This window comes from Gilliamella sp. wkB108, assembly GCF_001690195.1.
Taxonomy (GTDB): Bacteria; Pseudomonadota; Gammaproteobacteria; order Enterobacterales; family Orbaceae; genus Gilliamella; species Gilliamella apicola_L.
The window spans coordinates 1-53,753 of the sequence record NZ_LZGM01000093.1; the positions used below are offsets into that span (position 1 = coordinate 1).

The following is a 53,753-nucleotide window of genomic DNA, read 5'->3' on the forward strand; positions in this document are numbered from 1 at the left end:
TAATATCAAATTTTATATTAATTAATTTAACTATTGATTTTTATATACAGCGAATTTAATGAAATGAACAGTCATAGTTAATAAAAGTAATTGTTAAAAAATAGTTGTCAATTTTTCGGTTGGCACTTTGATTATGTTTTTTTTAATATGCGATTCAAATTGGCTCTATCGCTATTTTCCGTTTTAACTATGTTAGGATTGAAAAATGTTATCACCTTATTATCGTAGTACTCTTTTACTTATGGGAAAAGAATGGCTATATGAAAGATAACCTATAGTAATAAAACTACATGAATACCGACCCACAAAATCTAAGAAGGATATTAAAAACCATGTTTATTACCGATCAAAAGAAAATTAAACGTTATTATCAAGCTTTGCTTGATAAAGATCCTGCTTATATTGGAATTTTTTACGCTGGTGTAAAAACAACATCCGTATTTTGTATCGCCACTTGTAGAGCGAGAAAACCTAAATTAGACAATGTAGAATTTTTTACCACCGTTAAATCTACGTTAGATGCCGGATACCGACCTTGTAAAATATGTAAACCGACAGAAAATTCAAACGATACCCCAAAAAATGTGCAAAAAGCCTTAGCATTAATAAACCAAAACCCAAAAATGAAAATATCAGATTCACTTTTACGCACATATCAAATCAATCCAGAACAGATACGACGTTGGTTTAAAAAACATTATGGAATTACCTTTCAAACTTATCAGCGTATGTATCGAATAAATATTGCCTTTCAAGAATTAAAAGCGGGTAAAAATGTGATGAATAGTGCTTTCGATTGCGGATATGAATCATTAAGTGGCTTTGGCTATACCTACAAAAAAATAATGAAATCAGCACCTTCCTTAAATATAGACAATGGGATTATTCTTATTAATCGATTAACAACACCATTAGGGCCAATGTTTATTTGTGCTACAGATAAAGGTATCTGTTTATTAGAGTTTGTTGATCGCCGTATGTTAGAAACAGAATTTAAGCAGTTACAAGCATTACTCAATAGTCAGATAATTTTTGGCGAAAATAACCATATTTTACAAGCTAAAAAAGAGATTAATGAATATTTTCAAGGAGTAAGAAAACAATTTAGCGTGAAATTACATACGCCGGGAACCAACTTTCAAAGAAGTGTATGGGATATGTTACAACAAATTCCTTATGGGCAGTTGACTACCTATAAACAACAGGCAGAAAAAATAGATAACCCACATGCGGTAAGGGCTGTTGCAAATGCTAATGGCTTTAATCGTGTTGCGATTATTGTACCTTGTCATCGAGTAATTGGTACCAATGGAAATTTAACTGGTTATGGTGGAGGATTAGCAAGAAAGCGTTGGTTAATTGAACATGAAAAACGTTATTCAGAAAATTAAGTAGGACAACTATCTATATGATTCTAAACAAAGTTACCCTCTTTATTGATGATCGGATAATTGACGGTCTAATGCTCGCGAACGATGCAAGTAGTATTTTTTAAAAATCAAACATATCAAATGTAAACGCTTAAGATAAATAAAAAACGAACCAAAGTTGTTCATTTCTTTACTTGAAGTAATTAGCAACTCTTTATTAGCTAGCTAAACCACTATTTTATCCATGATCAATGTGACAATTTTATTACCTATAACAATAAAGAGCTTAATTATTGGTTAACTGTTATAGCGGTTATGGCTGTTAATGTCGGTAACCTACTCCATGAATAGTTTTAATTAGAACAGGAGCTAATGGGTCGATCTCAATTTGTTTACGTAATTTTGAAATATGCTGATCTAACGTTCGGCTATTGGGTGAGTAGTTATATCCCCAGACATAATCAAATAGCATATCTCTGGTCACTACTTGATTTTTATTTTTATAAAGGCATTCAAGTATTTTAATTTCACGTAATGAGAGTTCAATAACATTACCATTGCGTTTAGCGCATAATTCAATAGGATAAATAGTAAGATCACCAAACACAAAGCACTCATCAATCGGTTTATTTAATTGTTGAGATTTTAAATAGCGTTTGGCGATTGCTTTGATTCGAGCGCGGAGTTCATGAATACCAAACGGTTTACTCATAAAATCATCTGCACCAAGCTCTAAACCAACTACACGATCGATTTCTTCATCTTTGGCCGATAAAAATAAAATCGGTATATCCTCATTTATTTTACGAATCTCACGGCAAACAGCATAACCATCGAGTTCAGGCATCATGATATCTAAAATAATAAAATCAGGCTGTTGTTGAATATATAGTTCTAAAGCCAATTTACCATTTTGAGCCTCAATAATCTCGTAGCCCTCTTGTTCTAATAGAATTGTCATTCCTTGACGAATATGATGATCATCTTCGGCAATTAAAATTTTCATAGTTTACTCCGTTAAAACAAGTGAAAAAGCGATACCTGGATTGCAATTAATTACCTTAATTGAACCATGTAATTGTTCAGCTAGTTGACTTGCTATGGTTAATCCAATTCCTGTACCCGATACACCTTCGGTGATAGATGATTTAATACGATAAAAAGGTTTAAAAATCTGTTTCAATAAATAATTGGGTATACCGTTACCATAATCACGTACAGTGATAATAATTTGCTGATTATTTTTGTTAAGGATCAAATCTACTTTGTTACCACTGGCTGCATACTTTTCAGCATTACTTAAAAAATTATTGATAATTTGCATAATACTATCTTCATCAGTATTAAGAACGCATGGTTCTCCCTGATCTAAAATCAAATTAAGTTGCAAGGATTTGGATGCTAATACTGGCTTAAAAGTACTATAAATTTGTTGAATAAGTTGAGTTAAATTAACAGGTTTGATATTCAGTTTGGCAGGTTTATTAAAATTAAGTACATTTTGCACTAATCTGGTTAGCCGTTTACTTTCACTAGTGATCACATCAAGATAAGTAGTAATTGGTTGTGGCTCCTCCTCTAACTGTTCTTTCAACATTTCTGAGTAAAGAGTGATATTAGTTAATGGCGTTTTAAATTCATGTGACACTTGTCCAACAAAACTCACTTGTTGCCTGGCCAAACGTAATGCTCGTGTATATTCACGATAACAATAAATGACAATACTAAGGATAAGAATGATAAAAAATACAATGACAACACCACCAAGCAAATAGAGGTTAACTAATGTCGGCGGTTGATAAAAACCGGTTAACTGCCAATTTTGTAAGGGATAATCAAGGGTAAGTGTAATGGTATTATCATTTGGTTCGCCATGACTATAAATCAATTTATCATTATCAAACAAAGTAAAATCGACCAATAATGATTGTTGATCGAGTAAACCAACAATATCTAATGAAAAGTTAATTTTGGAAAACTCAAAACCTATAATAGTATCGGAAAATATCGACCAGTAAATAAGATGATCATAAGCTTGATACCAACCCGATTGTGGTTGATATTGCTCTGATTGAATATGATGATTAATTAAAATGGAATGATCATATCCAATTGATTCAATAATTTTAAGCCACTGTGCATCACTGCTGTTAGTCAAATAAATAGTCTTATTTTTTTTAATGATAAAAATATTTTTTAGATCTGTTTCAGTTTGTAATAGGTTATCTATTTTTGTTTGATCATCTTTTACAAACTGAGCCAAGGTATGCAGATAGGATGCTTTTTGATTAAACAGCGATTCAATCGATGATTTAATATTACTCAGGCGGCTTTGAGATAACATTTTCACATGATCTTGACGCATTAAAACTTCATGTTGAATAGTGCGCCAGCCTAAATAGCTAAATGCCACAATAAATATAAGAATCAAGAAAATCGCTATTATTTTTTTCATCGGCTATTTTTTTATTGCACTTTGTTTTGAGTCATATTGCATTTCAGTTACTTGTTTACGATACACTTTTGCATCAGTTTTCTCAATAGAATCGGCCATGATTCTATTTTTAGATAATTGCTGTTCCAATCTAGCTCTAGCTTCCGGTGAGTTTTGGCTAACGTTACTTGTGGCTTCTTGTAATTTATTACTATTTGCTTCTAAAAGCTGTTTTGCTTCTGCAATATTACCTCTATTATACAAATCTAATGCTCTTTCATTATCAAGTGTAACTTTTTGTATTTCAGATTCTACAACCACGTCTTCCTTGATAGCTTTCTTAACAACTTCCGGTTCATTTGTATAAGCAATTTTGACCACTTGTGTTTCATTTTCAGATTTATTTTTCAGTAAATTATCATAATTTAATTGAATTTCGGCTAATGTTTTATCTTGTCCAGTTTTACCTTTACTTGGTATCACTTCTAATAAAAGATATTTTTCTTGATTTGAATAGAGTTGATTCATTTTAACCATAACTTGGTTATCTTTTATTGAACCATCTCGACCAAGTAAGCGTACTGGCTTAACACCATCTTTTAATTGAATATTGATAACCACATCTTGGGCAACTACTGACATAACATCTTTAAATTCTCGAACAAAAACATTTTCAAGATCTAAGGTATTATCGACATAAACATGATTACCATCACTATAACTTGCAATCGATGACATTAATAACTCGTTATAGTCAGAACCGATACCAAAAGTAGTAACTGCAATGCTCTTTTTGGCTGCAATAATAGCTAACTCAGAAAGTTCATCAACCGATGATGGTCCTATATTAGCTTGACCGTCAGAGAGCAAAATAATACGATTAACTTTATCTTTAGAAAGTTGTTTACTAACTTGCGTAATGCCTTTACTTAATCCGGCAAATAGTGCTGTGCCTCCACCGGCTTGAATTTTACTATTAATCAGTTTAATGAGTTTTTGTTTATTGGTGACTCTAGTTGATGGAATAATAATTTCAGCATCACTTGCAAAGGCAACTACAGATAAAGTATCTTGTTCATCAAGCATATTAATTGCATAAATGGCTGCTTCACGAGCCTTTTCTATACGATCACCACTCATAGAGCCGGAACGATCAATCACTATAGCTAAGTTAATCGGTACGCGTTTTTTTGAATCAAAATTAACACCGGTTAATGATACTTTTAAATAGTTTCTCTCTTGACTATTTTCCAACACAATAGGGGAAGATAACTCTGAACGAATTTGAATTTGTGCCGACTCTTTGGCATGACTGAAGAAACTAAATAACGACAGCCACATTATGGCTAATGTTTTTATAAATTTCATAGGACTTTCCTTTTTTGATGAAGTTTATCCCATTATCGACTTTTTATAAATCAAACTGTCTGATTATTGTATTTATTTGTAAAAATTTGTAAAAACAGAATAATCTTTTAGAAGATCAGCAAAATAATTACATAGCCTATTGATCAGATATCAATTTCACCGGTTGATCTAACCAACAGTTAAAATAGCATCAATTCGATGCTTTAATCAGCATGTTTTTGTTTGCATATTGCAACTGAGAAGATCGCCGGTATATAATGAAAGTTTGCCAGTCTTAGAGTAAATAAGTCGAGACCATTGAAAATGAATCAATTACAAGAAAAGCTTACCGTAATTAAAAACAGTATTATCACTATACCTAATTATCCGAAAGAAGGCATTTTATTTCGTGATATTACTAGTTTACTTGAAGATCCTATAGCGTTTAAAACATCTGTAGATCTTCTCGTTGATCATTATCGTGATAAGAAAATTGATAAAGTTGTTGGTACTGAAGCTCGTGGCTTTATCTTTGCCGCACCTATTGCTTTAGCATTGGGGGTTGGTCTTGTTTTAGTTAGAAAACCCCATAAATTACCTCGTCAGGTATTTAAAGAAGAGTATCAATTAGAATATGGTACAGATACACTTGAAATCCATTCAGATGCAATTAAACCGGGTGAACAAGTTTTGATTATTGATGATCTTCTTGCAACCGGAGGAACAGTTGCCGCAACGGTTAATTTAGTACATAAAGCAGGGGGAATTGCCAAAGATGCGGCCTTTGTGATTAACTTACCTGATTTACAAGGTAAAAACAAACTAACCCAAATGGGTATAGATTGTTATACACTGGTCGATTTTGAAGGTGAATAATCCAAATCAATTTAGGGCATGAAACTGCCCTATTTCCTGCATCTACCTAACCAACATTTTATTATCTTCATCACATCAATGGTATTTACCATTATCTTTTATTTCATTTATTAATTTAACTAATCTGTTTAATTACCGCAGTATTATTTAATCATTTAAATGGTTATTGGTATTATTTGAATGTATTTAACACCTACTTGCTAATTGCATAAAAAATCATTACAACACTTGATTATCGCATTAAAGTGAATTAATATGCAGAAATACAGCATAAATATTAAATACTAAGAGAGTTAAAATGAAAAAATTTAATCATATTATTGCAAGAACACCTGCCAAATCACTTGTTAATGGTTTAACTTCCGCTAATCTCGGTAAACCGGATTATCAAAAAGCCTTAGATCAACATAACAACTACATTCGTGCATTACAGCAATGTGATGTGGATATTACAATTTTACCTGCTGATGAACGTTTTCCTGATTCGGTTTTTGTTGAAGATGTGGCTTTATGTACGCCAAAGTGCGCAATCATTACCAGACCAGGAGCTGAAAGTCGTCGAGAAGAAACGGTCATTATGGTTGATACGATAGCCAGATTTTATCCAAATAAAGTTGAACGAATTACCGCTCCCGGTACGGTTGAAGCTGGCGATATTATGATGGTTGGTGATCATTACTATATAGGTTTATCTGCAAGAACAAATCTGGCTGGAGCTAATCAAATGATTGCTATTTTAGAAAAACACGGATTAAGTGGTTCTGTGGTTACGCTAGAAAAAGTACTACATCTTAAAACCGGTTTAGCTTACTTAGAAAATAATAATTTATTAGCTACTGGTGAATTTTTGACTAAAGAAGAATTTCAGCACCTTAATATTATCGAGATCCCTGAACAAGAAAGCTATGCCGCCAACTGTATTTGGGTAAATGATCGCGTGATCATGCCTTCTGGCTATCCTATTACCAAAGCAAAAATTGCCGCGCTAGGTTATCAAGTCATTGAAGTAGATACCTCTGAATATCGTAAAATAGATGGTGGTGTAAGTTGTATGTCATTACGATTTTAATCAATTAAAGCGTGATCTTAATTATCATTAAATCAAATAAAAAGAAACCATAATGAATACACCTGTAAGAAAGAAACTAGGCATACTACCACTCACACTTTTAGTGGTCGGGAGCATTGTAGGAAGTGGGATTTTCAGCTTACCACAAAATATGGCAGAAGGTGCCGGAGCCGGCGCAATTGTTATCGCTTGGGTGATCACTTTATGTGGTATGCTGATGTTAACACGTATATTTCAGTATCTCTCCATTCGGTTTTATAAAATCAACGATGGTCTATATGGTTATGTGCGTGAAGGTTTTGGCGATTATATCGGCTTTAATGCCGCATGGGGTTATTGGATTTCCGCTTGGATGGCCTGTGCAAGTTATTTAGTCATCTTATTTAGTGCATTAGGTTCATTTGATTGTTTTAATTATTTTGGTGATGGAACAACATTTTCTTCAGTCATTGTTGGACTTATTTTCTTATGGATAGTCCATTTTTTTGTTTTAAATGGGATCTATCGAGCATTTTTATTAAATTGCATTGTGACCTTGGCTAAAATCATTCCAATCGGATTATTTATTTTATGTATTATCCTCGCCTTTAAAGTCTCAACCTTTAAAATCGATTTTTGGGGATCGCCTCAATTAGGTTCGATTGTGGATCAGATAGAACACACCATGCTATATACGGTATGGGTCTATTTAGGTATTGAAAGTGCCACTGTTTATGCAGCAAGAGCAAAGAACATTATTAGTATTAGCCGAGCAACATTTTTTGGTTTTGCTATCACCAGTTTGTTATTGGTTTGTGTTTCCGTTTTATCATTGGGCATTGTACCGCAACAAGAACTTGCAACCATGAAAAATCCCTCGATGGCTTTAGTAATTGAAAGAGTCATTGGTAGTTGGGGTGCGACTTTTATTAATATCAGCTTAATTGTATCTGTCAGTGGCGGATTATTATCATGGATAATGTTAGCTGCTGAAATGTTATTTTTAGCCGGACAAGGAGAACAACATACCGTTCCGCGTAGTTTTGGAAAACTTAACAAAGCAGGAACACCAGCTAACGCTTTATGGTTAACGACTGTTTTAATCAGCATTTTAATTATTCTGGCTCATTTTTACCAAAGTGGTTATAACACTTTAATTCAACTATCAACATCGATGGTGCTGATCCCCTACTTACTTGCAGCACTTTTTGTGTTAAAAATAGCAATAAAACGAAAGAAAGCCTACCTGATCATGATTGGCGCATTAGGCTCCATTTACGGTTTATGGTTAATCTATGCTGGTGGTGTTTTTTATCTACTACTCTCCATGATCCTTTATAGTGTTGGACTGATTTTTTATATATATGCCAGAAAACAGCGATCGCTGGTTACTTTCAGTTATTTGCACGACAAAATCTATGCGATCACTATTATTGTATTAGCCATTATTGCCATTTTATATTTTTAAAATGGCAGTAAAAGTAATAGCGTTATAACGCTATTTCCTAAACAGATAAAATTCAGCTAATAGCTGTCTGAATTGTGTTGTATAACGCCCATTTTCATCGCGCATACAAAGTTGCTGTTCAACTAAATCATCAGGTTGTTGAAATGAAAAAGCCATTAACACCAATGAAAAGTCTTTATTAGCGTTATATTTTACCTTCATTACTTGTTGTAAATATAACTGCTTTGATTCACATAGCTGTCTAAATTGATCTGATAGATGATAAGGTAATACTAAGCAAAATATGCCTTTTGGTGTTAATAATCGTCTAACTGCATCAATTAACTGCTTAAAATTCAAACTTTCGGTATAACGCGCCAACTGCCTTTGTGAATTTCGACAATCCACAGCCGATTCGAAATAGGGAGGATTACTAACAATTAAATCATAACGAAGTGAATCGTTAAGCCGAAATTGATTGATATCTACGCAGTAAGGATGAACCGGCGGAAAAGGAGCATGCAAAATATTTTGCTGACATTGAGAAATGGCCTGACGATCGATATCGATTGCATCAATTTGACAATCATGATGCTCTAACCGCTGAGCTAACATTAGCGCGATAACACCACAACCGGTACCTATATCTAATACTCTTGCTGGCACTGGGTTTATCGGTACCCAAGCACCAAGCAAGGTACTATCAGTAGTGATTTTCATAGGGCTATTGTCGTGAGCAACAAAAAAACGTTTAAAGGTAAATCCACCTTTTTTTAAAATTGTTGAACTATTGGGCATGGATGAACTTCTCAAACAGTGGTTTATTTGATGCAATGGCATCAGCCCAGCGAGTTGGTTCAGGTAAACGATAACCGCGTAAACACGACTTAACCCAATTTAATGCACTTAATTGGCTTACTCGATGTCCCGATGAAATAAATAGAGGATTACACTTGTTTTTACTTTGTAAAACCCAACCAATTTGCTCTTGTTTATCGCATAACGCAGTAACCTTTCCTGCTACTTTGGGTAACAGATCATATTGACCACAAAGCCTCTTTTTAGCGACACCAATAGTTGGCATATCAAGCAATAAACCAAGATGACTAGCTATGCCAAGTCGTCTAGGATGAGCGACACCTTGACCGTCAACCAGTAATATATCTGGCTTTTGTTTCACCTGTTGCCAGGCGGCAACTAATGCCGGATATTCACGGAAAGATAAATAACCCGGAATATAAGGAAACTCAGTTTTAATTCGGGCAATATGATATTCAACCACGTTAAAATCCGGATAACTAAGTATAACAATGGCAGCTCGGGTGATATTACCACCTTCCTCAAAACCAACATCGGTACCACCAATAAGTGTTATGGTCTCACTAAAGTCATCGATTAATTTAACCTGTTTTGATAATGTTTGTTGTGTTTGTTTCAATTGTTCTAAATTGATAGACATTTTTATTCTGATCAGTATTATTATTGCCAATAAATCGATTTTACCAGAATTAGCATGCCATATACATTAGCAAATCCCATTGAACTGACTGAAGAAATTAAAAAAAGTCGTTTTATTGTCAACGCCGCACCGGTTAACTCCGCAGAGCAAGCAAACAATTTTATCGAACAAATTAGCGATTTAAGTGCCACACATAACTGCTGGGCATGGAAGATAGGACAACAATATCGTTTCAATGACGACGGCGAACCAACTAGTACCGCAGGGCGCCCTATTTTATCAGCGATTGAGGGACAAGATTGCGATCAAGTAGTGGTGGTCGTTACCCGCTTTTTTGGTGGAATCAAGTTAGGTACGGGTGGATTAATTCGCGCTTATGGTGGATCAGCAAGTCACTGTCTACAACAAGCTCAATTAATTGAACTCATTGCCCGAGTTCCATTACAATTCCACTGCTATTACAGTGAATGGCCTATCATTGAAAATCGCCTTAAAGAACTTGATGCGCTGATTGAAAATCAAGATTTTGATGCTCAAGGTGTAAATGTATCTATCGCAATAACTCAGGATAAATCCCTGTTATTGCAAAAGACTATTGCCGATATTACTCGAGGAAGAGTGATCATCAAATTGTAATTATTTAAACCATGAGCTGTAAAAAAGTTTCAGGTTAGCCATACGTTTTAGTATAAATATCAAGCAAGGCTGAATACAGCACAGATTAAATAATAAAGTTAATAAATTGAAAATCGCCTTAAAGAACTTAATGCGTTGATTGTAAATCAAGATTTTGATGCTCAAGGTGTAAATGTATGTATCGCAATAACTCAAAATAAATCTCTGCTATTGCAAAAGACCATTGCCGATATTACTCGAGGAAGAGTGATCATCGAATTGTCATTATTTAAACCATGCACTGTAAAGAAGTTTCAGGTTAGCTATACGTTTTAGTATAAATATCAAGCAAGGCTGAATATAACACAGATTAAATAATAAAGTTAATAAATTGAAAATCGCCTTAAAGAACTTGATGCGCTGATTGAAAAGCAAGATTTTGATGCTCAAGGTGTAAATGTATGTATTGCAATAACTCAGGATAAATCCCTGTTATTGCAAAAGACTATTGCCGATATTACTCGAGGAAGAGTGATCATCAAATTGTAATTATTTAAACTACACTGTAAAAAAGTTTCAGGTTAGCTATACGTTTTAGTATAAGAATTAAGTTGTCTTTAACATTAATTGCTTACCAAAAATAAAGTTAATAAAATAATAGACACGATCATTACTCTATGATGTTTTGCTTATGATAACTTATACTAATGCCACTTTAGATGATTTACCTTTTATTGTTGAAGTCTACAATTCAACGATTGCCAGTCGTATGGTTACAGCCGATACCTCACCGGTTTCAATACAAAGTAGACGGGCATGGTTTGAACAACATAATAGTCAAAACCGTCCCCTTTGGCTTATTAAATATCAAAATCAACCTTGTGGTTGGGTGAGTCTATCTTCGTTTTACGGTCGTCCGGCTTATAACAAAACCGTAGAGATCAGTCTGTACATTCATCAAGATTTTCGTGGTAAACGAATTGGTCAATTTATGGTAACTGAGGTTGAGCGTTTTGCTAAGCAAATAGGCATAGAGACAATATTAAGTTATGTATTTGCTCATAACCTTCCTAGTATCGGTTTATTTAACAAAATGCATTATCAACAATGGGGATTATTCCCTAAAGTTGCCGAACTCGATGGTATAAAACGTGATTTAATGATTTTAGGAAAACGGCTAGATTAAGCCGTTTTTACCATTGATGTTACTTATCTTGGTGCATCATAGCGCTCTGATCGGTTTTTAGAAAAAACTACTTGCCATAATTGCGTGTTTCTGGCTCTAAATGCACCGGCACAACAAAGTAAATAGTATTTAAACATTCTGAAGGTTTCATTAGAATATTTACTCTTTAATGTTGGCCAATTTTGTACAAAATTACCATACCATGCCAATAGGGTTTTATCATAGTCAGGTCCAAAGTTTTGCCAATCTTCCATGACAAATTTCCCTTCTGTGCCTTTTATTAATTGAGCAATTGAAGGTAAAACGCCATTAGGGAAAATATATTTATTGATCCAAGGATCGTTGCCAAAATGTGAGGTATTGGTACCAATGGTATGCAGTAAAAAAAGACCGCCGTCAGCCAGTAAATCATAGAGTTTAGCAAAATAGATAGCGTAATTTTTATAACCCACATGCTCAAACATACCAATAGAGACAATGCGATCATAGTGTTCATGAAGATCGCGGTAATCTTTTAAACGAATCTCTACAGGCAGATTTTTACAGCGCTGTTCAGCATACTCCGCTTGTTCTTTTGAGATGGTAATTCCTTTAACTTTACAACCATAATGACGTGCAGCAAATTCTGAAAAACCACCCCAACCACATCCAACATCCAACACTTTCATACCTGACTGTAATCCTAACTTTTTAGCAATTAAATCCAGCTTCGCTTCCTGCGCTTCATCAAGATTGTTGGCATTTTTCCAATATCCACAAGAATAATTCAATCCTTTATCCAACATTTTTTCAAACAGATCATTACCGAAATCATAGTGTTTTTTACCGACAATATAAGCTCGAGTTTTGCTTTGCAGATTAAAAAAGAGAAATTGTAACTTGGTCATTAGATCTAACTTGGAACCAACTTTTTTCTCCAGATTTGCAAGTAAAATGAGACGAATTAACTCATCGAGTTGTTCACTCTCCCATTTACCTTCTACATAAGATTCACCAAAACCTATTGATCCTTGATGTAAAACTTGACTATAAAAACTTTCGTCTTTGACTTTAATATCCCAAGGACTTTGACCATTAATTTTAATGGGTGTTTGTGCTAATAACTTTTCTATTAATCTTTTTGGATTAGTCATATGATTTGCCTTAATATCAAATATGGCCTAATCACTTCAAGTAAGGAAGGCAAGAATATATTGGCGAGATGAAGTAATTAGGCGTCAATTAAAATATTTAACTAACGCTATCTGAACTAGAGCTATTACTATACCCCTGATTAAAACGAATTAGAAGCTATTTAAAATTCGTGCAGGATCTATCTTACATGCTCGTTTAGCTGGGTAATAACTGGCAATTAAGCTTAATAGCATGGCTGTAATAAATACAATTACAACATCAAAAAGATGAATCTCGGACGGTAGGAAATCGATAAAATAGATATGCCCATTTAATAACTTATAACCAATCAGTGATTCAACCACACCCATAATATTTGATAGTTGCCATGCTAGCACTACACCTAAAATGACACCTATTAAGCTACCAATTAATCCTGAAATCACGCCGTACCAAATAAAGATATGCTTAATGAGTTGATTAGTTGCGCCAAGTGTTTTTAATATGGCAATATCACGCTGTTTATCTTTCACTGCAATCACAAGCGTCGAGACAATATTAAAACAAGCAACACCAATTACCACAATCATAGCTAAATACATAATTTGTCGAATCATTTGAATATCACGATACATAAAACCAAAAGTATATTCCCAACTGGTAAATGAGAGTGTTTCATTCAAATTCATTGCAGCTTGAGCAATAATTTGTTTGGCTTGGTAAACTTGTTTAACATTAACCATTAACCCTGAAACACTATCACCCATACTTAAAAGTTTCTGTGCATCAGTCAGTGGAATTAAAACCACATTATTACTTAAACTACCACTTAACTCTAAAATACCGATGACTTGCAAGCGAACTCTTTTCGGTGGTTTTAATTGATTTGATCCGCTAGCCTCCGGAATGAGTAAAGAGACCCAACTGCCCTCTTTTATTGACAAACTTTGTGCTAAACCCGCACCAATAATCACCTGCTGTTGATCTGCTTTGAAAGCTTGCCATTTATTATTCAAAACATAGTTAGGTAAAGCGCTAATGGACTGTTCTTGCTGTGGATCAACGCCTTGTACTTCTACCGCTCCGAGTTTACTACCATTTTCAATTAATCCGGTAAAATTGATATAAGGTGCGCTGGCAACAATATTTGAATTCTCTTTCAACTCTTGTTGTATTTGACGCCAATCATCAAGGTTACCATAAGGTGAATAAAATTGACCATGTGGCACAACTGAAAGAACCCGATTATTTAATTCACGTTCAAAACCATTCATCGCACTTAAGCCAATAATTAATGCTGCAATACCAATGGCAATACTCAGTGTTGAGATAATTGAAATGAGCGAAACCATACCACTTTTACGGCGTCCTTTGCGGAACTTTATGGCTGTTATTAATGATAAATTCATGCTAATTATCCATTAACCTTTTATCTGATAGGGTACTGTCGGTCAGTTGACCATCGCTCATAATCAATTGTTTATCCAGCCGTTTAGCTAAAGCAAGATCATGAGTTACCACCAAAAATGCCGTGCCATGTTCTCGATTTAATTTAACTAATAAAGCAAAAATCGCATCCGCGGTTGATTTATCAAGGTTACCGGTTGGTTCATCGGCCATGACCAGTGCAGGATTATTTATCAATGCCCGCCCAATTGCCACTCGTTGCCGTTCACCACCCGATAGTTCAGACGGTCGATGATTAGCTCGTTTAACTAAATTAACGGATTCAAGCATAGCCATAGCTCGTTTTTTAGCTTCACTGGCACTCACACCACCAATCAACAGCGGCATTGATACATTTTCAAGCGCAGTAAAGTCAGGTAATAGATGATGAAATTGATATACAAAACCAATTTCTTTATTACGTAATTGTGCTTTTTGTTGTTCAGATAACTGATTAAGTTGTTGTGATTTAAATATAATCTCTCCGGACGTTGGTTTATCAAGGCCACCAAGTAAATGTAATAAAGTACTTTTACCTGAACCTGAGCTACCAATAATAGCTAATAAAGATTGCGCATAAATATCAAACGAGACATTTTTTAAAACCTCAGTAACCATTTTGCCTTCTGTATAGGTTTTATAGAGATTTTTAGCCGAAAGCAGTATTTGTGGATTATTCATAACGTAGCGCCTCAGCGGGTTGAATATTGGCTGCACGATATGCAGGATAAATAGTTGAAATTAACGATAACATAAGCAATCCAATAACAATAAAAATAATCTGTGTTGGTTCAACAAGGGATGGCAATTGGATACCGGCAAATGATAGACCTAGTGTTTGCATAATATCATTTAAGTTAAAGGCCAGCAGTAATCCTAAAATACTACCCAATAGCGTACCGATAACGCCGGAACTTGCACCTTGAATAATAAAAATCAGCATAATTTTAATACGCGATAAGCCTTGTGTTTTCAAAATAGCTACTTCTCCTTGTTTTTCCATAACAAGTAGACTCAATGAGGTAATAATATTAAAAGCGGCCACAATGACAATCAAACTAATTAGTAATCCCATGACATTTTTTTCCATTTTTATCGCTTGGAACAACTCACCACGCTTAGCCCGCCAATCTTTAAACACTAAGCCGTCTGGCAGCGGTGTATTGGTAACCGATGCAATATCGAGGGGTTCATCTAAAAATAGTCGCCAACTGGTGATAGTATTGTTAGGATAGCGTAATAAATTTTTAGCATCAGTTCGGTTAACATAAATCAATGATTGATTAATATCATGATTAACATAAAAAATACCGGCAACCGTAAATAGACGTTGAGAAGGAATGCGACCAACTGGCGTAATTTGACTAGCATCGGTTACCATTAAGCGGATTTGATCACCAGGTGAGACGCCTAATTGTTCAGATAGTGTTTCACCGATGATAATATTATATTTTCCGGCTTGCAGATCTGACACCGATCCACTATAAACATAGGCATTAATTGGATCATTATCCTCTTCGGTAATACCCATTAAGGTACTGACCGTTATACTATGTCCACTTTGCAAAATGACATCACTGGTTATTAAAGGGGTAACACGCGTAACACCTTTAATTTGTTCGAAAGGATGACTTGAAACAGCTTCACTATCTATCTTGCCTTGTGGTGACGTTACTTGCGCTTGAGGTAAGAATTTTAGAATATTACCCTGCATCTGATCTTCTAAGCCGTTCATCACGGACAAAACAATAATTAAGCCAAACGAGCCTAACATAATACCTATCATGGAAAGCCATGAGACAAAGCGACCGAAACCGTCACTTTTCTGCCCGTAAACATAGCGTAAACCGATATAAAACACTAAAGGACGAAACATTTTAGACATAAACGTATATTTTACCTGAAACTTTTTGACAAAGTTTTGCCAGTTAAATGCAAGGTATCTATCATACAGGATTAAACAGTTATAGAAAACAACCATATAGTTAAGCTATAATTATGCGCAAAATTTTGCAGCGATATCAATACTATCAATCATGTCAAAAACAATAAATATTTCAACATCAATCCCCAAAAAAGCAGGTGAAGTAAGACAGTTAGGACAGCTTATTGGTTCTTCATTATCACTGCTGTGTGCGCAAGCTATTGAAGCCTATGAAGGTTTAGTTGTCATTGTCACTGACGATATGCAACAGACAACACGCATCCATGATGAATTAAAACAATTTTCACCGTTTCCTTCGATTTTTTTCCCCGATTGGGAAACATTACCTTATGACAGTTTCTCTCCACATCAAGATATTGTCTCTGAACGTTTATCTTGCCTGTATCATTTAGCTCACTTAAAAAAAGGTGCGCTAATTTTACCGATTAATACTTTAATGCAAAAAGTATGTCCTCAAAGTTTTTTAGCTGGGCATGTTTTTATCATGCAAAAAGGGTTACAAATTAGTCGAGAGCATTTGCGTCTTCAACTTGAAAATGCGGGTTACCGTTCAGTTAGTCAGGTTATGGAACATGGTGAGTATGCCACTCGTGGCGCACTATTTGATATCTATCCTATGGGGAGCGATAAACCTTATCGCATTGATTTTTTTGATAATGAAATTGATAGTATTCGTACTTTTGATGTTGAGACACAACGAACGCTCGATGAAATAGACAAAATTCAATTATTGCCTGCGCATGAGTTTCCTTTTGATAAAACAGCTATTGAGCTGTTTCGCAGTCAATGGCGTGAAAAATTCCCCGTCAGATTAGAGCCTGAAAGTATATATCAACAAGTCAGCAAAAATATCTTACCTACCGGAATTGAATATTGGCAATCACTGTTTTTTAATGAGCCATTGACACCGCTTTTTTCTTATTTTTTAGATAATACCCTTATCATAAATACCGTAAACATAGAGCAGTATGCTAACAAATATTGGCAAGATATTAATCAACGTTATGAAAATCGTAAAGTTGATCCCATGCGCCCTCTTTTGGAGCCAGCTATCATTTGGTCTAAAACTGATGAGATTTTTGCTAATTTTAAACACTATCCTCGTATTGTTTTAGCCAATGCACCGTTAGCTGAGGCAAATAAGAATATTAATCTTCCCTATTATGCTCTGCCGGAAATTGCCATTCAGATCCAACAGAAAAATCCTTATTTACCTTTGCAAAAATTTCTTGATGATTTTAGTGGCAAGATAATATTTTCTGTGGAATCCGAAGGACGTAAAGAAGCATTACAAGAGATCCTTGGGCGAATTAAGATCCAACCTTTAACGATTAATTGGTTAGATGAGTGTAAAAATGCTGACCACCGATTCTTTTTAATGATTGGTTCTTGTGAACAAGGATTTATTAACCAACAAGAAAAATTTGCTTTTATTACTGAAAATGAGCTATTAGGTCGTAGAGTTATTCGCCGTAAAAAAGAGAATAAACAAGCGATTAATACTGACTCATTAATTCGTAGTCTAGCTGAATTAACGCCCGGTAAACCGGTAGTTCATTTAGAACATGGTGTTGGTCGATATGCAGGATTGACCACATTAGAAACTGGTGGTATTACCGCAGAATATCTTATTTTATTATATGCTAACGACACAAAACTCTATGTGCCGGTATCATCACTCAACTTAATTAGCCGTTATTCGGGTGGGGATGAAGAAAATGCACCACTCAATAAACTTGGCACTGATACTTGGAGTAAAGCACGGCAAAAAGCCGCTGAGAAAGTCCGTGATGTGGCAGCGGAATTACTGGATATTTATGCTGAACGAGAAAGTAAACCGGGCTTTAAATTTAAACAAGATCGCGAGCAATATGAACTATTTTGTCAAGCATTCCCTTATCAGGAGACGGAGGATCAACAAAATGCTATAGGTGCTGTAATTGGTGATATGTGTTCTCCCTTTGCAATGGACAGGCTGGTATGTGGCGATGTCGGATTTGGTAAAACCGAAGTGGCTATTCGAGCCGCCTTTTTAGCGGTAATTAATCACAAACAAACCGCGATTTTAGTACCTACAACCTTACTTGCCGAGCAGCATTATGAGAGTTTTTGTGATCGTTTTGCTAATTGGCCAATCCGCATCGAAAGTCTCTCTCGCTTCAAAACTGCCAAACAACAGCAAGCCATTATTCAAGCGTTAAGTGAAGGTAAAGTTGATATTGTGATAGGTACTCACAAACTATTACAAGAAGATGTGAAATGGAAAGATCTTGGACTATTAGTCGTTGATGAAGAACACCGCTTTGGCGTTCGACAAAAAGAACGTATCAAGGCCATGCGTGCTAATATTGACATTTTAACTTTAACCGCAACCCCTATCCCACGAACACTTAATATGGCAATGAGTGGTATGCGCGATCTTTCTATCATTGCTACACCACCAGCTCGTCGATTAGCGGTCAAAACCTTTGTCAGAGAGTATGATGATTTAGTAATTCGTGAAGCCATTTTGCGTGAAATTTTACGTGGTGGGCAGATCTATTATCTCCATAATGATGTATCAGACATTGAAAAAGTCAGTGAACGCCTTGCCGAACTTGTTCCCGAAGCGCGTATTGCTATAGGTCATGGTCAGATGCATGAACGTGATCTGGAACGGGTAATGAATGACTTTCATCACCAACGTTTTAATTTACTCGTGTGTACAACAATCGTTGAAACAGGTATCGATATTCCAAATGCGAATACGATTATTATTGAACGTGCAGATAAGTTTGGTTTAGCACAACTACATCAACTTCGTGGTCGGGTTGGACGATCTTATCATCAGGCTTATGCATATTTATTAACACCACATCCAAAATTACTCAGTAAAGATGCCAAAAAGCGCTTAGATGCTATTGCTTCATTAGAAGATTTAGGTGCAGGTTTTGCCTTAGCAACCCACGATCTTGAAATTCGTGGTGCGGGAGAATTATTGGGAAGTGATCAAAGTGGTCAAATTGAAACAATCGGTTTCAATCTTTATATTGAACTTCTTGAAGACGCGGTGAAATCACTTAAAGAAGGGAAAGAGCCAACACTTGAATCGCTACTCAATAATCAACAAACAGAAGTTGAACTACGCTTACCTACTCTCATTCCGGATGATTTTATTCCTGATGTCAATACGCGACTTTCACTTTATAAACGTATTGCAAGTATTGAAAATCTTGATGAGTTAACTGATATTCAAGTCGAAATGCGCGATCGCTTTGGTCAATTACCTGATGCAGTAATCTTCTTACTAGAAACAACCAAAATTCGTTATCATGCTCACCTGTTAGGCATTACCAAAATTGAATTTGGTCAAAAAGGTGGATTTATCGAATTTGGTAATAACAATAAAATATCCGTTGATTATTTAATAAAAATCATACAAAAGCAGCCTAAAAATTATCGATTAGAGGGAGTAAATAGATTAAAATTACTCAAATCAGAATTACAACAAGTGGATCGTATTGAATATATCAAAGATTTATTGACCAATTTTTCTGAACATTTAGAACATTAATATAAAAACACGATAAATTTAAGAGAGTATTATGAAAAAAAAAGTACTAGCAATAGGAATAATTGCTATTTTAGGAATGGGATATGTTGGTGGAGCATGGTATACAGGCAATGCCATTGAAAAGAACATTGATACAAATCTATCTTTATTAACCGAAAAAATTAATACTGATAATAAAAAATTCGGACTAATCAATGAGCAGTTCAATGTCGCAATCAGCTATAGTGATTATCAAAAAAGTCTTTTTTCAACAAAATTGCATCTCACTATAATGCTTACACCTAAACCAGAAGAAGGTGCTGATAGTTCATCTAGTGAAACAACTAATCCAACCGCAAAAAGTATTAAAGTGTTTGATGAAGATGTGATTATTCATCATGGCCCATTCCCGATTGCCGCATTAACTAAAGGGACATTTGTCCCTCAAGCCGCTTGGATAGAATATCAAATCACTGAAAAAACCTCCCCTGAGCTTTCGAAACTCGTCGGCAATCAACCTATCTTTACTGGACATTTAGGCATTAGTTACCAAAATTATCTGCGCTTAAAAATAACTAACCAAGCGATCTCTCTTGATAAAACTAATTTTGACGATTTACCGATTGACTCGTTAAAAATTTCAAAAGGGGAGCATTATTTAGAAGGTGATAGTAATTCCCAAAATGTACGCATTGAAAGTCATATTGCAGATGTCAGGTTAATAAAAGATGATAATAATTATGTCTTATTCAAGAATTTACAATACGTATTCGATCCTCAACTAGACAAAACCAATGTAAATTATGAATTGAATTTTGATCATCTCGAAAGTAGCGTTGACAACATGCATGAACTCATAAAAGTTAATATTGATAACTTCAAGAGTAAAGGAAGTTACAACTTTAAAACACAAGATGCTGACTTAAAGATGAGTATTGCTAAATTCATGTTTAATCCCGATCAGAACCAAACTAATAACAAAACACAAATTGCACTTGATAAATTTGTGTGGGAACAAAAAAACCATTCAGATGCGAATAACATCAGTGATGGTTCGCTCGTTTTAAGTACCGATTCACTAATCTTTGGCCAACAAAAAATGGGTTCGGGTGAACTTAACCTAGAATACCGAGGCATCGATAAAAACTTACTGACTCGGACTTTCAATGAATTTTACTCCCTCGATTATTATGATGATGAGGATGACGATGATGATGATAATGATATAGTTGACTACCAAAAAATGAACCCTAGAAATATCAAAATCTCATTAAATAAATTCAACTGGCATAATGTTGATGGAGATATTGATATCAATGCCGTTGTTGACTATACCTTAGATGACAACTTTAATATGTCTGCCCTAAGCGATACTAGCCGTTTGAATTTACTTAAGCTTAAAATGGCAGTACCATCTGATGTATTAGCTCGTATCATCACTCAATTTCAACATAGACAAGACAGTGATGTTGATGTAAATCAGATAAACAAAACTAAATCGCAAATTGAGATAGTTTCACAACTTTTCCAGTTTAAAACATCATTATTATCATTTAAACAGGGTGATAAGAACGGTTTCTTCACCGACATTGACTACGACAATAGTCGTCAAAATGTTAAAGTGAATGGTAACACATTAACAAAAGAAGAATTTTTAGATAATTTTTAATTCATTATTCTGTAGTAAACAGATAACGCTATTCCACCTATATTTTGGTGGAATAGCATTTCATCTATTTATCTACATGTATTTATCCACATGATAAAGATCTCCCTGAACACATCTATGTAAATTAAGTTTCATAAAATCAAGATGATTACAACACTGTTATTAGCACCTGCTTGGTTTATATCATCTAAGCTCCTATAGCGTTAATTTAGGGTAAGATAATTAACAATCCTGTGGTTGGTTTAAATCAATCAACCGTCGTTTCAGGTAAATTGTGTCTTTACTTTAGATCTCCAAGTTTTTATAAAATAATAATAATTGTTTACAAAACAGATCATTGCTAAAAAAAAGTAAATAACTTAAACTTAATTAACATGATTTAATGCTAATCAATAATAGTTAAGATATTCACTACTTGGTTAGCTAGTGTATTAAAAATAATAATAAAATAGATTCAATAGGAAAGAAGACATTATGAAAAAAACTGCACTTGCAATTGGTATAATTGCTGTATTAGGTATTGGATATGTTGGAGCTACATGGTACACAGGCAATGTTATTGAAAATAAAATAAATGATAAAATTAAAGAGATAACCCAAGTCGCCAATATCAAACAAGATAAATATAATGTAGCCATCACTTACAACGACTATCACAAAAGCGTCTTTTCAACTAAACTTCATCTTACGATTACGATCTCTCCCAAAGATACCAGTAACTCAGATGTAAAGCCTATAAAAGTATTTGATGACAATTTGACGGTTCATCATGGTCCATTCCCATTGCCAGCTCTTTCAAACGGTGTGTTTTCGCCACAAATGGCTTGGCTGGAATATCAAATGAATGAGCAAACATCACCTGAACTATGGAAACTTGCCGGTAATCAACCATTTTTAACTGGATATCTGGGAATTAGTTACCAAAACTATTTTCTTACAAAAATAAAAAGTAAAGGATTTACATTAGATGAATCGGCCATAGAAAAGTATACAAAACTCTACCAAAATATTTATACAACTTATTTTAACTCCGATTTTGATTTTGCAGACCAATTAGATCCTATACTTAAAGATATAAAAGGCAAATTTAGTATTTCTGATACTGAAGTCTATTTTGGTACTGATCGGGATTTTTCAACTTTTTCCCTTAAAAGTCATTTACCTAAAATATCTTATCAACAAGACGATCAAAATTATGCTTTTTTGAAAGAATTAGATATGGCGATTGATTTTGATAGCGAAAAAACAGATTTTGACTTTAAAATTAATTTGGATAATTTTGTTAATACTAATGTGAATACTAATGTTCCCTCACAGTATTTAATTAAGTTAGAAATAGACAAACTCTATTCTCAAGGAAGTTTCAATTTTGATAAATCAAATATGAATTTAGATTTTGGTTTCGATAAGTTTGAACTAGTACCTAATCCAGATAAACCCAACGAAACAAAACCAGCAATTAAGTTAAACAAATTAGATTGGAAACAAAAAAATCTGCTTAATTCAAAAGGAAAAAATGATGGTTCTTTAATAGCTAAGGTAGATTTGCTTAAATACGGTAACCAAAATCTTGGTTCCGGCGTAATCGATCTGGCTTATGAAAATATTCCTAAAGAGCAAATTACTTATGATCCAGCAAAATTATTGCAAAAATTATATGATCTTAATCAAAATAAACCAGAACGTATCATTTTTACCCTTAATAAATTGAATTGGCATAATGCTCAAGGTGATATTAATATCAATGGTTTATTAGATTTCATACCAAATGAAAAAGATAGTTCAATGCGAAGTTCAATTGATAATATCTATGCACTTAAAATAAAAGTTGCCGCTCCTTTTAATGTATTAGCACAAACTATGGCACAAACGCAAAGTCTACAAAAATTATTAGACAATGATGTTGCTCCTCAGGAATTACGGCAAATGAAAGAAACAATAAAATCATGGGCAATGATGTTCTTCGGAGGTTCACCGCTTATTAATTTTAGTGAAGGTAATGTTGAAGGTATTTTTTCAGAGGTTGATTTTAGCAAAGATAGTGATGAGGTAAAAGTTAACGGTAAAAGTTTAAAAAAAGAGGATCTTTTTGGTGAAAAAGCTACAAGAGGTGGTAGCAATGATATAAAAGTTAACATGGAATAAAAAAAGAGTTGTCGCACCTTTTAATGTAATAGTGCAAAGTATGACACAATGAAAAAATCTACAAGACAACGATGTTAGACCTAGGCAATTATAGCAACTGAAAGCAACAATAAAATCAGAGTCTATAGTGATATTGCGCGGTTCACCGCTTAGCCATTTTAGTGGTGGTGATGTTGAAGGTATTTTTTAGAAGTTGTTTTTAGCAAAGATTTCGATGATGTAAAAGTAAACAATAGTAGTATAAATAGGATCTTTTAGATAAAAAAATCAAGAGAAATTGGCAAAAACTATTGATCCTCTTTCCTCAGCGTTAATGAAGAAAGAGGATCAATTGTAAAGTTCATTGCATAACATTCATGCTCAAACAGTGGTCACTACTGTTAAAATCCAATATTATATAACTTATTATATTTTAACAACTTTTCTAAAATATTAATCTACCCTAACTCGTTTAATGTCAGACCAGCATAGTCGGTACTATTTCTAAAAGTGTTTAATACAATAAAGAAGTAGTACCTGCTGTTTGGTTAATACCATTTAGATTAATACTCAGCAGTGAGGTAATGATTGATGAGAAGATCGTTTCATGGTTCGTTGGGTAAAGTGTTTGAAATAGTGATATAACTTAAATATTTGATAAAATAAATGCATTACTATAATATCAATCACACTAAATGTTATTTATCTATTGCCATATAATTTTTAGTTCAATATATCGAAAATGGCTAACACAACAATATTAAAAGATTAATAAAAAAGAGGAAATAATGAAAAAGGCTTCACTGATAATTGGCTTCATTGCTTTATTAGTCTTTGGTTATGTTGGTTTAGCATGGTTCACTGGTAATCAGATTGAAAAGAATATTGATGCTCAAATCATTCAATTAACGCAACAACTCGAAATCAAACAAGATAAATATAATATTACTGACACTAAATATGATATTGGCATCTTTTATAGCAATTATCGAAAAAACCTCTTTTCGACTCAATTACATCTTACTGTAACGCTTAAACCTATAACCCGTTATGATTCAGATCTAGAGCCTCTAAAAATATTTGACGATAATGTCACTATTCATCATGGTCCGTTTCCAATTGCGGCGCTATCAAAAGGCGTTTTCACTCCACAAATGGTCTGGATAGACTATCAAACGACAAAGCAAGCTTCGCCTGAGCTTTGGAAACTTGCCGGCAATCAACCGTTTATCACGGGTTATGCGGGTATCAGTTATTTTAACGATATTCAGGTTAAACTTAGCAATAAAGCTATTTTATATAAACCGACTGAATCATCTGACATAGAAGAGCAGTTTGAAATTTCAAAAGGTGATTGGTCTTTCACATCTATGAAAGAGTCTTCTAACATATTAGCTAATATACAATTAGACCATTTTACCTATACCAACCAAGACTATCCTTATTCAATCCAACTCAACAAATTTAATTTAACATCCAAGCCGAATAAAGAAAACAGAGCGGTGAGTTATGAACTTAATACCGAGAATATCTCTTATTCTTCTAATGATCGATATTACAAAGAAGAGAACTACTTTCTCACTAATTTGAAAACAACAGTCAATATTAATGATGATAATGATTTTTCTAATTTAGCATTTGCGATTGATATAGATAAATTTGTTTATGTTCTAAATGAATCCGAATCCATTTCCATTACCATAAATCAATTAGCTTTCAATTTAAAAAATAGATCAAATACTGATAATTTCAATGACGGTTCATTAACTTCAAGTATTGGTTCACTTATTGCGGGTAAACATAATTTAGGAACTGGCGTTATTAACTTTGATTATCAAAATATCAATCCTAATCAATCACCACCTTGTTTATTTTATTTAAAGCATTGCATTGAAAATAATAAGGAAGGTAAAAATTTTACCTTATCCTTAAATAAGTTTAATTGGCATACTGAGGTGGGGGATATCAATATTCGTTTTATTTTTGATTATTTACCCGCGATAGAAAAGGACCAAATATTATCCGACATAGAGAGAATTAATGAGTTTAAAGTGAATGTTGATGTGCCACTTGATGTGTTAAATTCGATATTCACCAAAGTAAGAAATTGGCAGACCTCACCGATTCCTCAAGAAAAAGATGAGAGTAGAAATGTAGAAGATTTCTTAAAATGGCTTTTTAGCAAAAATATAATTTTTACTCTTAACAAAGGAGACACCAAAGGATTATTTTCTGATATTGATTGTTCAAGAGATAGTCAAATAATGAAAGCTAATGGTAAAACGTATATTAAAGAAGATTTTTTTGATCGTCTGTAATACTTAAACAACGGTAAATTTTAGCATCAATTAACATTGCTCCAACATAATTGTGAAGGAGTATTTTTTAAATAATTAATCATATAAACCAAAAATTATGAATACAAATTCACCCTCTGCAACTGAAAATCAATTTAAACGTACCATGAAAACACGACATCTCATCATGCTATCGCTTGGTGGTGTTATTGGTACTGGTTTATTTTTTAATACCGGCTACATCATTGCGACTGCTGGCGCCATTGGTGCAATCATCGCTTATTTAATCGGTGCTTTGGTAGTTTATTTAGTCATGCTATGCCTTGGTGAGCTTGCTGTCGCCATGCCAGAAACTGGTGCATTTCATACTTATGCTTCCCGCTTTATCAGTCCTGGCGCTGGCTATACGGTTGCTTGGCTGTATTGGTTGACATGGACTGTCGCTCTGGGTTCAAGTTTAACCGCTGCCGGTTTATGCATGCAATACTGGTTCCCGACAGTACCGGTTTGGGTTTGGTGTTTACTATTTTGCTTTGTCATTTTTGCGTTAAACATCATTACTGCACAATTTTTTGCTGAAAGTGAATTTTGGTTTTCGATTATTAAGGTCATCACTATTATCATTTTTATTCTTGCCGGTAGCGCGGCTATATTTGGTTTTATTCCGATGAAAAATGGTATGCCCGCGCCATTTTTACATAATATAACTGATTCAGGATGGTTCCCAAATGGGATCATCCCAATCATTATGACAATGGTATCTGTCAATTTTGCATTTTCTGGTACAGAGCTTATCGGAATTGCTGCGGGTGAAACACATAATCCAGAAAAAACGATACCTTTAGCGATTAAAACGACTATTTTACGGCTTATCATCTTTTTTATTGGTACTATTTTAGTCCTTGCTGCCCTATTACCTATGGATCAAGCCGGCGTGATCAAAAGTCCTTTTGTGATGGTATTTGAAAATATCGGCGTCCCTTATGCCGCTGATTTTATTAATTTTGTTATTTTAACTGCTATATTATCGGCAGCTAATTCCGGCCTTTATGCATCTGGGCGTATGCTATGGTCTTTATCGCATCAAGGCACTTTACCCAAGTGTTTTGGCAAATTAACCCCAAAAGGTATTCCTGCTATCGCCATTACTGTTAGTATGCTTGGTGGTTTATTAGCTTTGTTTACCAGCGTTATCGCTCCCGATACTGTTTTTGTTGCGTTAACCGCGATTTCCGGATTTGCAGTTGTGGCAGTGTGGCTCAGTATCTGCCTTTCACATTATTTCTTTAGAAAACAGTTATCATTAACTGAATTGAACGCTTTAAGATATAAAGCCCCTTTTTACCCATTAGTACCTATTTTAGGTTTTGTTTTATGTTTGATTGCTTGTGTGGGTCTTGCTTTCGATCCCGAACAACGTATTGCACTATACTGTGGAATACCCTTTGTTATAGTTTGTTTTATTGCTCATCACTTCACACAAGCTTTCAAAAAGCGAGGCATCAAAAATGAAAATCAATAATCCTATTGCTTCTTTACTTAAGCAGAAAAATTACATTATTGTGGATGGTGCGCTTGCTAGCGAATTGCAACGACGAGGTTGTGATCTTAATGATAGTTTGTGGTCAGCAAAAGTTCTAATTGAGCAACCAACGTTAATTAGTCAGGTTCATTATGACTATTTCAAAGCGGGCGCAGACTGTGCCATTACTGCCAGCTATCAAGCCACCCCTCTTGGTTTTTCTCAAAAAGGGATCGGTTTAGCTCAATCCATTGAGCTTATCCAAAAAAGTGTAACGTTAGCTCAACAAGCAAAACAGCGTTATTTAAATGAGATAAAGCAAGAAAAGCCGCTGCTTATTGCAGGCTCTGTTGGTCCTTATGGCGCTTATTTAGCCAATGGCTCAGAATACACTGGTAACTATAAGCTTAGTGAATCGCAGTTCATTCGTTTTCATCGTGAACGTATTCAAGCGCTGATTGATGCTAAAGTGGATTTATTGGCTTGTGAAACCTTACCCTCTTTTGCAGAAATCAAAGCATTAACTAAACTTATCGCACAGTATTCAACAATCACTTGTTGGTTTTCATTAACCTTACAAGATGCTAATCATCTTAGCGATGGCACGCCTTTAACTTCAGTGATTGAGTATTTAAATAAGGTTGATCAAGTTGTTAGTATTGGCGTCAATTGTATAGCTTTAGAAAAAGTCACAGCCGCGCTCGCTACATTTCACAAATTAACCACCAAGCCCCTGATTGTTTACCCTAATTCAGGTGAACAATATGATCCTATAACTAAGCAATGGCATAAAAATCATCAGCATAACTGTACCTTTACCAATCAATTAGCTTCATGGACCAGACTTGGTGCAAAATTAATTGGTGGTTGCTGCCAAACCACACCCGAAGATATAGTGGAAATAACGCACCTTTTAGAAAGTAAACAATAGGATCATAGTTGTTAAAAAGTTTCAGGTTAGCTATAAGTATCATATAAAAGCTGAATTCAACCGTTAAGAGCGTTATAACAGGCATAGATTGTAAAAAATATTCAGGAGTCTATACCGTTTCATTTTTGTTGATGCGGCTAAATTCAACAGTTAAATGCCGATAGGTGATTAATAGCTTTCAGATTAAATGTCGAACGCGGTTAACTAAGTAGACATCATTGGCCATTGGTAAAGATATTTCAGGTTAGCTATAAGTATCATATAAAAGCTGAATTCAATAATTAAGAGCGTTATAATAGGCATAGATTGTAAAAAATATTCAGGAGTCTATACCGTTTCATTTTTGTTGACGCGTTAAATTCAACAGCTAAATGCCGATAGATGATGAATAGCTTTCAGATTTAATGTCGAACGCGGTTAACTAAGTAGACATCATTGGCCATTGGTAAAGATATTTCAGGTTAGCTATACATTTGAGTATCATATAAAAGCTGAATTCAATAGTTAAGAGCGTAATAACAGACATAGATTGTAAAAAATATTCAGGAGTCTATACCGTTTCATTTTTTATTGATGCGCTAAATTCAACAGCTAAGTGCCGATAGATGATGAATAGCTTTCAGATTTAATCTCGAATGCGGTTAACTAAGTAGACATCATTGGCCATTGGTAAAGATATTTCAGGTTAGCTATATGTTTCAGTATCATATAAAAGCTGAATTTAATAGTTAAGAGCGTAATAACAGGCATAGATTGTAAAAAATATTCAGGTGTCTATACCGTTTCATTTTTGTTGATGCCCTGAATTCAACAGCTAAGTGCCGATGAATGATGAATAGCTGTCAGATTTAATGTCGAATGCGATTCACTAAATAGACATCATTGGCCATTGGTAAAGATATTTCAGGTTAGCTATATGTTAGAGTATAAAGACCAAACATTATCATTTCGATAATGTTGGTAATGGATAATGACTTGTAATTACCCCATTCTATGCATTTAGATCTAAATTCATTTTTCCTCAGCTCATATCTGCATTTACTAAAATGATCTACATCTGATTTATAATTGGATGTGAATTCACCGTCGCAATAAAATATGATCTGTTCTGGGGCAGATTTATATAGCTAAATTAGTTTTTTTGCGGTATTAAATTTTGTACTGAGTGAGCAAGAAACAGAATAAATAAGAGGATAATAAGTAGTCTTTTCATAAGTCCATTTATGAAAAAAAAGCCTGATTTTTTAACTCAGGCTAAAGAAAATTCCTATTTGATTAACTTATAACGCATGTTATTGTTTTTGACAACTGCTATTATCCACATGAATGACAAAAGGCTTGTCATCTCCAATAGAATATACATAAGATAACCCATTTGGAAATCCCTTTTTACTCAACTTGAGCATTATGTTTACATTTTCACTTGTATCGCAGTATTTAGTTATTGCATTTCGTCTGAGGGTAGCTCGTGATGTTTCATCATTAAAGTCATCTTTTGAAACATTTTTAAGGCTTAATTGTAAGAATAATTCATTGTTATCTTTATAAACATCTTGTAAAACAGTGTATTCGTTTAAATTCTGAGGGACTATTTTTTTCCAGGTTTCTATTACTCTATCCTGTATTGAATTCAATTCTTGGTCTGATAAATTCTGTTCGTCAGCAGCAATAACAAAAAATGGAGTAATTAAGAGAATTAACAATATTTTTTTCATATTCATTACCTCTAGAACAATTATGCCTAATGATAACAAAAATAGTGTAGAAAAGTATCTAAAAATATTTAACTTTTGATGCTATTAAATTTTACAGAGAAAACAAAAGTCCTATTAATTGAGGCTTTCTTTAAAATTAGAGTTATCTATGGCATATTTTTGGCAAAGCGCTTTAACCGCAATGCCAGCTTTGGCTTCTTTTAAAATAGATACAAATTGATGTTCTGACATTTTTTCATATATAAATCCTCTTTTGCTTTTATCCTAGAGAATGTGCTACGTGTTTATGTACTATTTTAGAGCATATTTACAAGTATAAAAACCAAAGCTGAATCTAACAATTAAGCGAGTTATAACAGGCATAGATTGTAAAAAATATTCAGGAGTCTATACCGTTTCATTTTTGTTGACGCGTTAAATTCAACAGCTAAGTGCCGATAGATGATGAATAGCTGTCAGATTTAATCTCGAATGCGATTAACTAAGTAGATATCATTGGCCATTGGTAAAGGTGTTTCAGGTCAGCTATATGTTTCAGTATAAAAACATCAGTATAAAACCAAAGCTGACTTCAACAGTTAAGATAATTATAACAGGCATAGATTGTAAAAAATATTCAGGAGTCTATACCGTTTCATTTTTGTTGATGCGTTAAATTCAACAGCTAAGTGCCGATAGTTGATTAATAGCTGTCAGATTTAATCTCGAACGCGATTAACTAAGTAGACATCATTGGCAATTGGTAAAGGTGTTTCAGGTCAGCGATACGTTTTAGTATGAAAACCAAGCAAACATCATCACTTCGATAATGTTTGCAATGAGTAATAAAATAGAGGCAAGTTTTTACTACTTTTTTTGAGCATTGCCAGATAGCATTTGCCTAAATTGATTCAATTAAGAACAAATTGACTTAATTTAACTTTTTGCTGGCAAGCACTCGTTCAACGGTATCAACAATTGCCCGGGTTTGTGAATCAATTTCAATATTTACCTTGTCACCCACCTTTTTAGTGTTCAAGGTAGTAATCGCCAGTGTTTCTGGGATAAGATGAATTTCAAAACGATTCTGTTTAATATCGCCTATTGTTAAACTTGCACCATCTATACCAATGAAGCCTTTATATAATACATATTTCATAAATTGCTCAGGTAGTTCTAATGTCATTTCACAGTTAGTCGCTGTTTTTTGGATATCAACAATTGTTGCTGTGCAAGAAACATGTCCTGACATAACATGTCCGCCAATTTCATCACCATATTTGGCACTTCGCTCGATATTAACGTAGTCATTGATTTTTTTATCACCTAAGGTGGTTAAGGCAAGTGTTTCTTCCATAAGGTCAAAGGTAACCCAATCATCTTCAAATCCGGTCACTGTTAAACAGCAACCATCATTGGCAATTGATGCACCAATTTCAAGATTACTGGTTAATTTATGTGGAAATTTAACTTTATAAGTGCGTAATTTATCTTGATCTAAAATATCGATAATTTGACCTACCCCTTGAACAATGCCCGTATACATATAATCTCCCCCTATAATATCCATAACTGGATCTACTTTAATACAAAAACACAATTCGCAACAAAATACTATTTATTGGATTAATTCTCAATGATTAATTTTAAGTGCTATAACCCCAGATTGGTTTAATCGACTTAGTGGTAAATTTGCTATAAATCCACTTTATAGCTAAAAAGATACCTATTTTTATTTTCAACTGTTATGATCGCTTTTGTCTTAATATGATTTGAACAATCAATGGTAAATCATATTCACCCTAAGCGTTGATAATCTAAAAATTATGTTTATGAGAATATGACTCAATTTATTAAGGATCGTTTTTTATGCTAAAACTCATTATTGCAATTTCGATAGGCTCGGTGGCTGGTGGATTATTTCGTTGGTTTTTATCATTAAAATTAAACGTAATCAATTGTGTTATTCCATTAGGAACGCTACTGTCAAATTTAATTGCTGGTTATATTATTGGCTTTGCTATTGCCTTTTTTAATCATTCAAATCTTTCACCGGAGTGGCGTCTGCTGGTTATTACCGGTTTTTGTGGAGGATTATCAACTTTTTCAACCTTCTCCGCTGAAATCGTCAATTTTCTACAAGAAGGACGTATTGCTTGGGGACTGACAACGATAGTTATTCATGTCATTGGATCAGTATTAATGACTCTATTAGGCTTTTGGTCATATCAACTGTTACGTACTTAAAACAATTTTAAACAGATCCAGTAACAAAAAAATAAATAGTATTTACAACCGCGAATTACTGTATTAATATACACTGTATATAAATACAGTGTCGAGGTTATTATGCTTATTGAAGATTTCCCACAACAATTTATGACTGTAAACTTTGAGTCACCATTTCAACAAGTTTTACAGCAACAAAAACCTTTATTATGTTCGTTTAATAAAGCTAAAAAATGGCAGTTATGGTTATCCGATCGTCCAATGTTAAAACGATCATGGATAAATATTGCCGGTCTTGATAAGCAAAAGGTAGTACATTTGGCAAACCTGAATAACGATAACTTAATTTCTACCATTGAAAAAGCATTGCGTAGCAAAACTTGCAGTTATATCGTTGCTTGTATTAATCATCTTAGTGAACAAGATAAAAAACGAATACAACAAGCCGTTTTAACCAGTGATACCTGTTTGTTTTTAGTGCAAGATGATCAACAAATACAGTATCATTAATCGGTTAACTATTTAAGTAAACAGAAGTAGGATATTTAATTATTATCCTACTTTGTTAGATAAAGTTGTAGTATTGATTGACGTTAACTCATCAGGTTTTTGCCATTTTAAGATAGAAATTTATTTATCTTGTTTGAGTGACTGCATATCGATGACAAAACGATATTTAACGTCACTTTTCTTCATGCGGTCAAAGGCTTGATTAATATATTGGATATCAATAACTTCAACATCAGAACTAATATTATGCTCTGCACAGAAATTTAACATTTCTTGAGTTTCTGGAATACCGCCAATCATAGAGCCAGCAACAGTTTTTCGTCCAGAGATTAAATTAAAGCTATGTATAAAGGGATCTAGAGGTCCCAGATAACCTACTAATACAATGGTGCCATTTAACGATAAAGTTGAAATATAAGGATTGATATCATGTACATTAGGAATAGTATCAATAATGACATCAAATTTACCTTTCACTGACTTCATTTGTGCTTCGTCAGTAGATAACACAATATGATCAGCACCTAAACGAATGGCATCTTCTGATTTATTTTTTGAACGGGTAAACAGAGTTACTTGCGCACCTAATCCTTTAGCAAGTTTTATCGCCATGTGACCCAGCCCACCTAAACCAACAACGGCTACACGAGTATTTTTACCAACTTTCCAATGTCTAAGAGGTGACCATGTAGTAATACCGGCACATAACAAAGGTGCAGCACCTTCTAATGCAATACCTTTAGGGATGTTGAGTACAAAGCGTTCAGAAACAATAATTCTTTCTGAATAACCGCCATATGTTGGCATTTTATCTCGAGGATCTATGCTATTATAAGTTTCTATAAACCCTGCTTCACAATATTGCTCAAGTCCATGTTCGCAAGGTGAACAATGACGACAGGAATCAACAATGCAGCCTACACCTGCTATATCACCAACTTTAAATTTAGTGACATCAGAACCAATTTGAACAACTTTGCCTATAATTTCATGGCCAGGTACTAAAGGATATCGAGACATCCCCCAGTCATTTTCAACTTGATGAATATCGGAATGGCAAACACCACAATAAAGAATCTCAATTTCAACATCATCAGGACGAATATCCCTTCTTTCAAAATGTAAAGGAGCCAGATTAGATTTAACCTTAGTTACACCATAGCCTAGTACTTTTAACGTCATACAATATCTCCTATCATAAGTTAAATTGACATATTCCTATAAGATCACGGCGAGCATTTTATAAAGAGTTAGCGTAAAAGCAGGATGATAAAATGCGGATCATGAGCAAATGAAATGACAAACAATAACTGTTATCAATGACATTGTACTCGCTATTTGCTGATTAAACTCTATCTAAATTGTTTAATTATCAAATTAGCGCTAGCCTCTGTCAGTAATTACCTTGTTATCGCTGAAAATTGATATAAACAAGCAACATAATAATTTTTATCAATTAGTTATTAGCTATCTTATATTGGCTTTTTGTTTTTGTTTTTGTTTTTTTGAATAGAATAGATAAGATAAACAACATTAACAGATCTACACATAATATGGTTGCAATGAAATAAATGATTGAATAACACTCTTCTCTTTCATAATCGAATATAAATGCGTCAGGAGCATCACTAAGTAGATCAGCAAGATTACTTATCAAAATATATAATGCCAATAAACCGATACTCACTAGTACAACTATCGCTAGAATAAACAGTAGCATCAAAATCGTTTTTTATGCATGTGAAATTTCTTGTAAACGATGTTCATCTCTTAAGATTATAATTATTTTTTTACACATTTGTTTAATTGTTTTATTTCATTCAGTTTTTTTCAATATTGATTATCATCATGTCTAATGCCTTGTACATTTCAATCACATTAAAGATCTTTTAATTAAATCAAAATCAGTTAGTAACGATATTATTGGATATAAAAATAATACGTGATATTATAATAAGTACACTTATTATATTAAGGAAAAAACAATGTTACCAATATCTATCACTTTTACTCTTCCTACCATAGCGAGTCCTGACAAAATTTGGCAATATTATACTCATCTTTCATTAAGAAAATTATGGGAAACAGATCTTGAAGCGTTTACCCTACAAGGAGAAATTGCAACAGGCGTGAAAGGCTTATTTAAACTGCAAAATATGCCTGAAATGGAAGTAACCTTATCAAAAGTTATTATTAATGAGCAATTCACTGAGCAATTTGTAATGGCTGATATAGGAAAACTATATTTTTCTCATCAAATAATAAAGATCTCGCCAACTCAATATGCACTTAAATCAGAAATAACTTTGCAGCCAGATGAACAAATGGATGATAAATCCTGTTATGATTTTCTAAAAAATATTTCTGATGATATTATTGATAAAGCATATCGTTTGAAAAGTCTCATTGAAAGGTAAATTATGGCAAAAGACAATAAGTTCTTATCTCAATTCCAAAAGGATTCGGATTCAATCGGTTTTTTATTTATGAGAACTTATTCGTCTTGGCATAATGCAATTAAAAAATGTTTAAAAACACAGTCGATTACTCATCCACAATTTGTGGTACTCGCCACTCTGGCCTATTTATCACAACAACCGGAAGAGATAACGCAGGTTATTTTAGCTAATCAAACTAATATTGATGTCATGACCATTTCACAAATATTAGAAAATCTGGAAAAAAAGGCTTTCATTATGCGTACCACTTCAAATAAAGACAGTCGGGCAAAATCAATAACATTAACCCAAAATGGGTTTGATATGGCAAATAAAACGGTACCATTAGTAGAACAGATAGATAAGGATTTTTTTTCCAAACTTGGAAAAGGCACCCAGCAATTTAATGATATGTTACTGACCTTATTAAAAGATCAGTAAAAAATAGAGTTATTCATTGATGAATAATCGTCTAAAGGTATGAACCGGTCAGCATTATCATCCTGTCTTCATTGCCACACCAACCATATCCTTGAACCATTATGATAGATTATCTTTCGATCTATTTAGATATTAATTGGTTTGGATGATTTCAGTAGTACCTGTAGGTTCAGTCGTTAACCTCATTATCATGGTTTGATTGGGTATTAGTGTGAAATTTCGATCGCGTCGAGGTGGTATATTGTAACTGCATAAGCCTGTAGTTGCTAAAATTGAAGCGCCCATTTTTACCTCTCCACTTGGAACATAAAATGATGCGCGTTCTTTAATATCAAATTTGGCAACTTCATTGCCATTAATATATAAGTTTACATAACAACTACTGCCCAAAGCACCTTTATCACGAATGAAAATTAAATTGGTAGAATTTTTAACATTTTGCTGATACATAAAAATCCTCTCAGCAGGAACATCTTTAATCTCATTTGAAGCTGGTTGAGAGGTCGTACATCCAATTAAGGTGATACTAACTAAACTCATTATTAAAAACTTAATCATACCATTTCCTTATCGAGTAATTTTAGGTAATAGTATGAGATTTAAACAACTTAAGCAATAACAAAACATCACAAAAGCAGGTTGGCAAACTTAACTTCATGGTCAATGCTAACGAGTTAAGATCTTTCCAAAATTATCACACTTACCATACATATCTTTACTGTCGTTGTTTTTATTTAACTTTAGATGAGCATATTAAAGTGACGCTGTTTAGTAAAACAGCATAAATCGTTTTTTATAGCGTAACACGATTTGCCATATTTATATATTTACATATTTTGGATTTAAATACAGATAGTTAAGTAATTAAACTATCTGTAATTGGTTATTGCCTGACTTAGTAAAAAAGTCGCAATAATCGATAAGTAAAATGGAGCAGGTCAAGTTACTCCATTATTTGCCAAATAATCGATTTAATATGCCTTTTTTCTTCTTGTAAAACGGTTTTTCATCTTTAATAGCTTGTTGCCCAAAGGAGGTATCTGCTGTAATAAAATCGACAAATTTATCTTGGACAAGATACGGTTTAATAACTTCTCCCAACTCATTAAATATCAATTTGGGATTGATGCCTTGATTTATATCTAGCACAATTAAAAAACTCTGTTGCTGATTTTGTATCATTAATCTTAAATAGGCACTGTTAACTTCAGATTTAGTTTGTAAATGTTGGCAAATTGCATTAACTAATTGTTGTGGGTATTCTGTTGGTGAACCAATAAGCACCTCTGTATCTTCAGTAATGGAAATTTCACTTTCTTTAATGGCTGACGGTGGAATATTACCAGATACGATAGCTTCTAATATGGTTCGATCAATTTGTATAATATTACCAAAAGGGTTAATAACAACACCATGACACTCTTTAGAATCCTTTAATAGGGATTGATAATCGACGATATTGACAACTAAAGTTTGTTGATCTTCGATGTTTTGCCATTTTCTCAATTCATCCCAATCAGTGAATGCAGGAAAAAACTGTTCATTTTTATTATTGTTAATCATAACAAATGAAAGCTGAGTTTCTTGAGTCAACGTCATCGTATTATCTTCATTTTTCTCTACATTATCAGGTATTACAATCATAATAGGAGCCAATAACTTAGCATCCTTTATTTTGTTAAAAAGCAGTTTTTGTTTTTCTATTGAAGGCGCTGCATTAAATGCTTGTAAGGCTTCGATTAACTCAGGGTTGGTAACTGGCTCGTTAATATTAAAACTCATTACTATTTCCTTATAATTTAACTTATACTGTTATATTGGTGATGCAATAATCGAACATTTTTTTCATTATCTAATATAAGGTGACTTATTTAACCTTCTGTCAGATTCTGGGTATTGTGGATGATCAATGACGGGTTATTTTGTTGGTGAATTTTATAGTATATCAATTTCGCATACTTTTCTAGTTATGAATCGTCACTGATTTTTCTATATCTGATGCCATGACTGTTTGTTAATAAACCTTGTTACGCGTTAAAATGAGACTTTCCCTATTAATAAGTCAGTATGCATTATATCAATTCATACTAAAGAGGATATTATCCACCTTATAAAATAGCAAAGACGGGAGTATATTTGTCACTAATTTAAATTATCCGATTCATTAAAAGCAAAAATACCCTGTTGAAGTGTTTGGACGTAAATTAATTCCTCTTCTTCATCAGGGCTAGTTTGATGTTTTATTGTTATATTTATTTATACTTGTCCGTAATAGGCATCTTTACCATGTTTGCGAAAATAGTGTTTATCTAATAATTCAGATTGAATTTTAATGCCTACATTAAGATTACGGGTGGCTAATGCCATTGCTGCAACCTCTTCTAAGACAACGGCATTATGTACTGCATTATCAGCATTTTTTCCCCAAGCAAAAGGTCCATGTCCTGATACCAGTACACTTGGAATTGCCATAGCATCAATTGAACGTTTGTTAAACTCTTCAATAATCACCTTTCCGGTATTTCGTTCATAATGTGTTGCTATTTCTTCAGGAGTTAACGTTCGCGTGCAAGGGATATCACCATAAAAATAATCAGCATGTGTGGTACCTAAAGCGGGAATATCCAATCCTGCTTGAGACCAAATGGTAGCGTTACGCGAATGAGTGTGAATAACTCCACCAATTTGATCAAATGCTTTATAAAGTTCCAGATGTGTTTCGGTATCACTTGAAGGATTAAGTCGACCTTCTACTTTTTTTCCATCAAGATCAACAATCACAATATCATCAACCGTGAGCTTATCATAAGCTACGCCAGAAGGTTTAATTGCAATAACCCCTTTTTTTCTATCTATTTCAGATACATTCCCCCACGTAAACGTCACCAGTTGGTAATATGGCAGTAATAAGTTTGCGGTTAATACGCGTTCTTTTAATGATGTATACATGCAAAGCATCCTATTTAGTAATCCAAATCAATCAGATGATAAGAAAGGACGTGTTAATATCAATTGCCCTTTCTTTATCATCTTTCCTTTACTGATCGCTACCGATATGTCGTAGTTTTTTACCTAACATCAGATTTTTTTCGATATGTTCTAGTGAAATATTTTTTGTTTCAGGAACAAATAGAATCACAATGAAAATGAATAAAATATTCAAGCCGGTATATAACCAAAATGTTTGAGCAACACCGATGTGATTTAATAATGTGAGGAAAGTTGCTCCAATAATCATATTCGATATCCAGTTGGTTGCGGTTGAACAAGTCACACCAAAATCACGGCTTTTAAGTGGTTGAATTTCAGAACACAAGATCCATACAACTGGAGCTGCACTCATTGCATAACCACCAATACACATAATTGCCATACCTACTGCTGCATAAGATGTTACTGATGAGGTATTACCATTTTCAATAAGAAGTAAACAAATACCCAAAATCATTGTACCTAATGCCATAATGCCGAATCCTACTTTTAGGATTGGTTTTCTTCCCAATTTGTCAACAGTGAAGATCGCAATAAATGTAGCTAAAACAAAGGTAAGTCCAACAATTATTGTTGCTATCATTTGTTGTTCAGTTGTTGCAAATCCAGCAAGGCTAAAAATTTTAGGTGCGTAGTACATAATGATGTTCATACCAGTAAACTGTTGCATCGCTTGTAATGCCATACCAAGATAAACTGTACGACGTACATTTTTATTGACCTTAAATAGTGTCCACCCTTCTTGCTTTTGTTTTAAACTCTCTTTGATATCATTAAATTCTTGTTTGACTTTCTCTGGATCATTTCGTATCAAATTTAAAACCTGTTCGCTTTCATTCAATCGACCTTTAGAGGCGAGCCATCTTGGACTATTAGGCAAAAAGATAACAACAATAAATAAGATAATAGCTGGTACTGAGATGACACCAAGCATCATTCGCCAATTACCGGTAAAACTAAAATAAGTATCAGATAAAAATGCCAATAAAATACCAATTGTTACTAATAATTGATACGCAGCTATCATTTTTCCTCTAATGTTTTCTGGTGCCATTTCAGAAAGATACAATGGCGCGGTATAAGAAGCGATCCCAACAGAAAATCCTAAAATAAGTCGCCAAACAAGTAGCACTTCTACATTCGGCGCTAAGGCAGATCCAAAGCAACTTACAATAAAAAATAATGCACCTGCTAATAAACTATATTTTCTCCCTAAATAAAATGATAACCAACCATTTGATAAAGCACCTAAAGCAGCACCTAACATCATGGAACTTACTACCCATTCTTGAAGTTGAGTGGTGAGTTCAAATTGGATAGTGATAAAAGGTAAAGCTCCTGCAATTACACCAATATCCAAACCAAACAGTAATCCGGCCATGGCAGCCGAAAAACCGATTAAGAATGTCATTTTTTGGGCTGTTCCATTTGTCGTTTTATTCATCGTAGTAGGCGTATCCATATCCATCTATTTACTCCTTTTATTATGTATGGTTGAGAACAATTGGAGACAATATCTCCAATTATCTAATTAAAATAATGTCGTTAAGCATAAGGATTACAATACGCAATCTCATTCCAGCGTAACTCATTTCTGAAGTCGCTGATTTTGGTATCTTCATCTATAACCAGTAATTCAATATTGTGAAGCTGTGCATAGAGTCTAAAATAATCCATTGAAAGAGCTTGAGTATAAACAGAGTGATGAGCCGCTCCAGCTAAGATCCATGCTTCAGCAGAAACATCCAACGACGGTTTTGCTTTCCAAACAGCACAAGCAACCGGTAATTTAGGTAGTGGATGAGGTTGTTTGATTGTTTCTAACTCATTTGCTACCAATCTGAAACGATTGCCAATATCAATCAAACTCGCATTAATTGCATTACCCGGTTTGGAAGAAAAAATAAGACGAGCAGGATCAGCTTTATTACCAATACCTAACGGTTGAATATCTAGTAATGGTTTTACGCCGTCATCGACAATACTTGGGCAGACCTCTAACATATGTGAACCAATAACAAGTTCATTGCCTTTGGTGAAATCATATGTGTAATCTTCCATAAATGCAGTACCACCCGGCAAGCCTTTTGCCATTACTTTCATTGTTCGAAGGAGTGCTGCTGTTTTCCAATCACCTTCACCAGCAAAACCATATCCTTTTGCCATTAATCGTTGAACGGCAAGTCCTGGTAATTGTGCCATACCATGTAGATCTTCAAACGTTGTTGTAAATCCTGAAAAACCACCTTGTTCAAGGAATCGTTGTATACCTAATTCAATTCTTGCCGCATCGATTAAATTTTGTCTTTTTTCTCCATTAATTTGAGCAACCGGACTAATTTGATATAGTGTTTCATATTCATCAATCAACTGAGCCACATCGCCGTCATTAACAGAATTAATTACAGAGACTAAATCGCCAACCGCATGAGTATTTACTGCATAACCAAATTTAACTTGTGCTGAGACTTTATTCCCTTCTGTTACCGCAACTTCTCGCATGTTGTCGCCAAATCGAACCAGTTTCATGGTTTTTTCTGAATTAATCGCAACACAAACCCTCATCCATTTCGCAATTTTTTCATGTACTTCTTTATCTCGCCAATAACCGGTTACAACAGAATGAGGAAGACGCATGCGTGAACCGATAAAACCAAATTCGCGACCACCATGTGCAGTTTGGTTCAGATTCATAAAATCCATGTCCATAGAATCCCAAGGAACAAGCTCATTAAATTGCGTGTGAAGTTGTAGTAACGGTTTTTGTAAATGGGTCAATCCATTGATCCACATTTTTGCTGGAGAAAACGTATGCAACCATGTAATTAAACCAACACATTTTTGAGAATAGTTAACTTCTTGGCATAATGTATAAATATCATCTGGTCTGGTTGCTAGGGGTTTAAGAACAATTTTAATCGGCAAATTTGCTTCTTTATTAAAATAGTCTGTGACAAATTGGATATTTTTTTTAATTTGTTCAAGTGCCTCTGGTCCGTAAAGATGTTGACTACCGGCAACAAACCAAATTTCAGCTTCTTCATAAACAAACATAGTGATCTCCTTCAAGATTTTTCATAAATTGGATATAACAACTAAACGTAATAGTTAGGTTCGCAAGATGCTGACCAGACTAAATATTTTTCATACAGTTCTTGATATTTTTCTACTCGCTCAGCATTTGGAATAAATGAGGTTTCGATCTTACTAGCCATCACTTTTTGTGCGGCCGGAATATCCGAGTAAAGATTGGCAGAAACAGCTGCAAATATCGCTGCGCCCAATGCACAACACTGTTCAGAATTGACAACTTTTAATGGACGATTCATGACATCTGCACATGCTTGCATGATGACCGGCGATTTTTTCGCGATCCCACCTAATGCCACAATGTTATTGACGGGAACATCCTGTTCAATAAAACACTCCATAATGGCTCTTGCTCCAAATGCTGTAGCTAAAATCAAACCACCAAATAGAGTTAATGCATCGGTTGAAATGGTTAAGTTAGTGATAACACCTTTGATTCGTTGATTCGCAAATGGCGTTCGGCGTCCATTAAACCAATCAAGTATGACGGGGATATTGTCTAAATTCGGATTTTCAGACCACTGCACCGCAAGATCATGCAATAGCTTATGTTTTAATTGTTCAACGTTAGATTGCAACTCAGGCGATTGTTTAACAAGTTGCTCTAGTGGCCAACATAAGAGTTTTTGATACCATGCGTAAATATCACCAAAAGCCGATTGCCCTGCTTCAAGTCCGATATAATTAGGCATCACACTACCATCAACTTGCCCACAAATCCCCTTAACAGAACGATTTTGAATGACTTCTTGTTCCGCTAATAAAATATCGCATGTCGATGTACCTATCACTTTCACTAAGGTATAAGGCTCAGCTCCAGCACCAACAGCACCCATGTGGCAGTCAAATGCACCGCCAGCAATCACAACCGATGCAGGTAGACCTAATTTTTCAGCCCATTGTGGTGTAATAATCCCTACTTTATTATCTGCAGTATAAGTTTCTTTAAATAGTGGATATGGCAATGCTTCAACTAATGACCTATCGAGTTTTTCAAAAAACTCATAAGGTGGTAATCCCTCCCACTCTTCGCTCCAAAGACATTTATGTCCAGCTGCACATCGTCCACGTTTTATTTTATCCGGTGCTGTTGTGCCTGAGAGTAAAGCCGGTATCCAATCACACAGTTCGATCCATGATGCAGATGCTTGTTTTACTGCGTTGTCTTGGCGGAAAATATGCATGATTTTCGCCCAAAACCATTCTGAAGAATACACGCCACCACAATACTCTAAGTATTTTGAATAAGGTCGAATTGAACATAAGCGATTGATTTCTTCTGCTTCATCCACTGATGTGTGATCTTTCCATAAAATAAACATCGCATTAGGATTATCCATAAACTCTGGTTTTAGGGCTAGAACATCACCATTTTCATCAATTGGTGCAGGTGTAGATCCGGTTGAATCAACACCGATAGCCACGACATTTTTAGCATAAGAATTCAATTGTTTGACAACAGATTGAATGGATTGGGTCATTGCCTCGATATAATCAAGTGGATGATGTCTAAATTGATTCTTTTTAGGATCACAAAACTGCCCTTTTGACCAGCGTGAATAATAGACAACTTCAGTCGCTAATTCCTGACCATTTTGACAATCAACTGCTAATGCCCTGACAGAATCGCTACCAAAATCTAATCCAATCGTTATTTTTTCATTCATTAAATAGCACCTCAAAGACTTATTAAATTGAACTTTAACGGCAGGATAATTAATTTCACTTGAAACAAGTAGGTTCTTTGTTGCTATTAATATAGACGATTCTGTCTAGGTCATTTATTTTGTGATAAAGATCTCACAATTAGGGCTACTCAAAAAAATTTTTTATGTAAAAATAAAAAAAATCTCAAAAAATTAGAAGATAACAGATGAATAATGTTCAACAAAATGATCCTTTACTACCGGGCTATTCATTTAATGTCCATCTTGTATCTGGATTAACACCCATTGAGAAATCAGGTAAATTTGATTTTTTTATTGATCGTCCGAAAGGATTAAACGGCTATATTATTAATCTCACCTATGCCGGACAAGGTACTATTTACCGTAATGATGAGTCGTTTAATTGTTATCCGGGCGATTTTGTTCTTTTTCCACCCAAAGAACCGCACCTTTATGGACGCAAAGAAGATGAAAGTAATTGGTTTCATTTTTGGATCTATTTCAGACCAAAATCTACCTGGAAATATTTATTATCTTGGGAAAACCGGATTGAAAAAACCGGCTTTTATCGTCCCAACACCAAAGTAAAAGAGGAGTTAGAACAACTGTTTATCAAAATCGTAGAGGTGGGACAATCGACTACTATCTATTCTGAAAACTTAGCCATGAGTATGTTAGAGCAATTTTTAATTCGTCGTGCGCAAGAAACCTCTAATACTCATCCTCCCAATATTGATACGCGGGTGTTACAAGTTTGTAATTATTTGATTGATACACTAGATGAACACGAGTTTATGTTAGATACTGTTGCGCAGAAAGTCTGCTTATCAACATCGAGAATTGCACATATTTTTAAAGATCAAATGGGGATGTCGATCGGTGAGTGGCGACAAGAACAGCGGGTTAGTCGAGCAAAGATTTTATTACAAACAACAAATATGAGCATTGCCGATATTGGGCGTTCGATAGGATTTGAAGATCAACTCTATTTTTCTCGTATTTTCAAAAAAAGGATTGGATTAAGTCCGCAAAAATATCGTTATAGTACGCAAGAACAACATGAAAGGAAGATTCAAAATGTGAATTCACTCTACTTTTTTGATAAACAAAATAATACTAATAGTTTAACTTAATACCTAACCACACTGTTTTTTGTGCTACATCGAACGTGTTTTGGTAAAAGCGTTAAATTAGGTCAAATTGGGTAATAGTAGCTGTAATTCTCACTGCAGGATGTGTTTGTGACCAATATTACCCTATTATGTTTTTGCTATGATATTAACGTGTGGTTATTCGAGTAAATTAGATATTTTTCTGGCTGTATTTAATAACTCCTGCAAGTAAATATTTTTGTTATTTTCACTAAAATTAGAAGCTAAACCAGTTACGCCGATAGCACAAATTAATTCATTGTTATAATTGAAAATAGGAACAGCTAAACATCGAAGTTCATTGAGATCTTCGCCATTATCATAAGCCCATTGCTGTTGTTTTACTTTGGCTAATTCTTCTTTTAAATCTTCTTTATTGGTAATGGTATTCTCTGTTTTCTTTATAAATTCAATATTCTCTATTATCTTGTTCATAATATCTTCGGGTTGCCAAGCTAATAAAATTTTACCTAATGCAGTATTATAAAAATTTAGGCGTTTACCTTCCCATGAACAAGAAATTGTGGCTCGATTAATTTCAGGCGATTCTATTTTTGTTAAATAAAAAGCTTCATTATTTTCTAATATCGCTTGTTGTACAGTCATTTGCGTTTTTTTGGCCAATTCAACAAGGAAAGGTTTTGTTTCAGTTCTGATATCAAAACTTCCAGCAGCAAGTCCACCTAATTCAAGTAATTTAACGCCTAGTACATATTTGCCGTCAATGCGTTTTCTTATTAAATTTTCCTGCGATAAGATTTCTAATAATGTATATACAGTTGTCTTAGGTATATTAGATAAGTTAATAATTTCAGAAGGATTTAATTCCCGCTTTTTACCGATCAAATCCATAATCATTATTAATCTAGTTGCTGTCGGTGATTTGCTCATATTCGATTGCATAAGTCCTCTTCTTTTTTTTATATAGATATCTACCGAAACTTTAATTTACGTAATGCTAACAAATTTATTTATATAAGAGTAGTCATTATAAATATTTTAATTCCCAAATACAGGAATTAAATTCAATATTCAGGAATATTGTGATTTAGTTCACGTTTTATAAAGTAATTCATAGAATAAAAAAATAAAAAAGTTAAGATTAAATTCTGTATTAGGGATTTAATTCCCGTACACAGGAAATAAAACAATCGGAAAAATATTTATAAGGTAAGTTAACATGAATATATCTATAAAAAATCAAGTTAATGAGAATAAATTATTGTTAGCTAATTTAGCATTATTATTAATTCTAGGTGGGGTCCTATTTTTCTTCTCATTTGACCGTCAAATCGTCTCAATATTGAAAACGACACTCATGCAAGAATTAGGCGTGAGTAATCAAAATTATTCAATTCTTATCACTGCATTTATGGTTCCATATACATTTATGTACTTTGTAAGTGGTATTATTGTAGATAAATATGGCAGTCGTTATGTTCTTACAGCTTCTGTTATATTTATGAGTATTGCAACTTTAACTACTGGTCTATCACATTCAATGACAGGTCTGGTAATTGGTCGTATTATTCTCGGTTTAGCAGAGTCATGTATTGTTCCAGCATTAACATTAGCTATTTTCACATGGTTTAAGCCTCATCAAAGGGCTTCGGCATATCAAACAACTAATTTGATTCAATCATTTGGTCTTATATTAGCTCCGCCATTTGTTGCATGGATGACGGTAATGGCATCTTGGCGTATAGCCTTCTTTGTTCCTGCCATCATTGGTTGTTTTATTGCCTTACTTTGGTTTATAAAAAGTAAAAAAGCGCCTAATGATGTTAATGAATCTGACGATAACAATAATCAACTTGTAGAAGAACAACATTCTGTTCTGGAACGTTATAAAGCGGTTTTAACTTCAAAACCTATTTGGGTTCTCATTATAGCAAGATTATTGACTGATCCATTTTGGTTCTTTTATCAATATTGGCAAGTTGGCTTTATGCAAGAGAGTTTAGGGTTAAGTTTACCTGAAGTTGGTAAGTTATTATGGTTCCCGCCTTTGATTGCGGTGATCGGCGTTTTTATTATGTGTTACTTCTCTGATAAACTTGTATCAAAAGGATTAGATGCCACTAAAGCTAGATTGGTCATAATTTGTAGTTGTACCGTTCTATCAGTATTTACATTTATTCTCCCTTCGGTAAGTAATCCGTATATTGCTGTGGCCATTATGACTTCAATCAATTTTATGTGTTCAACATGGCTAACTATGGCAAGCATTATGATGGGAGGCATCGCTCATAAATATGTGATAGCAACGGCTATCGGTTTGATGAGTGCGCTCGGAGGCGTATCTTCAATTATTTTCAATGGTTTTGTCGGCTCAATTATTGATTCTTTTGGCTATTCAGTCCCTATTTATTTTGGTGCTGCATTACATCCAATTGGCGCAATTGTTCTAGCCTGTTTCTTCTTCCGTAAGAAAAATTATACCCTAAATTAGTATTAAGGATAAAAAATGACTTCAACTAAAATAAGCTCGATAGCAAAAGCATGTTCGGATCTCAATGTTTTAAATTGTCTCTTAACATATAAACAACATCAATTTGTTGTCTTTTACGATGAAAATCATCGAATCACGGTAGGATCAAGAAAATTAGATAGTGATAACTGGCATTTTGTTCAACCTAGTGGCTTTTTTATTCCTGAACGCAACCGATATTCTAATGTAACGGAATTTGATTCACATAACTATTTAACGATGGCAGTTGATAAAGACGGCTATATTCATATTTCAGGAAATATGCACGTAGATCCACTTATTTACTATCGTTCTGAATATCCATTAGATATTGACTCATTATGTGCTGTGCGACATATGACCAATGAGCGCGAAAATAGGGTGACTTATCCTTTATTTTTTAAAGATCATGCTGGTAATTTATTGTTTAGATACAGGGACGGTATGAGTGGCAATGGAGATGACTTATATAACATCTATGACTGTCAAACTAAAACTTGGTCTCGATTGTTAGATTCACCTCTCTTAAATGGTGAAGGAGAACGTAATGGTTATGCCCGATTACCTATCTCTGGTCCAGATGGTTACTGGCATATGCTCTGGATGTGGCGAGAAACACCAAATTGTGAAACGAACAATAATTTATCTTATGCAAAAAGTAAGGATCTTATCCATTGGGAAAAAGCAAATGGTGAACCAATAGCTTTACCAATTGATATTAAACGAGGCGACATCATTGATCCATCACCCGTAAAAGGCGGATTAATTAATATGTCACAAGAGTTAGGTTTTGATAATAAAGGTAGAGTTGTCATTACTTATCATCGTTATGATGAAAAAGGTAATTCACAAGCTTATATTGCACAATTCAAACATGATAGTTGGATAATAAAACAATTAAGTAATTGGAATTTTAGGTGGGATTTTAAAGGTCCGGGTTCTATTCCTGCTGATATAATTATTTCTGCGGTAAAAGCTATTGATAACAATAGATTAGAAGTTGAATATCACAGCTCATGGTGTGAATCGGGGGTATGGGTCATTGATGAAGATTCATTAGAAGTCATTGAACAGAAAAAATATATTCCACAGTTATCTGAGGCTAACTATAAATCTAATCAGCCAATTCATGCAAATACGGTTGTTCATGTTATTCCTTCGATTAATGAAAGTTTGAAACCGATTAATAAATATTATCTAAGGTGGGAAACATTAGAAATATTTAGAGACGTTCCTCACGATGAACATGTAGAACCAACCACACTGGAACTTATAGAGATTATTTAATTGTGAATAATCAAAGGATACTAAAATTGATCTTATCTTAAGTTTTGTTTTTTAATCATAACCGGTGACAGTCAATTCTGTCACCCGATCCTTTAAAAAATTGCCTCAGGATTCTATTTTTGTTCTAAATCAGTGTATTTTTTTGGTTATCTGTTGCATCACTAACAATATCTGTTTTCATAAGATCAATCAAAAAATTAATAAGAAATTATATAATCTGTAAATAACTGTCTATTTCATTAATATAAATCACTTTTTTTCAAAAAAACTAGTCAGTAAATCCATCTTCCCAATAATCTTTGTCAATAATATATTCGTCAATAAAGAATCCATTTGGGTGATCAATAAAACCAGGTTGGTCTTTGACTCTATTTTTAGCCGCTTCCGCTAATTCATAACTCGTATAAGTACCAATTGCTTTTGTATCTTCATCTGCGGCACCTTTATCTCGAATATGATATAAATAATAGACTTTTTGCATAATTACCTCATTAATGTAAAAATTATTACTCCACTAAATATTTACAACCTGACAAAACCTTCACACCAACCATCGCGATTTAATACACTATCAAAAATCTGAAAATCATCAGGAAAATCAATAAATCCTGGTTTGTTTTTTAGCCTTTTTATCGCTAATTTAGCTTGTTTATAGCTACTGTAAATCCCGATTATTTTAACATCTTCATCATCGGTATCTTCATAACGAATATGATATAAAAAATAGACTTTTTGCATATTAAACTCCTTATATATTATTTAGGTATCATAAATGCGTTATTATTTTATTCTCCTCAAGTCACCATGAAAATTTTATTATTTCTATTTTTAACTAACTTAACAGATGACTTCATATAGTGTATCAGGTGGAGCTTGATATGTTTCAAAATCAGCATAAATAACTTCTCGCATCTCAGCATATTTTATTTTTTTGATGTTTTCTATTTCACAACTGTCAGTTAATGTAATAACTAGCTTTGATACATTTGTAATATTAATTATTTCTGACATAACATCAAAAAGGATATTAAGTCGATCCTTAGCCATTATTGGAAAACCTATATCTGATTCTGGCGCATAATTTATGTAATCAATTAAAAAACTAGCATTATAATATTCATTATCATCACCAATGATAAAAATAAATTTATTCTCTTTACTTTTGGGTAACATTGAATCAGGGAAATTATATAACTCATTAATTTCAATCTTCTTTATTCCAATATTATATTTTTGTTCTATAAAAGAGATCAAAGGAGTTAAATTTTTTTCACCTGAATAATTAATATAACCCCTTACATCATTTGACATATTAATATTTCACTCCTCAATTCATTTTAATGATCTTCAATTTATAATTGATTGGTTATTTTATTTCATCACTCTTGTTATCACTTATTAAAAATATACCTAATTTGTTATTATTAAATATTAAACACAAGTTTATATTTTATTTTATAATTAGATAAATGGTTTTTTCCAAAGGTAAAAAAATGGCTTCTTTAAAAGATGTTGCTAAGTTAGCTAATGTATCTTTAATGACAGTTTCAAGAGCTATAAATGAATCTCACAAATTAAATAAAGAAACACTTCTTCGAGTTAGAACAGCAATTGAACAACTTAATTATGTTCCTCATGTTTCCGCTAAGATTATGCGAAACGATGACAAGTCACCTTCAACTATTGGCGTATTAGCGCTAGAAACAGCAACAACACCCTTCTCTGTTGAAATATTGCAAGCAATCGAAAAAACGGCACAATCACACAATTGGATCACTTTCACAATTAATCTTTTTAATACGACAAATATTGATAATGCGGTTAATACTTTATTGTCTTTTCGACCAAAAGGGATTATTTATACTTCTATGGGATTTCGTAAAATTGATATCCCCAATAAATTATTACATCAACCATTAATTCTAGCTAATTGCATCAGTGATATTCCAGATATTGCTACTTATATTCCCGATGATTTTGAGGGGCAATATCAAGCAATGAAAAAAGTGATTGCAAAAGGATATAAAAAACCATTGTGTATCTATTTATCTAAAGCATCAATTGCTGGATCTATTAGAAAAAGTGCGGTAGAAAAAGCATGGATCGAGGCAGGGAATAATATTGACGAACTCAAGTCTTATCATCTTACCCGCGATAGAGAGGATGACGCCGAACTAAATTATATGAATGTAATAAAAATTATAAATAATCATATTAAAGATACTCCTGATTTTGATGTCGTTATTTGTGGTAACGATCGTGTCGCTTTTGTTGTTTATCAAGAACTATTATCCAGAGGTTTTAAAATTCCGGATGATATTGGCGTTTTAGGTTATGACAATATGGCCGGTGTGGGTGATATTTTTTCTCCAGCTTTAACAACCGTACAACTACCTCATTATGAAATAGGTGAATTAGCAGCATTACATCTTATTAATAATTTACAAACAAAAAGTGTCATGAAAATTGCATCCCCCCTTCTGGAACGCTCCTCTCTTTAACTCACTTTTTATTTAGAAAGCTAAAATAAAATCAATTCTGTTGCAAACTGCAACAGAATTATTGTTATATTGATTTGTTCAATATCTTAAGCTGAAGCTGTTGTTACTATTTTTTTATTACTCAAAGTAAATACAGAAACGACTATTATTGTAGTTACAATAGCAGCTAAAATATAAAATGTTGAGTGATAGCCAAACATATCAAACAACTTTCCAACAGGTGATGACAAAATAATTACACCGACTGAACTTGAAATTTTAAAACCTATTAAAAAAATGGTTGATGATAAGCGTGAGTCAAAATTAGCGACAATATATTTAAAAATAGAAACCATAAATAAAGGAACTTCGGCTGCATGCAATAATTTAATAAAAGAGATTAAATAAACGTCCGTGAAGACAGCTGAACCAAGCATTCTTGTTGCCATGATTGCCGCGGCAGATAATAAAGCCGTTTTTGCTCCAATACGATTAATTAAAAACGGTGCAACACACATCCCCGCTGCTTCTAAAAATACCTGAAAGGAATTTAGATACCCATAAACTTTATATCCATCATTTATATCAGCAAAATGCTGAGTATAAAACACCGGGAATAACTGTTGATCATAGACATTATAAAAGCTCATTGTTCCAATAATAAATAAAACAAAACACCAAAATTGTGTGGTTTTAAAAACCGCTAAAATGTCATTCATTTTAATGCTTTTAACTTGACTACGCTCTTCTTCATCAATGTTTATCTTATAAAAGATATTAATCATAATGAATAATATTCCCATGATAGAGACAAACCAAAAATTAATATGTGGATTTATACTAAAACAAATGCCACCCACTAGTGCGCCAACTGCATACCCAAATGATCCCCACATTCTTGCTGTTCCGTATTCAAAATTAAATTTTCGACTTAATTTTTCTACAAAACTTTCAGTCAATGCACAACCAGCAATAAAGCCAGCACCTAAGAATAAGCCGCCAATAACCACGCCTACTTTAAAACTGGATAACAATAAAGGTTCATAAGCATAAATAAGGAAAGGACCGGTTAGAAGAAGAACGAAACCTTGGAACCAAATAATAACTTTTCGAGTTCCAAGTTTATCTTGCATGATGCCATAACAAACCATATAAACCATAGAAATTAACTGGTTTGTTGAATAAAGCATTCCTAATTCAACACCAGATAATCCTAACTTGGTTTTTAACCAAATTGCATAAAAAGACCACCATAAAGACCAAGCGGCATAAAAGAAAAGTAAATAACTTGACGAAAATAGATAATTTTTATTAGTAAATTGTTGTGTTAGTTTCATAATAGATACCCTATTTCAACAAAAAGTAGCGATTGTAGTGACTAAAATGGCCAAGCTGACTTAAGTTGCCAGCAAGTAAATTCATCAAAACTAGCATGACCATTTTCGGCAAAAAAAGTTAAATATCTTTGTTCGCTATTTGGATAAAAACGACTACTGAAACTAAAATCGCCATTATTAACAAAAACTTCTATGGAAGAATGATCGACAAAGATATGCAATATTAACTTTTGATGTTCAGGTAATGGCATACTTCGTACTCCTTTTACCCCTTTACCAGAACCACTTCTATCTAAACATAATCTTTTTGATTGGTTATCTATATATAAAAGTAATCCCTCTTTCTTATCCGCAGAACGTGAAACAATCAAACCATAACGTTCAGCTCTATTTTTAGTTACATCCACTTCAAGTATTAGTTCACATTGATTCGTTTCAATACTTGTATCTAATTCTCGGCTATCAATAGAAATGTGTTGTATTGAAGTTGGTTTTTCCCGAAGACAAGCCAATTCTTTGATTGGATTGATCTTAACTTTACCTTGCGGAGTTAAAGTCATTTCTCTGGGTAGCGTAAAACAACCGGCCCAATGATCAGCTTTTTCTGGCATAGGACTGAGCCACATATCAAGCCAAGCCATTAATATTTTCCGGTTACCTGTTCCATAAAATGACTGAGATGCATAAAAGTCATGTCCAAAGTCCATCTCAACAAAATCCTGATCGATGATAAATTGAGTTTTTCCTTTGGCATCAGTTTGTTCATGTCCAACAATATAACCACTTTGATATTGATTATTGTAGCTAAAACCATCCGGCTCTATACCTTGAGGAGAAAAGACTAAAATAGATTTATTGCCGATCTTGATATAATCAGGACATTCCCACATATAACCTTGATTATTTTTTGCTTTTGCTAATACTTGTTCAAAAGTCCAATTGCGTAAATCCGGTGAACTGTATAAATAGACTTGACCGACATCATTTTTATCTCGAACCCCTATCACCATCTTCCATATATTATCTTCTTTCCAAACTTTAGGATCTCTAAAATGCATGATGCCTTCTGGTGGTGTTAGTACGACGCCATGTTTTTCAAAATTGATACCATCTTTACTCGTCGCCATACATTGAACTTGATAAATGACACGTTCATCAGCTGTTTCTTTTACAATATTATGTCCAGTATAAATGAGTGTTAAGACCCCATTATCATTAACTGCAGATCCTGAAAAACAGCCGTCTTTATCAAACTCATCTCCCGGACATAATGCAACGGGTTGATGAACCCAATGAATTAGATCTTTACTGATAGCATGCCCCCAATGCATCGGTCCTCGTTCTTCACTATAGGGATAATGTTGATAAAAAGCATGATAAACACCATTAATATAGATTAATCCGTTAGGATCATTGATCCACCCAGCAGGAGCGGCTAAATGGTATGCCGGGTAGTAACGATTTTTTATTTGTTTTGCCAGCGCATTCACGGCGAGAGTAGCTTGTTGATTGAGTGTTGTCATATTATTATTCCTTAATAAATTTAATAACAATAATCTTTGGTAATGGCTGTTACCAGTAACCAATTATTAATGTTAAGCTTAACA

45 protein-coding genes are annotated in these 53,753 nt (G+C 33.8%); 21 read left to right on the plus strand and 24 right to left on the minus strand.

Annotated features, from left to right (window positions below; translation table 11 throughout):
* Nucleotides 1–332: 332 nt before the first annotated feature.
* A complete protein-coding gene (locus A9G11_RS10765) occupies nucleotides 333–1,391 on the plus strand; it encodes a bifunctional transcriptional activator/DNA repair enzyme AdaA (protein ID WP_065619618.1) in 1,059 nt (352 codons plus the stop codon).
* 301 nt (nucleotides 1,392–1,692) lie between these two features.
* Here A9G11_RS10765 and A9G11_RS10770 read toward each other — a convergent pair whose 3' ends face one another.
* The 3 genes from A9G11_RS10770 to A9G11_RS10780 are packed head-to-tail and all read right to left on the minus strand — an operon-like array spanning nucleotide 1,693 to nucleotide 5,172.
* Nucleotides 1,693–2,376 carry a response regulator transcription factor gene (locus A9G11_RS10770; RefSeq protein WP_065619619.1) on the minus strand — a complete coding sequence of 228 codons (684 nt, stop codon included), beginning with the start codon at nucleotides 2,374–2,376 and terminating at the stop codon, nucleotides 1,693–1,695.
* Between the two features lie 3 nt (nucleotides 2,377–2,379).
* Nucleotides 2,380–3,825 (minus strand): sensor histidine kinase, encoded by a 1,446-nt coding sequence (locus A9G11_RS14240; protein ID WP_065619620.1) that lies wholly within the window; start codon nucleotides 3,823–3,825, stop codon nucleotides 2,380–2,382.
* A 3-nt stretch (nucleotides 3,826–3,828) separates the two neighbouring features.
* Nucleotides 3,829–5,172 carry a vWA domain-containing protein gene (locus A9G11_RS10780; RefSeq protein WP_065619621.1) on the minus strand — a complete coding sequence of 448 codons (1,344 nt, stop codon included), beginning with the start codon at nucleotides 5,170–5,172 and terminating at the stop codon, nucleotides 3,829–3,831.
* Nucleotides 5,173–5,475: 303 nt separating this feature from the next.
* Between A9G11_RS10780 and apt the strand changes: the two genes are divergently transcribed.
* From apt to A9G11_RS10795, 3 genes are all read left to right on the plus strand, one after another.
* On the plus strand, nucleotides 5,476–6,027 hold the full coding sequence (gene apt / locus A9G11_RS10785) for an adenine phosphoribosyltransferase (protein WP_065619622.1): 552 nt from the start codon (nucleotides 5,476–5,478) through the stop codon (nucleotides 6,025–6,027).
* Nucleotides 6,028–6,325: 298 nt separating this feature from the next.
* On the plus strand, nucleotides 6,326–7,096 hold the full coding sequence (gene ddaH, locus A9G11_RS10790; protein ID WP_065619623.1) for a dimethylargininase: 771 nt from the start codon (nucleotides 6,326–6,328) through the stop codon (nucleotides 7,094–7,096).
* 52 nt (nucleotides 7,097–7,148) lie between these two features.
* A complete protein-coding gene (locus A9G11_RS10795; RefSeq protein ID WP_065619624.1) occupies nucleotides 7,149–8,543 on the plus strand; it encodes a basic amino acid/polyamine antiporter in 1,395 nt (464 codons plus the stop codon).
* Nucleotides 8,544–8,573: 30 nt separating this feature from the next.
* Here A9G11_RS10795 and A9G11_RS10800 read toward each other — a convergent pair whose 3' ends face one another.
* Nucleotides 8,574–9,320 carry a tRNA1(Val) (adenine(37)-N6)-methyltransferase gene (locus A9G11_RS10800; protein WP_065619625.1) on the minus strand — a complete coding sequence of 249 codons (747 nt, stop codon included), beginning with the start codon at nucleotides 9,318–9,320 and terminating at the stop codon, nucleotides 8,574–8,576.
* Nucleotides 9,310–9,981, minus strand: a complete 672-nt coding sequence (gene nfi / locus A9G11_RS10805; protein WP_065619626.1) for a deoxyribonuclease V — start codon at nucleotides 9,979–9,981, stop codon at nucleotides 9,310–9,312. The genes A9G11_RS10800 and nfi overlap by 11 nt, the downstream gene beginning before the upstream one ends.
* 54 nt (nucleotides 9,982–10,035) lie before the next feature.
* Between nfi and A9G11_RS10810 the strand changes: the two genes are divergently transcribed.
* The 3 genes from A9G11_RS10810 (at nucleotide 10,036) to A9G11_RS10815 (ending at nucleotide 11,782) form a co-directional block, all read left to right on the plus strand.
* Nucleotides 10,036–10,617 carry an IMPACT family protein gene (locus A9G11_RS10810; protein ID WP_065619627.1) on the plus strand — a complete coding sequence of 194 codons (582 nt, stop codon included), beginning with the start codon at nucleotides 10,036–10,038 and terminating at the stop codon, nucleotides 10,615–10,617.
* Nucleotides 10,618–10,722: 105 nt separating this feature from the next.
* Nucleotides 10,723–10,932, plus strand: a complete 210-nt coding sequence (locus A9G11_RS14820; protein WP_141674415.1) for a DUF1949 domain-containing protein — start codon at nucleotides 10,723–10,725, stop codon at nucleotides 10,930–10,932.
* A gap of 355 nt (nucleotides 10,933–11,287) precedes the next feature.
* Complete coding sequence (locus tag A9G11_RS10815) at nucleotides 11,288–11,782, plus strand: GNAT family N-acetyltransferase (RefSeq protein WP_065619628.1); 495 nt, start codon at nucleotides 11,288–11,290, stop codon at nucleotides 11,780–11,782.
* Nucleotides 11,783–11,805: 23 nt separating this feature from the next.
* Here A9G11_RS10815 and cfa read toward each other — a convergent pair whose 3' ends face one another.
* The 4 genes from cfa to lolC all read right to left on the minus strand — a co-directional run bounded on the left by cfa (nucleotide 11,806) and on the right by lolC (nucleotide 16,217).
* Nucleotides 11,806–12,915 (minus strand): cyclopropane fatty acyl phospholipid synthase, encoded by a 1,110-nt coding sequence (gene cfa, locus A9G11_RS10820; RefSeq protein ID WP_065619629.1) that lies wholly within the window; start codon nucleotides 12,913–12,915, stop codon nucleotides 11,806–11,808.
* A gap of 150 nt (nucleotides 12,916–13,065) precedes the next feature.
* Complete coding sequence (gene lolE / locus A9G11_RS10825) at nucleotides 13,066–14,304, minus strand: lipoprotein-releasing ABC transporter permease subunit LolE (protein WP_218056129.1); 1,239 nt, start codon at nucleotides 14,302–14,304, stop codon at nucleotides 13,066–13,068.
* 1 nt (nucleotide 14,305) lies between these two features.
* Nucleotides 14,306–15,022: a lipoprotein-releasing ABC transporter ATP-binding protein LolD gene (gene lolD, locus A9G11_RS10830; protein WP_065619631.1), complete on the minus strand. Its 717-nt coding sequence runs from the start codon at nucleotides 15,020–15,022 to the stop codon at nucleotides 14,306–14,308.
* Nucleotides 15,015–16,217 (minus strand): lipoprotein-releasing ABC transporter permease subunit LolC, encoded by a 1,203-nt coding sequence (gene lolC / locus A9G11_RS10835; protein ID WP_065619662.1) that lies wholly within the window; start codon nucleotides 16,215–16,217, stop codon nucleotides 15,015–15,017. The genes lolD and lolC overlap by 8 nt, the downstream gene beginning before the upstream one ends.
* Before the next feature lie 160 nt (nucleotides 16,218–16,377).
* On the opposite strand from lolC, the gene mfd reads away from it, so the two are divergent.
* The 6 genes from mfd to mmuM all read left to right on the plus strand — a co-directional run bounded on the left by mfd (nucleotide 16,378) and on the right by mmuM (nucleotide 28,361).
* Nucleotides 16,378–19,839 (plus strand): transcription-repair coupling factor, encoded by a 3,462-nt coding sequence (gene mfd, locus A9G11_RS10840; RefSeq protein WP_065619632.1) that lies wholly within the window; start codon nucleotides 16,378–16,380, stop codon nucleotides 19,837–19,839.
* A gap of 31 nt (nucleotides 19,840–19,870) precedes the next feature.
* Entirely contained in the window at nucleotides 19,871–21,487 is a 1,617-nt protein-coding gene (locus A9G11_RS10845) for a DUF945 family protein (protein ID WP_065619633.1), read from the plus strand.
* Between the two features lie 474 nt (nucleotides 21,488–21,961).
* Entirely contained in the window at nucleotides 21,962–23,632 is a 1,671-nt protein-coding gene (locus tag A9G11_RS10850; protein WP_065619634.1) for a YdgA family protein, read from the plus strand.
* A gap of 767 nt (nucleotides 23,633–24,399) precedes the next feature.
* Nucleotides 24,400–25,929, plus strand: coding sequence for a DUF945 family protein (locus A9G11_RS10855; RefSeq protein WP_065619635.1), 1,530 nt, complete (start codon nucleotides 24,400–24,402; stop codon nucleotides 25,927–25,929).
* A gap of 97 nt (nucleotides 25,930–26,026) precedes the next feature.
* The gene (gene mmuP / locus A9G11_RS10860) at nucleotides 26,027–27,430 is read left to right on the plus strand and encodes an S-methylmethionine permease (protein WP_065619636.1); all 1,404 of its coding nucleotides are present in this window, start codon (nucleotides 26,027–26,029) and stop codon (nucleotides 27,428–27,430) included.
* A complete protein-coding gene (gene mmuM / locus A9G11_RS10865) occupies nucleotides 27,417–28,361 on the plus strand; it encodes a homocysteine S-methyltransferase (RefSeq protein WP_065619637.1) in 945 nt (314 codons plus the stop codon). The genes mmuP and mmuM overlap by 14 nt, the downstream gene beginning before the upstream one ends.
* A 1,292-nt stretch (nucleotides 28,362–29,653) precedes the next feature.
* On the opposite strand, the gene A9G11_RS10870 is transcribed toward mmuM, so the two are convergent.
* Both A9G11_RS10870 and A9G11_RS10875 read right to left on the minus strand, forming a co-directional pair.
* Complete coding sequence (locus A9G11_RS10870) at nucleotides 29,654–30,076, minus strand: hypothetical protein (RefSeq protein ID WP_065619638.1); 423 nt, start codon at nucleotides 30,074–30,076, stop codon at nucleotides 29,654–29,656.
* 910 nt (nucleotides 30,077–30,986) lie between these two features.
* Nucleotides 30,987–31,601, minus strand: coding sequence for a riboflavin synthase (locus tag A9G11_RS10875; RefSeq protein ID WP_065619639.1), 615 nt, complete (start codon nucleotides 31,599–31,601; stop codon nucleotides 30,987–30,989).
* A 323-nt stretch (nucleotides 31,602–31,924) separates the two neighbouring features.
* Between A9G11_RS10875 and crcB the strand changes: the two genes are divergently transcribed.
* Together crcB and A9G11_RS10885 are read left to right on the plus strand one after the other, a co-directional pair.
* Entirely contained in the window at nucleotides 31,925–32,302 is a 378-nt protein-coding gene (gene crcB, locus A9G11_RS10880) for a fluoride efflux transporter CrcB (RefSeq protein WP_065619640.1), read from the plus strand.
* Between the two features lie 102 nt (nucleotides 32,303–32,404).
* On the plus strand, nucleotides 32,405–32,794 hold the full coding sequence (locus A9G11_RS10885) for a cell division inhibitor SulA (RefSeq protein WP_065619641.1): 390 nt from the start codon (nucleotides 32,405–32,407) through the stop codon (nucleotides 32,792–32,794).
* A 120-nt stretch (nucleotides 32,795–32,914) separates the two neighbouring features.
* Here the strand turns inward: A9G11_RS10885 and A9G11_RS10890 are convergent, their stop codons facing one another.
* Complete coding sequence (locus A9G11_RS10890) at nucleotides 32,915–33,976, minus strand: NAD(P)-dependent alcohol dehydrogenase (RefSeq protein WP_065619642.1); 1,062 nt, start codon at nucleotides 33,974–33,976, stop codon at nucleotides 32,915–32,917.
* An 803-nt stretch (nucleotides 33,977–34,779) separates the two neighbouring features.
* On the opposite strand from A9G11_RS10890, the gene A9G11_RS10900 reads away from it, so the two are divergent.
* Complete coding sequence (locus A9G11_RS10900; RefSeq protein WP_065619644.1) at nucleotides 34,780–35,211, plus strand: hypothetical protein; 432 nt, start codon at nucleotides 34,780–34,782, stop codon at nucleotides 35,209–35,211.
* A 3-nt stretch (nucleotides 35,212–35,214) separates the two neighbouring features.
* A complete protein-coding gene (locus A9G11_RS10905; RefSeq protein ID WP_065619645.1) occupies nucleotides 35,215–35,673 on the plus strand; it encodes a MarR family winged helix-turn-helix transcriptional regulator in 459 nt (152 codons plus the stop codon).
* A 132-nt stretch (nucleotides 35,674–35,805) separates the two neighbouring features.
* Here the strand turns inward: A9G11_RS10905 and A9G11_RS10910 are convergent, their stop codons facing one another.
* From A9G11_RS10910 to A9G11_RS10935, 6 genes are all read right to left on the minus strand, one after another.
* Complete coding sequence (locus tag A9G11_RS10910; RefSeq protein WP_065619646.1) at nucleotides 35,806–36,231, minus strand: hypothetical protein; 426 nt, start codon at nucleotides 36,229–36,231, stop codon at nucleotides 35,806–35,808.
* Between the two features lie 393 nt (nucleotides 36,232–36,624).
* The gene (locus A9G11_RS10915; RefSeq protein WP_065619647.1) at nucleotides 36,625–37,455 is read right to left on the minus strand and encodes an enhanced serine sensitivity protein SseB; all 831 of its coding nucleotides are present in this window, start codon (nucleotides 37,453–37,455) and stop codon (nucleotides 36,625–36,627) included.
* Nucleotides 37,456–37,929: 474 nt separating this feature from the next.
* Nucleotides 37,930–38,622 carry an L-ribulose-5-phosphate 4-epimerase gene (locus A9G11_RS10920; RefSeq protein ID WP_065619648.1) on the minus strand — a complete coding sequence of 231 codons (693 nt, stop codon included), beginning with the start codon at nucleotides 38,620–38,622 and terminating at the stop codon, nucleotides 37,930–37,932.
* An 88-nt stretch (nucleotides 38,623–38,710) separates the two neighbouring features.
* Nucleotides 38,711–40,108 carry a sugar porter family MFS transporter gene (locus A9G11_RS10925; RefSeq protein ID WP_255308543.1) on the minus strand — a complete coding sequence of 466 codons (1,398 nt, stop codon included), beginning with the start codon at nucleotides 40,106–40,108 and terminating at the stop codon, nucleotides 38,711–38,713.
* A gap of 101 nt (nucleotides 40,109–40,209) precedes the next feature.
* Entirely contained in the window at nucleotides 40,210–41,718 is a 1,509-nt protein-coding gene (gene araA, locus A9G11_RS10930; protein ID WP_065619650.1) for an L-arabinose isomerase, read from the minus strand.
* A gap of 41 nt (nucleotides 41,719–41,759) precedes the next feature.
* Entirely contained in the window at nucleotides 41,760–43,421 is a 1,662-nt protein-coding gene (locus A9G11_RS10935; protein ID WP_065619651.1) for a ribulokinase, read from the minus strand.
* 206 nt (nucleotides 43,422–43,627) lie between these two features.
* On the opposite strand from A9G11_RS10935, the gene araC reads away from it, so the two are divergent.
* Entirely contained in the window at nucleotides 43,628–44,554 is a 927-nt protein-coding gene (gene araC / locus A9G11_RS10940) for an arabinose operon transcriptional regulator AraC (protein ID WP_065619652.1), read from the plus strand.
* 156 nt (nucleotides 44,555–44,710) lie between these two features.
* Here the strand turns inward: araC and A9G11_RS10945 are convergent, their stop codons facing one another.
* Complete coding sequence (locus tag A9G11_RS10945; RefSeq protein ID WP_065619653.1) at nucleotides 44,711–45,475, minus strand: IclR family transcriptional regulator; 765 nt, start codon at nucleotides 45,473–45,475, stop codon at nucleotides 44,711–44,713.
* Between the two features lie 277 nt (nucleotides 45,476–45,752).
* Between A9G11_RS10945 and A9G11_RS10950 the strand changes: the two genes are divergently transcribed.
* A complete protein-coding gene (locus tag A9G11_RS10950; protein ID WP_065619654.1) occupies nucleotides 45,753–47,024 on the plus strand; it encodes an MFS transporter in 1,272 nt (423 codons plus the stop codon).
* Nucleotides 47,025–47,039: 15 nt separating this feature from the next.
* Entirely contained in the window at nucleotides 47,040–48,329 is a 1,290-nt protein-coding gene (locus A9G11_RS10955) for a BNR repeat-containing protein (protein ID WP_065619655.1), read from the plus strand.
* 268 nt (nucleotides 48,330–48,597) lie between these two features.
* On the opposite strand, the gene A9G11_RS10960 is transcribed toward A9G11_RS10955, so the two are convergent.
* From A9G11_RS10960 to A9G11_RS10970, 3 genes are all read right to left on the minus strand, one after another.
* Entirely contained in the window at nucleotides 48,598–48,810 is a 213-nt protein-coding gene (locus A9G11_RS10960) for a hypothetical protein (RefSeq protein ID WP_065619656.1), read from the minus strand.
* Between the two features lie 41 nt (nucleotides 48,811–48,851).
* A complete protein-coding gene (locus A9G11_RS10965) occupies nucleotides 48,852–49,067 on the minus strand; it encodes a DUF7336 domain-containing protein (RefSeq protein ID WP_065619657.1) in 216 nt (71 codons plus the stop codon).
* A gap of 99 nt (nucleotides 49,068–49,166) precedes the next feature.
* The gene (locus A9G11_RS10970; protein WP_065619658.1) at nucleotides 49,167–49,640 is read right to left on the minus strand and encodes a hypothetical protein; all 474 of its coding nucleotides are present in this window, start codon (nucleotides 49,638–49,640) and stop codon (nucleotides 49,167–49,169) included.
* A gap of 182 nt (nucleotides 49,641–49,822) precedes the next feature.
* On the opposite strand from A9G11_RS10970, the gene A9G11_RS10975 reads away from it, so the two are divergent.
* Nucleotides 49,823–50,830: a LacI family DNA-binding transcriptional regulator gene (locus A9G11_RS10975; RefSeq protein WP_065619659.1), complete on the plus strand. Its 1,008-nt coding sequence runs from the start codon at nucleotides 49,823–49,825 to the stop codon at nucleotides 50,828–50,830.
* Nucleotides 50,831–50,916: 86 nt separating this feature from the next.
* Here A9G11_RS10975 and A9G11_RS10980 read toward each other — a convergent pair whose 3' ends face one another.
* Nucleotides 50,917–52,146 carry an oligosaccharide MFS transporter gene (locus A9G11_RS10980; RefSeq protein ID WP_065619660.1) on the minus strand — a complete coding sequence of 410 codons (1,230 nt, stop codon included), beginning with the start codon at nucleotides 52,144–52,146 and terminating at the stop codon, nucleotides 50,917–50,919.
* Nucleotides 52,147–52,187: 41 nt separating this feature from the next.
* On the minus strand, nucleotides 52,188–53,669 hold the full coding sequence (locus tag A9G11_RS10985; protein WP_065619661.1) for a glycoside hydrolase family 32 protein: 1,482 nt from the start codon (nucleotides 53,667–53,669) through the stop codon (nucleotides 52,188–52,190).
* Nucleotides 53,670–53,753 lie beyond the last annotated feature (84 nt).

Coding starts and splice junctions, on each gene's coding strand:
- A9G11_RS10765 (WP_065619618.1), top strand. CDS start 333: ATGTTTATTACCGATCAAAAGAAAATTAAACGTTATTATCAAGCTTTG.
- A9G11_RS10770 (WP_065619619.1), bottom strand. CDS start 2,376: ATGAAAATTTTAATTGCCGAAGATGATCATCATATTCGTCAAGGAATG.
- A9G11_RS14240 (WP_065619620.1), bottom strand. CDS start 3,825: ATGAAAAAAATAATAGCGATTTTCTTGATTCTTATATTTATTGTGGCA.
- A9G11_RS10780 (WP_065619621.1), bottom strand. CDS start 5,172: ATGAAATTTATAAAAACATTAGCCATAATGTGGCTGTCGTTATTTAGT.
- apt (WP_065619622.1), top strand. CDS start 5,476: ATGAATCAATTACAAGAAAAGCTTACCGTAATTAAAAACAGTATTATC.
- ddaH (WP_065619623.1), top strand. CDS start 6,326: ATGAAAAAATTTAATCATATTATTGCAAGAACACCTGCCAAATCACTT.
- A9G11_RS10795 (WP_065619624.1), top strand. CDS start 7,149: ATGAATACACCTGTAAGAAAGAAACTAGGCATACTACCACTCACACTT.
- A9G11_RS10800 (WP_065619625.1), bottom strand. CDS start 9,320: ATGCCCAATAGTTCAACAATTTTAAAAAAAGGTGGATTTACCTTTAAA.
- nfi (WP_065619626.1), bottom strand. CDS start 9,981: ATGTCTATCAATTTAGAACAATTGAAACAAACACAACAAACATTATCA.
- A9G11_RS10810 (WP_065619627.1), top strand. CDS start 10,036: ATGCCATATACATTAGCAAATCCCATTGAACTGACTGAAGAAATTAAA.
- A9G11_RS10815 (WP_065619628.1), top strand. CDS start 11,288: ATGATAACTTATACTAATGCCACTTTAGATGATTTACCTTTTATTGTT.
- cfa (WP_065619629.1), bottom strand. CDS start 12,915: ATGACTAATCCAAAAAGATTAATAGAAAAGTTATTAGCACAAACACCC.
- lolE (WP_218056129.1), bottom strand. CDS start 14,304: ATGAATTTATCATTAATAACAGCCATAAAGTTCCGCAAAGGACGCCGT.
- lolD (WP_065619631.1), bottom strand. CDS start 15,022: ATGAATAATCCACAAATACTGCTTTCGGCTAAAAATCTCTATAAAACC.
- lolC (WP_065619662.1), bottom strand. CDS start 16,217: ATGTTTCGTCCTTTAGTGTTTTATATCGGTTTACGCTATGTTTACGGG.
- mfd (WP_065619632.1), top strand. CDS start 16,378: ATGTCAAAAACAATAAATATTTCAACATCAATCCCCAAAAAAGCAGGT.
- A9G11_RS10845 (WP_065619633.1), top strand. CDS start 19,871: ATGAAAAAAAAAGTACTAGCAATAGGAATAATTGCTATTTTAGGAATG.
- A9G11_RS10850 (WP_065619634.1), top strand. CDS start 21,962: ATGAAAAAAACTGCACTTGCAATTGGTATAATTGCTGTATTAGGTATT.
- A9G11_RS10855 (WP_065619635.1), top strand. CDS start 24,400: ATGAAAAAGGCTTCACTGATAATTGGCTTCATTGCTTTATTAGTCTTT.
- mmuP (WP_065619636.1), top strand. CDS start 26,027: ATGAATACAAATTCACCCTCTGCAACTGAAAATCAATTTAAACGTACC.
- mmuM (WP_065619637.1), top strand. CDS start 27,417: ATGAAAATCAATAATCCTATTGCTTCTTTACTTAAGCAGAAAAATTAC.
- A9G11_RS10870 (WP_065619638.1), bottom strand. CDS start 30,076: ATGAAAAAAATATTGTTAATTCTCTTAATTACTCCATTTTTTGTTATT.
- A9G11_RS10875 (WP_065619639.1), bottom strand. CDS start 31,601: ATGTATACGGGCATTGTTCAAGGGGTAGGTCAAATTATCGATATTTTA.
- crcB (WP_065619640.1), top strand. CDS start 31,925: ATGCTAAAACTCATTATTGCAATTTCGATAGGCTCGGTGGCTGGTGGA.
- A9G11_RS10885 (WP_065619641.1), top strand. CDS start 32,405: ATGCTTATTGAAGATTTCCCACAACAATTTATGACTGTAAACTTTGAG.
- A9G11_RS10890 (WP_065619642.1), bottom strand. CDS start 33,976: ATGACGTTAAAAGTACTAGGCTATGGTGTAACTAAGGTTAAATCTAAT.
- A9G11_RS10900 (WP_065619644.1), top strand. CDS start 34,780: ATGTTACCAATATCTATCACTTTTACTCTTCCTACCATAGCGAGTCCT.
- A9G11_RS10905 (WP_065619645.1), top strand. CDS start 35,215: ATGGCAAAAGACAATAAGTTCTTATCTCAATTCCAAAAGGATTCGGAT.
- A9G11_RS10910 (WP_065619646.1), bottom strand. CDS start 36,231: ATGATTAAGTTTTTAATAATGAGTTTAGTTAGTATCACCTTAATTGGA.
- A9G11_RS10915 (WP_065619647.1), bottom strand. CDS start 37,455: ATGAGTTTTAATATTAACGAGCCAGTTACCAACCCTGAGTTAATCGAA.
- A9G11_RS10920 (WP_065619648.1), bottom strand. CDS start 38,622: ATGTATACATCATTAAAAGAACGCGTATTAACCGCAAACTTATTACTG.
- A9G11_RS10925 (WP_255308543.1), bottom strand. CDS start 40,108: ATGAATAAAACGACAAATGGAACAGCCCAAAAAATGACATTCTTAATC.
- araA (WP_065619650.1), bottom strand. CDS start 41,718: ATGTTTGTTTATGAAGAAGCTGAAATTTGGTTTGTTGCCGGTAGTCAA.
- A9G11_RS10935 (WP_065619651.1), bottom strand. CDS start 43,421: ATGAATGAAAAAATAACGATTGGATTAGATTTTGGTAGCGATTCTGTC.
- araC (WP_065619652.1), top strand. CDS start 43,628: ATGAATAATGTTCAACAAAATGATCCTTTACTACCGGGCTATTCATTT.
- A9G11_RS10945 (WP_065619653.1), bottom strand. CDS start 45,475: ATGCAATCGAATATGAGCAAATCACCGACAGCAACTAGATTAATAATG.
- A9G11_RS10950 (WP_065619654.1), top strand. CDS start 45,753: ATGAATATATCTATAAAAAATCAAGTTAATGAGAATAAATTATTGTTA.
- A9G11_RS10955 (WP_065619655.1), top strand. CDS start 47,040: ATGACTTCAACTAAAATAAGCTCGATAGCAAAAGCATGTTCGGATCTC.
- A9G11_RS10960 (WP_065619656.1), bottom strand. CDS start 48,810: ATGCAAAAAGTCTATTATTTATATCATATTCGAGATAAAGGTGCCGCA.
- A9G11_RS10965 (WP_065619657.1), bottom strand. CDS start 49,067: ATGCAAAAAGTCTATTTTTTATATCATATTCGTTATGAAGATACCGAT.
- A9G11_RS10970 (WP_065619658.1), bottom strand. CDS start 49,640: ATGTCAAATGATGTAAGGGGTTATATTAATTATTCAGGTGAAAAAAAT.
- A9G11_RS10975 (WP_065619659.1), top strand. CDS start 49,823: ATGGCTTCTTTAAAAGATGTTGCTAAGTTAGCTAATGTATCTTTAATG.
- A9G11_RS10980 (WP_065619660.1), bottom strand. CDS start 52,146: ATGAAACTAACACAACAATTTACTAATAAAAATTATCTATTTTCGTCA.
- A9G11_RS10985 (WP_065619661.1), bottom strand. CDS start 53,669: ATGACAACACTCAATCAACAAGCTACTCTCGCCGTGAATGCGCTGGCA.